At 38.0% G+C, this 57,671-nt stretch carries 55 protein-coding genes, 3 tRNA genes and 1 pseudogene (1 of these 59 only partly in view); 31 read left to right on the forward strand and 28 right to left on the reverse strand.

Annotated features, from left to right (window positions below; genetic code table 11):
- From O1449_RS04640 to O1449_RS04660, 5 genes are all read left to right on the forward strand, one after another.
- On the forward strand, positions 1–716 hold the final stretch of the coding sequence (locus O1449_RS04640) for an extracellular solute-binding protein (protein ID WP_269228379.1). It extends 1,135 nt beyond the left edge of the window; the window shows 716 of its 1,851 coding nt (coding positions 1,136–1,851); its start codon lies beyond the left edge, outside the window; it ends in the stop codon at positions 714–716.
- Positions 717–732: 16 nt separating this feature from the next.
- Complete coding sequence (gene yejB / locus O1449_RS04645; RefSeq protein ID WP_269228378.1) at positions 733–1,803, forward strand: microcin C ABC transporter permease YejB; 1,071 nt, start codon at positions 733–735, stop codon at positions 1,801–1,803.
- Positions 1,803–2,813: an ABC transporter permease gene (locus O1449_RS04650; protein WP_269228377.1), complete on the forward strand. Its 1,011-nt coding sequence runs from the start codon at positions 1,803–1,805 to the stop codon at positions 2,811–2,813. The genes yejB and O1449_RS04650 overlap by 1 nt, the downstream gene beginning before the upstream one ends.
- Entirely contained in the window at positions 2,791–4,386 is a 1,596-nt protein-coding gene (locus tag O1449_RS04655; protein ID WP_269230463.1) for an ABC transporter ATP-binding protein, read from the forward strand. Before O1449_RS04650 ends, O1449_RS04655 begins: the two co-directional genes overlap by 23 nt.
- A 111-nt stretch (positions 4,387–4,497) precedes the next feature.
- The gene (locus O1449_RS04660; protein WP_269228376.1) at positions 4,498–5,742 is read left to right on the forward strand and encodes an NADH:flavin oxidoreductase/NADH oxidase family protein; all 1,245 of its coding nucleotides are present in this window, start codon (positions 4,498–4,500) and stop codon (positions 5,740–5,742) included.
- 5 nt (positions 5,743–5,747) lie between these two features.
- Here the strand turns inward: O1449_RS04660 and O1449_RS04665 are convergent, their stop codons facing one another.
- From O1449_RS04665 to pyrC, 4 genes are all read right to left on the reverse strand, one after another.
- Entirely contained in the window at positions 5,748–6,431 is a 684-nt protein-coding gene (locus O1449_RS04665) for a glutathione S-transferase (protein WP_269239304.1), read from the reverse strand.
- A 164-nt stretch (positions 6,432–6,595) separates the two neighbouring features.
- Positions 6,596–6,671: transfer RNA gene (locus O1449_RS04670), tRNA-Glu, on the reverse strand.
- A gap of 19 nt (positions 6,672–6,690) precedes the next feature.
- The gene (gene rnt / locus O1449_RS04675) at positions 6,691–7,356 is read right to left on the reverse strand and encodes a ribonuclease T (RefSeq protein WP_269228374.1); all 666 of its coding nucleotides are present in this window, start codon (positions 7,354–7,356) and stop codon (positions 6,691–6,693) included.
- Complete coding sequence (gene pyrC / locus O1449_RS04680; RefSeq protein WP_034602647.1) at positions 7,341–8,375, reverse strand: dihydroorotase; 1,035 nt, start codon at positions 8,373–8,375, stop codon at positions 7,341–7,343. Before pyrC ends, rnt begins: the two co-directional genes overlap by 16 nt.
- Positions 8,376–8,537: 162 nt before the next feature.
- Here pyrC and O1449_RS04685 point away from each other — a divergent pair, with 162 nt between their 5' ends.
- Complete coding sequence (locus O1449_RS04685; RefSeq protein ID WP_269239305.1) at positions 8,538–9,800, forward strand: GGDEF domain-containing protein; 1,263 nt, start codon at positions 8,538–8,540, stop codon at positions 9,798–9,800.
- Positions 9,801–9,862: 62 nt separating this feature from the next.
- On the opposite strand, the gene O1449_RS04690 is transcribed toward O1449_RS04685, so the two are convergent.
- The gene (locus O1449_RS04690) at positions 9,863–11,065 is read right to left on the reverse strand and encodes a L,D-transpeptidase family protein (RefSeq protein ID WP_269228372.1); all 1,203 of its coding nucleotides are present in this window, start codon (positions 11,063–11,065) and stop codon (positions 9,863–9,865) included.
- A gap of 200 nt (positions 11,066–11,265) precedes the next feature.
- On the opposite strand from O1449_RS04690, the gene hemE reads away from it, so the two are divergent.
- The 4 genes from hemE to O1449_RS04710 all read left to right on the forward strand — a co-directional run bounded on the left by hemE (position 11,266) and on the right by O1449_RS04710 (position 15,793).
- The gene (hemE, locus tag O1449_RS04695; RefSeq protein WP_269239306.1) at positions 11,266–12,339 is read left to right on the forward strand and encodes a uroporphyrinogen decarboxylase; all 1,074 of its coding nucleotides are present in this window, start codon (positions 11,266–11,268) and stop codon (positions 12,337–12,339) included.
- Between the two features lie 72 nt (positions 12,340–12,411).
- Positions 12,412–13,176, forward strand: a complete 765-nt coding sequence (locus O1449_RS04700; RefSeq protein WP_420002356.1) for a DUF817 family protein — start codon at positions 12,412–12,414, stop codon at positions 13,174–13,176.
- Positions 13,177–13,362: 186 nt separating this feature from the next.
- Complete coding sequence (locus O1449_RS04705) at positions 13,363–13,833, forward strand: DUF3015 family protein (protein WP_004663119.1); 471 nt, start codon at positions 13,363–13,365, stop codon at positions 13,831–13,833.
- A gap of 79 nt (positions 13,834–13,912) precedes the next feature.
- Positions 13,913–15,793: an Lnb N-terminal periplasmic domain-containing protein gene (locus tag O1449_RS04710; protein ID WP_269239307.1), complete on the forward strand. Its 1,881-nt coding sequence runs from the start codon at positions 13,913–13,915 to the stop codon at positions 15,791–15,793.
- A gap of 36 nt (positions 15,794–15,829) precedes the next feature.
- On the opposite strand, the gene O1449_RS04715 is transcribed toward O1449_RS04710, so the two are convergent.
- The 8 genes from O1449_RS04715 to O1449_RS04750 form a co-directional block, all read right to left on the reverse strand.
- Positions 15,830–16,192, reverse strand: a complete 363-nt coding sequence (locus tag O1449_RS04715) for a cupin domain-containing protein (protein WP_269239308.1) — start codon at positions 16,190–16,192, stop codon at positions 15,830–15,832.
- A gap of 14 nt (positions 16,193–16,206) precedes the next feature.
- Positions 16,207–16,755: a GTP cyclohydrolase I FolE gene (gene folE, locus O1449_RS04720; RefSeq protein ID WP_017397502.1), complete on the reverse strand. Its 549-nt coding sequence runs from the start codon at positions 16,753–16,755 to the stop codon at positions 16,207–16,209.
- Positions 16,756–16,845: 90 nt separating this feature from the next.
- On the reverse strand, positions 16,846–17,535 hold the full coding sequence (locus tag O1449_RS04725) for a Smr/MutS family protein (RefSeq protein WP_269239309.1): 690 nt from the start codon (positions 17,533–17,535) through the stop codon (positions 16,846–16,848).
- 198 nt (positions 17,536–17,733) lie between these two features.
- Complete coding sequence (locus O1449_RS04730; RefSeq protein WP_269239310.1) at positions 17,734–18,153, reverse strand: hypothetical protein; 420 nt, start codon at positions 18,151–18,153, stop codon at positions 17,734–17,736.
- Positions 18,154–18,293: 140 nt separating this feature from the next.
- Positions 18,294–19,100, reverse strand: a complete 807-nt coding sequence (gene trpC, locus O1449_RS04735) for an indole-3-glycerol phosphate synthase TrpC (RefSeq protein ID WP_269239311.1) — start codon at positions 19,098–19,100, stop codon at positions 18,294–18,296.
- 9 nt (positions 19,101–19,109) lie between these two features.
- A complete protein-coding gene (gene trpD, locus O1449_RS04740) occupies positions 19,110–20,159 on the reverse strand; it encodes an anthranilate phosphoribosyltransferase (protein WP_269239668.1) in 1,050 nt (349 codons plus the stop codon).
- Between the two features lie 259 nt (positions 20,160–20,418).
- On the reverse strand, positions 20,419–21,777 hold the full coding sequence (locus O1449_RS04745) for an L-cystine transporter (RefSeq protein ID WP_269239312.1): 1,359 nt from the start codon (positions 21,775–21,777) through the stop codon (positions 20,419–20,421).
- 348 nt (positions 21,778–22,125) lie between these two features.
- Positions 22,126–22,710: an anthranilate synthase component II gene (locus O1449_RS04750; protein ID WP_269239313.1), complete on the reverse strand. Its 585-nt coding sequence runs from the start codon at positions 22,708–22,710 to the stop codon at positions 22,126–22,128.
- A 623-nt stretch (positions 22,711–23,333) separates the two neighbouring features.
- On the opposite strand from O1449_RS04750, the gene glnA reads away from it, so the two are divergent.
- From glnA to O1449_RS04775, 5 genes and pseudogenes are all read left to right on the forward strand, one after another.
- Positions 23,334–24,749, forward strand: a complete 1,416-nt coding sequence (gene glnA / locus O1449_RS04755) for a type I glutamate--ammonia ligase (RefSeq protein ID WP_269239314.1) — start codon at positions 23,334–23,336, stop codon at positions 24,747–24,749.
- A gap of 125 nt (positions 24,750–24,874) precedes the next feature.
- Positions 24,875–25,366, forward strand: a complete 492-nt coding sequence (locus tag O1449_RS04760) for a chorismate--pyruvate lyase family protein (RefSeq protein ID WP_269239315.1) — start codon at positions 24,875–24,877, stop codon at positions 25,364–25,366.
- 15 nt (positions 25,367–25,381) lie between these two features.
- Positions 25,382–26,263, forward strand: a complete 882-nt coding sequence (ubiA, locus tag O1449_RS04765; protein WP_269239316.1) for a 4-hydroxybenzoate octaprenyltransferase — start codon at positions 25,382–25,384, stop codon at positions 26,261–26,263.
- Positions 26,264–26,368: 105 nt separating this feature from the next.
- Positions 26,369–27,314, forward strand: a pseudogene (locus O1449_RS04770) (alpha/beta hydrolase family protein).
- Between the two features lie 106 nt (positions 27,315–27,420).
- Entirely contained in the window at positions 27,421–27,627 is a 207-nt protein-coding gene (locus O1449_RS04775) for a hypothetical protein (protein WP_269239317.1), read from the forward strand.
- Between the two features lie 21 nt (positions 27,628–27,648).
- Here the strand turns inward: O1449_RS04775 and O1449_RS04780 are convergent, their stop codons facing one another.
- From O1449_RS04780 to O1449_RS04790, 3 genes are all read right to left on the reverse strand, one after another.
- On the reverse strand, positions 27,649–28,089 hold the full coding sequence (locus tag O1449_RS04780; protein WP_269228359.1) for a DUF2726 domain-containing protein: 441 nt from the start codon (positions 28,087–28,089) through the stop codon (positions 27,649–27,651).
- 58 nt (positions 28,090–28,147) lie between these two features.
- A tRNA-Asn gene (locus O1449_RS04785) sits at positions 28,148–28,223 on the reverse strand.
- Between the two features lie 200 nt (positions 28,224–28,423).
- Positions 28,424–28,499, reverse strand: a tRNA-Asn gene (locus O1449_RS04790).
- 235 nt (positions 28,500–28,734) lie between these two features.
- Between O1449_RS04790 and O1449_RS04795 the strand changes: the two genes are divergently transcribed.
- Together O1449_RS04795 and O1449_RS04800 are read left to right on the forward strand one after the other, a co-directional pair.
- The gene (locus O1449_RS04795; RefSeq protein ID WP_269239318.1) at positions 28,735–29,166 is read left to right on the forward strand and encodes a hypothetical protein; all 432 of its coding nucleotides are present in this window, start codon (positions 28,735–28,737) and stop codon (positions 29,164–29,166) included.
- Between the two features lie 253 nt (positions 29,167–29,419).
- Complete coding sequence (locus O1449_RS04800) at positions 29,420–29,839, forward strand: GFA family protein (protein WP_269239319.1); 420 nt, start codon at positions 29,420–29,422, stop codon at positions 29,837–29,839.
- A 68-nt stretch (positions 29,840–29,907) separates the two neighbouring features.
- Here the strand turns inward: O1449_RS04800 and O1449_RS04805 are convergent, their stop codons facing one another.
- Positions 29,908–31,143 carry a pyridoxal phosphate-dependent aminotransferase gene (locus O1449_RS04805; protein ID WP_005157664.1) on the reverse strand — a complete coding sequence of 412 codons (1,236 nt, stop codon included), beginning with the start codon at positions 31,141–31,143 and terminating at the stop codon, positions 29,908–29,910.
- 214 nt (positions 31,144–31,357) lie between these two features.
- Here O1449_RS04805 and O1449_RS04810 point away from each other — a divergent pair, with 214 nt between their 5' ends.
- A complete protein-coding gene (locus tag O1449_RS04810; RefSeq protein ID WP_005217453.1) occupies positions 31,358–31,537 on the forward strand; it encodes a hypothetical protein in 180 nt (59 codons plus the stop codon).
- 110 nt (positions 31,538–31,647) lie between these two features.
- Here the strand turns inward: O1449_RS04810 and O1449_RS04815 are convergent, their stop codons facing one another.
- From O1449_RS04815 to O1449_RS04825, 3 genes are all read right to left on the reverse strand, one after another.
- Positions 31,648–33,021, reverse strand: coding sequence for a CmpA/NrtA family ABC transporter substrate-binding protein (locus tag O1449_RS04815; protein ID WP_269239320.1), 1,374 nt, complete (start codon positions 33,019–33,021; stop codon positions 31,648–31,650).
- Between the two features lie 275 nt (positions 33,022–33,296).
- On the reverse strand, positions 33,297–34,103 hold the full coding sequence (locus tag O1449_RS04820; protein ID WP_269239321.1) for an A1S_2505 family phage non-structural protein: 807 nt from the start codon (positions 34,101–34,103) through the stop codon (positions 33,297–33,299).
- Between the two features lie 197 nt (positions 34,104–34,300).
- On the reverse strand, positions 34,301–35,452 hold the full coding sequence (locus tag O1449_RS04825; RefSeq protein ID WP_269239322.1) for a GGDEF domain-containing protein: 1,152 nt from the start codon (positions 35,450–35,452) through the stop codon (positions 34,301–34,303).
- 256 nt (positions 35,453–35,708) lie between these two features.
- Here O1449_RS04825 and uvrB point away from each other — a divergent pair, with 256 nt between their 5' ends.
- The 3 genes from uvrB to rarD all read left to right on the forward strand — a co-directional run bounded on the left by uvrB (position 35,709) and on the right by rarD (position 39,492).
- Positions 35,709–37,733, forward strand: a complete 2,025-nt coding sequence (uvrB, locus tag O1449_RS04830) for an excinuclease ABC subunit UvrB (RefSeq protein WP_269239323.1) — start codon at positions 35,709–35,711, stop codon at positions 37,731–37,733.
- Positions 37,734–37,853: 120 nt separating this feature from the next.
- A complete protein-coding gene (locus O1449_RS04835) occupies positions 37,854–38,438 on the forward strand; it encodes a lipocalin family protein (RefSeq protein ID WP_269239324.1) in 585 nt (194 codons plus the stop codon).
- A gap of 103 nt (positions 38,439–38,541) precedes the next feature.
- The gene (gene rarD / locus O1449_RS04840; protein ID WP_269239325.1) at positions 38,542–39,492 is read left to right on the forward strand and encodes an EamA family transporter RarD; all 951 of its coding nucleotides are present in this window, start codon (positions 38,542–38,544) and stop codon (positions 39,490–39,492) included.
- Positions 39,493–39,501: 9 nt separating this feature from the next.
- Here rarD and O1449_RS04845 read toward each other — a convergent pair whose 3' ends face one another.
- Positions 39,502–39,684 (reverse strand): hypothetical protein, encoded by a 183-nt coding sequence (locus O1449_RS04845; RefSeq protein ID WP_269239326.1) that lies wholly within the window; start codon positions 39,682–39,684, stop codon positions 39,502–39,504.
- Between the two features lie 481 nt (positions 39,685–40,165).
- Between O1449_RS04845 and O1449_RS04850 the strand changes: the two genes are divergently transcribed.
- From O1449_RS04850 to proB, 6 genes are all read left to right on the forward strand, one after another.
- Entirely contained in the window at positions 40,166–41,623 is a 1,458-nt protein-coding gene (locus O1449_RS04850; RefSeq protein WP_269228350.1) for a glyceraldehyde-3-phosphate dehydrogenase, read from the forward strand.
- A 125-nt stretch (positions 41,624–41,748) separates the two neighbouring features.
- A complete protein-coding gene (locus O1449_RS04855; protein ID WP_269239327.1) occupies positions 41,749–42,216 on the forward strand; it encodes a hypothetical protein in 468 nt (155 codons plus the stop codon).
- A gap of 131 nt (positions 42,217–42,347) precedes the next feature.
- Entirely contained in the window at positions 42,348–43,088 is a 741-nt protein-coding gene (locus O1449_RS04860; RefSeq protein ID WP_269239669.1) for an MFS transporter, read from the forward strand.
- A complete protein-coding gene (locus O1449_RS04865; RefSeq protein WP_269228348.1) occupies positions 43,088–43,768 on the forward strand; it encodes a hypothetical protein in 681 nt (226 codons plus the stop codon). Before O1449_RS04860 ends, O1449_RS04865 begins: the two co-directional genes overlap by 1 nt.
- A 215-nt stretch (positions 43,769–43,983) precedes the next feature.
- Complete coding sequence (gene cgtA, locus O1449_RS04870) at positions 43,984–45,204, forward strand: Obg family GTPase CgtA (protein ID WP_269228347.1); 1,221 nt, start codon at positions 43,984–43,986, stop codon at positions 45,202–45,204.
- Positions 45,205–45,219: 15 nt separating this feature from the next.
- Complete coding sequence (gene proB, locus O1449_RS04875) at positions 45,220–46,353, forward strand: glutamate 5-kinase (protein ID WP_004663068.1); 1,134 nt, start codon at positions 45,220–45,222, stop codon at positions 46,351–46,353.
- Between the two features lie 37 nt (positions 46,354–46,390).
- On the opposite strand, the gene O1449_RS04880 is transcribed toward proB, so the two are convergent.
- Both O1449_RS04880 and O1449_RS04885 read right to left on the reverse strand, forming a co-directional pair.
- Positions 46,391–47,065 (reverse strand): HAD-IB family hydrolase, encoded by a 675-nt coding sequence (locus tag O1449_RS04880; protein WP_269239328.1) that lies wholly within the window; start codon positions 47,063–47,065, stop codon positions 46,391–46,393.
- A complete protein-coding gene (locus O1449_RS04885) occupies positions 47,032–48,240 on the reverse strand; it encodes a DUF1615 domain-containing protein (RefSeq protein ID WP_269239329.1) in 1,209 nt (402 codons plus the stop codon). The genes O1449_RS04880 and O1449_RS04885 overlap by 34 nt, the downstream gene beginning before the upstream one ends.
- An 83-nt stretch (positions 48,241–48,323) precedes the next feature.
- Between O1449_RS04885 and dusB the strand changes: the two genes are divergently transcribed.
- Positions 48,324–49,349 (forward strand): tRNA dihydrouridine synthase DusB, encoded by a 1,026-nt coding sequence (gene dusB / locus O1449_RS04890; protein WP_269228344.1) that lies wholly within the window; start codon positions 48,324–48,326, stop codon positions 49,347–49,349.
- Positions 49,350–49,408: 59 nt separating this feature from the next.
- Here dusB and oxyR read toward each other — a convergent pair whose 3' ends face one another.
- The 4 genes from oxyR to rubA all read right to left on the reverse strand — a co-directional run bounded on the left by oxyR (position 49,409) and on the right by rubA (position 52,776).
- A complete protein-coding gene (gene oxyR / locus O1449_RS04895) occupies positions 49,409–50,314 on the reverse strand; it encodes a LysR family transcriptional regulator OxyR (protein ID WP_269239330.1) in 906 nt (301 codons plus the stop codon).
- 6 nt (positions 50,315–50,320) lie between these two features.
- Entirely contained in the window at positions 50,321–51,265 is a 945-nt protein-coding gene (gene estB, locus O1449_RS04900; RefSeq protein WP_046739706.1) for an esterase EstB, read from the reverse strand.
- Positions 51,266–51,346: 81 nt separating this feature from the next.
- Positions 51,347–52,528, reverse strand: coding sequence for a rubredoxin reductase RubB (gene rubB / locus O1449_RS04905; RefSeq protein WP_269239331.1), 1,182 nt, complete (start codon positions 52,526–52,528; stop codon positions 51,347–51,349).
- 83 nt (positions 52,529–52,611) lie between these two features.
- On the reverse strand, positions 52,612–52,776 hold the full coding sequence (rubA, locus tag O1449_RS04910; RefSeq protein ID WP_004663059.1) for a rubredoxin RubA: 165 nt from the start codon (positions 52,774–52,776) through the stop codon (positions 52,612–52,614).
- A gap of 348 nt (positions 52,777–53,124) precedes the next feature.
- Here rubA and O1449_RS04915 point away from each other — a divergent pair, with 348 nt between their 5' ends.
- Together O1449_RS04915 and lysS are read left to right on the forward strand one after the other, a co-directional pair.
- Positions 53,125–53,562, forward strand: a complete 438-nt coding sequence (locus tag O1449_RS04915) for an SRPBCC family protein (protein WP_269228342.1) — start codon at positions 53,125–53,127, stop codon at positions 53,560–53,562.
- A gap of 161 nt (positions 53,563–53,723) precedes the next feature.
- Positions 53,724–55,250 (forward strand): lysine--tRNA ligase, encoded by a 1,527-nt coding sequence (gene lysS / locus O1449_RS04920; protein ID WP_269239332.1) that lies wholly within the window; start codon positions 53,724–53,726, stop codon positions 55,248–55,250.
- A gap of 64 nt (positions 55,251–55,314) precedes the next feature.
- Here lysS and O1449_RS04925 read toward each other — a convergent pair whose 3' ends face one another.
- Complete coding sequence (locus tag O1449_RS04925) at positions 55,315–55,812, reverse strand: DUF2059 domain-containing protein (protein ID WP_442865311.1); 498 nt, start codon at positions 55,810–55,812, stop codon at positions 55,315–55,317.
- 168 nt (positions 55,813–55,980) lie between these two features.
- On the opposite strand from O1449_RS04925, the gene O1449_RS04930 reads away from it, so the two are divergent.
- Positions 55,981–57,426 carry a capsule assembly Wzi family protein gene (locus O1449_RS04930; protein WP_269239334.1) on the forward strand — a complete coding sequence of 482 codons (1,446 nt, stop codon included), beginning with the start codon at positions 55,981–55,983 and terminating at the stop codon, positions 57,424–57,426.
- Positions 57,427–57,671: the final 245 nt, after the last annotated feature.

Genomic DNA, 57,671 nt, shown 5'->3' on the forward strand with positions numbered 1-57,671 from the left:
TGAAACCTTTCTTCGCTCAACTAAATTCAGTCATGCGACAGGGGCTTTTAGCCGATTGGCATTATCCTATTTCGGATGCGAGTGGTTTTAATCGGCAGAATTTATTGGTTGCACAACAGATTTTAAAAGATGCAGGTTATGTAATTCGTCGTAATCAGTTATATGATCGACAGGGTAAAGCGGTTCGTATTGAATTATTAATGCAGCAAGAAAATCCACAACGTGAGTTGATGCCTTTTGTGCGTAATTTGAATCGTTTAGGAATCCAAGTCAATCTTAGACAGGTGGATGTTCCACAATATATGGAGCGAATCCGCCACCAAGATTTTGATATGATGATGTTGAAATTGCCACAAACTTTGACACCTGGTAAGGAGCAAGCCCAGTTTTGGGGGAGTGCTGCTGCGGATGAAGCAGGAAATTATAACTATTCAGGGATAAAGAACCCAGCAATTGATCAGATGATCGAGAAAATTGTGGCAGCCAAAAGCCGTGAAGATGTGGTGCTCTATACACATGTACTCGATCGTTTATTACGCGCAGGTTATTATCAAATTCTGACCTATGGTAAACCTGAGCGATGGTTTGCTTATTGGGATATCTATCAGCAACCTCAAATTAAACCGAAGCTTTCTATAGGATGGGAATATTGGTGGGTGGATGGAACGAAAGCGAAGAAACTCGACCAACCTATACGAAAATCTGACTTAAAATAATTAAGGATCTTATTAGATGGTTCACTATATTCTGAAAAGAATGTTATTGATGATCCCAACTTTATTTTTCATTTTATTGATTAATTTTACGATTGTGCAAATTGCACCAGGTGGCCCTGTCGAACAAGCCATTCAGCAAATTCAGAATGCGCAAGGTTTAGGTGTTGGGAATAATGCCCAATCCAGTTTGAGTACCTTGGCTCAATATCAAGGGGCGCGTGGGTTAAGTCCAGAGATGATTGAAAAGATCAAAGCACAGTATGGTTTTGATCGTCCTGCATATGAACGTTTTTGGTTAATGCTCAAGGGCTATCTCACCTTGGATTTTGGCACCAGTTTTTTTAAAGATAAACCTGTAACACAACTGCTCTATGAAAAGTTGCCTGTCACGCTGTCTTTGGGAATATGGAGTACTTTTCTCATTTATTTGATTGCGATCCCACTGGGAATTAAAAAAGCCAAAAACAATGGTTTACTGTTTGATCAATCTACTTCGTTATTACTTGCGGTGAGTTATGCCATTCCATCATTTGTCTTTGCCATTCTGCTCATCGTTTTTTTTGCTGGGGGCAGTTATCTACAATGGTTTCCATTACAAGGGTTGGTCTCTGAAAACTTTACTCAACTCAGCCTATTGGCAAAAATAAAAGACTATCTATGGCACATGAGTTTACCGATTCTGAGTATGGTATTGGGGAGTTTTGCTGCACGAACCTATCTGACCAAATATTCTTTTGTAGAAGAATTAAAGAAACCGTATGTTCTGACGGCACGATCAAAAGGTTTAAATGACAATCAGGTACTTTATGGGCATGTTTTTCGTAATGCGATTTTGGTGGTGGTTGCAGCTTTACCCGAAGCATTGGTCGGTATTTTCTTTGTCGGCAATTTATTTATCGAAATTATTTTTAATCTCGATGGGATTGGTTTATTGGGTTTTGAGGCGATCACCCAACGTGATTATCCTGTGATTTTTGGAACCTTATTTTTATTTACCTTATTTGGAATGATCTTACGTTTAATTGGCGATTTGCTCTATCAAATGATTGACCCTCGGATTGATTTTGAAGCGAGAGGTGGAACATGATGTCACCGCTGATGCGCGCACGATTTCACCGTTTTAGACAAAATAAATTGGGTGTCCGTTGTCTCATTCTATTTTTAATCATTTTTATTTTGTCATTATTTGCGGAATTGATCGCCAACGATAAACCTTTGTTGGTTCGTTATCAGCAGTCCTTGTATTTTCCTATTTTTAAAGATTATCCAGAAACCACGTTTGGTGGTGTTTTTGAAACGGCGACAGATTATCAAGACCCTGCGGTAAAACAGCTGATTCAGAATCAAGGATGGATGATTTCTCCACTCGTTGCATTTTCTTATCAGTCACCAAATCTTTCGCTTACTGTACCAGTTCCCTCCAAACCGAGTTCACAAAATTGGCTTGGAACAGATGATCAGGGACGAGATGTATTCGCTCGTATTCTCTACGGTTTGCGTGTTTCTCTCCTATTTGGATTTGCTCTGACACTTTGTTCCGCTGTGATCGGTGTTATTGTCGGTGCAATACAAGGCTATTATGGGGGATGGATTGACTTGATTGGGCAGAGGATTCTGGAAGTGTGGGGTGGTTTACCTATGCTTTTTATCGTCATGATTTTGGTCAGTATGTTTAGCCCTAGTGTGTATTGGTTGTTTTTGATCATGTTGTTGTTTGGTTGGACAGAGTTAGTGGGATTAGTCAGAGCAGAGTTTTTACGTGCCCGAAATTTTGACTATGTTCGTGCGGCTCAAGCATTAGGTGTTCGTGATCATCAAATTATCTTTAAGCATATTTTACCCAATGCCATGAGTTCTAGCTTGTCGCAAATACCTTTTATGTTGACCGCCAATATTATCGCTTTAACTGCATTGGATTTTCTGGGTTATGGTTTACCTGCTGATGCCGCTTCACTTGGGGAGTTGTTATTGCAAGGCAAAAATAATCTCGATGCACCTTGGCTGGTGCTTTCAGGATTCTTTACTTTGGCGATTGTATTGTCTTTATTGATTTATATTGGGGAGGCGGCACGTGATGCATTTGACCCAAGACGATAATACTGTTTCAAATCCAGCTTTATTAAGAGTTAAGCGACTCAGTATTCAAAATGAAACAGGACATCGTCTTGTGGAAGATTTGAGTTTTGATGTTTATCCTGCACAGACTGTTGCGATTGTGGGAGAAAGTGGGTCTGGTAAATCAATCAGTGCGTTAGCTTTATTGGGATTGTTACCTAATAATCTAACAGTACAAGGACAAGTTGAGTTTGCAGGTCAAGCGCTGTTGTCTTTAAGTCCAATTCAGTTACAGCAGATTCGAGGCAAGCGGATTGCCATTATTTTCCAAGAACCAATGACTGCGTTGAATCCTTTGCATCGTGTAGAAAAAATGATGGCTGAAAGCCTGATCTTGCAAGGTGTTTCTAAAGCGGATATTCGACAACAGACACTTTCTTTATTGCAGGATGTTGGGATTGCTGAAGCAGCGCAAATTCTTAAATGCTATCCACATGAGTTGTCGGGTGGGCAACGACAGCGTGTGATGTTGGCGATGGCTCTAGCTTTAGAGCCAGAGATTTTGATTGCGGACGAACCAACAACGGCTTTGGATGTTGTGTTGCAAGCTCAGATTCTCACGTTGTTAAAAAAACTCCAAGAGCAACGAAACATGGCGATGATTTTGATTAGCCATGATCTAAATCTTGTTAAGCAATATACAGATCATGTCGTTGTTCTGAATCAAGGTCACGTAGAAGAGCAGGGCAATACCATTGATATCTTTACACATCCTCAAACGGCATACACACGAAATTTACTTAATCATGATTTTGGACAAGCTCTATTAATAGCACCAAGTGAAAAATTACTTGAACTAAAAAATGTCACGGTCAAGTATCCTATCAAACGTGGTTTATTGAACCAAATTAAAACGTATAAAGTCGCAGCGGACTCAATAAATTTCAATTTGTCCAAAGGCGAGGCTTTGGGTATTGTTGGTGAGAGTGGTTCGGGAAAATCATCATTGGCTTTGGCAATTGCACGTTTGATTTCAAGTGAAGGAGAAATTTTCTTGCATTCCCATAACTTAAATCAACTCAATCAAAAACAACTTCGCACCCTACGCCGTGATTTTCAAATTGTATTCCAAGATCCATTTAGTAGCTTGAATCCTCGTATGTCTGTTGAGCAAATTATTGCGGAAGGGCTTCACCTTCAAAATATTACCAAGCAACGATCTGATGAGGAAATTGATGACGTTTTAACGAAAGTTGAACTCTCTTTGGAGGATAAAAACAAATATCCGCATCAACTTTCAGGTGGTCAACGACAAAGGGTCGCACTGGCACGCGCTTTGGTTTTAAAGCCTAAATTGATGATTTTGGATGAGCCGACTTCTGCATTAGATCGCAGCACTCAAATGGCGATGATTCAACTGTTACGCCGTTTGCAGCAACAAGAGCAGATCAGTTATGTGTTTATCAGTCATGACTTGCAAGTCATTAAAGCCTTGTGCCAAAAAGTCATGGTGATGCATCAGGCGAAAGTATTGGAATATCAAGCAACAGCACTTTTATTTAGTCAGCCTCAAACGGCGTATACCCGTCAATTGATTGCCGCGAGTGAATATTAGCATTGAAATTAAATTGACATGTGATATTGTCAGTTTATCGGAAGAACGCTTGACACTTACAATAATCAGATTAAATTAGAGTAAATACTCTAATTGAGACAGGGGATGACCATGAGTCAGATTGCAGACAGTATTCAAATTCGTAATACCACATTTAAAAACCGCATTATAAAAGGGGCAATGAGTGAAGCACTTGCTAATCACGAAGGGCAGCCAAATGAATTGCACATAGGCTTGTATGAGGCATGGGCAAAAGGCGGTTTAGGTTGTGCGATTACAGGCAATGTGATGGTCAATATTGCTGCCAAGAATGAACCTGGTGTGGTTGCGATTGAAACTGAACGTGACTTAGCAAAATTAAAGCAATGGGCTGATGTTGGTAAAAAATATGGCATGGTGCAATTAATTCAATTGTCTCACCCTGGTCGCCAATGTCCGAAAGGTTTGAATAAAGAAACTGTTGCACCATCAGCAGTTCCTTTTAGTCCCATGCTTGCAGCAATGTTTGGAACTCCCCGAGAACTTAAACATGAAGAAATCTTAGATATTATTCAACGTTTTGCAACAGCCGCAGCAGTGTGTGAAAAAGCAGGATTTGAAGGTGTGCAGCTTCATGGTGCGCATGGTTATCTGATTAGTCAATTTCTATCTCCATTAACCAATAAACGTACCGATCAATGGGGTGGTTCGATTGAGAACCGTATGCGTTTCTTGGTTGAAATTTATAAGGCTGTCCGTGCTGCAACATCAGAAAACTTTATCATTTCTGTGAAACTTAATTCAGCTGATTTCCAACGCGGTGGGATTACTGAGGAAGATGTCATTACCGTATTCAAAACCATTGATGAAGCTGGTATTGATATTATTGAAATCTCAGGTGGTACGTATGAAGCACCTGCAATGGCGGGTGCTAAAGCTGAATCACGTAAAGCCAGTACCATTGCACGAGAAGCTTATTTCTTAGAATTTGCTGAAAAGATTCGCCAACATGTGGCGTGTAAATTGATGGTAACGGGTGGTTTCCGTACAGTAGCAGGAATGAATGCAGCACTTCAAAGTGGTGCATGTGATTTTATTGGTATTGCACGTCCATTGGCAGTTGAAACTGATTTAACAGATCGTTTAATTGCAGGCAATGATGTACGTTATGCCGTGAATCAAATTAAAACAGGGATTCCTTTTGTCGATAAAATGGCAATCATGGAAATCATTTGGTATGCAGCACAATTCAAGGCCATTGGACAAGGTAAAAAACCAAATCCTAAATTGTCACCTTTAATTGTGTTTTTAAATTATGCAAAAGGCAATATTAAGGCTGTAGTTAAAGGTCGAGTCAATTCGCGTAAATCGGCATAACTGAATTACCACGCAATTGTCCAATAGGACTGAAATGTAGAAGCAGACCATTGCCCTTTAATTAAAGATTTTTTAAAGGCGGGTCTGTTTTCTATTTGGGCTAAATAACGCTGTATATGTTTAAATTGATGGTCATTTTGCGAGCAAGCCAATAATGGAAACCACATCAAAATATCTGCAATCGTAAATTGATCTCCAGCAAACCATAAGTGATCTTTTAAATGCTTATCAATTATGGTCATTTGTTGCTGTAACGATGGATTTAAATAGCCTTGATCAAATCCATATTTTAAAAACTTTGAAACGAAGCGAACAGGAAATGGCGTACGTTGTACAATTTGGTGAAAAATTTGTTTGAGTAATAGGTCTGGAATAAATGTGGCTTCACAATAATTTTTCCAATAATAAAAACTTTGAAGTTGTGGTCCTAATAATTTACTTTGCCTTAACTGAGGATATAGATAAGACAAGTAATCAATAATCGCTGAAGTTTCGGCTAAGATAAAAATTTGCTCTTGATTTATTATTTCAAGGGTAGGAAATTTCGATAATTGATGCGGTGAATTTTTCTTTTCATCTGTGTTTGAATGTTGGTTGATGACTAACTCGTAGGGAAGTCCTAATTCTTCTAAAAACCAAACGATGCGCTGAGAACGTGAATTTTGTAAGTGGAATAAACGGATTTGCATATTAGGTTTAAATTTATGGTTTTGGTCTATTTTTAGTATAGGGTAGAAAATATGCTAAGGATAATAAAATAGATTTTTCAAAATAATTATTTTTTAGCAACTCTATTTATAAAGAACCAATAAAAAAAGCCACTGTCTTAAAGATGCAGTGGCTTTCTTGAATTTGGCGTCCCTACGGGGATTCGAACCCCGGTTACCGCCGTGAAAGGGCGATGTCCTAGGCCTCTAGACGATAGGGACTTCTTGAGGTGGGTGTATATTAGGGCTCTGTCACCAAAGTGTCAAGAAGATGAGGAGACAGTTTGTTCAAAATATAGCAAAACAGTTCAGCAGTTTTTTGCGTATCGTATAAAGCAGAGTGTGCTTCTTTACCATCAAACTCGATGCCAGCTTGAATACATGCACGTGCTAACACAGTTTGACCAAACATCACTGCGCTCAAAGTCACAGTATCAAATACCGAAAAGCTATGAAAAGGATTCTGATTTTTTGTACCAGATCGAGCAATTGCAGCTTGTAAAAAACCTAAGTCAAAGTGAGCATTATGTCCTACCAATACTGCATGGGTACAATGCTGTGCTTTGCGGACTTCCGTGAGTGATTTGAAAATACGACGTAAAGCTGTCCGCTCATCTTCGGCCATCGCTACACGCATCGGATTAAAAGGATCAATTCCAATGAAGTCTAATGAGCGACGATCTAAGTTTGCACCTTCAAAAGGATTGATGTGTGCATGGAATGATGGGCCAGGTATGAACTGACCTTGCTCATCATAGACAATCGGGATACAAGCAATTTCAAGTAATGCATCAGTTTGAGAATTAAAACCTGCTGTTTCAACATCAACAACAACAGGTAAGAATCCACGAAAACGCTGACCAATCACAGGAGCTTTGTTTTCTTCTTGTGTCACACTTTTCTCCATTGCAGTGTTTTACCTGCATGAAGTGGAATGATTTTTTGATCTTCTAGATAATCAAAAGATTCAGCAACTGTATTTTCTTCTTTTACCAAAGTGATTGTTGAAGTATTACGCGGTAAGCCATAGAAGTCAGCACCGAACATACTTGCGAAACCTTCTAAGCGTTCTAACTTACCCACTTGATCAAAGGCTTGTGCATACAATTCGATTGCATTTGGCGCACTGTAGCAACCCGCACAACCACATGCATTCTCTTTGGCATTCTGGGCATGTGGTGCACTGTCAGTACCTAAGAAGAATTTTGGATTACCACTAGTTGCAACTTCTAATAATGTGGTTTGATGTGTTTGACGCTTTAAAATTGGCAAACAATAGAAGTGAGGTTTCACACCACCGACCAACATGTCATTACGATTGAAGAGCAAATGTTGCGGTGTAATCGTTGCGGCAACATTACGATCTTGTTCAAGTACAAAATTTGCAGCGTCACTTGTCGTAATATGTTCTAACACAACTTTTAATTTTGGGAACTGTTTTAATAACGGAGACAAAATTTCATCTAAGAATCTTTTTTCACGATCAAAAATATCGACATGATTGTGAGTAACCTCACCATGTAACAATAACGGGACTTGGTGTTCTTCAAGTTGTTCAATCACGGCATAGACTTTACGAATATCGCTAACGCCATTATCTGAATTTGTCGTTGCGCCAGCGGGGTAGAGTTTGATCGCATTTACATATTCAGATTCTTTAATTTTAAGAACTTCTTGAGGGGAAGTGAAATCTGTAAAATAAAGCACCATACGTGGGTCAAAGTGAAGTCCTTCGGGAACATGAGCGAGAATACGATCTCGATATGCCAAAGCTTCTTCTACAGTTTTGACTGGTGGAACCAAGTTCGGCATACAGATCGCACGTGCAAATTGTTTCGCAAGATCTGGAACAGTACGTTTTAAAGCTAATCCATCACGCAAGTGGGCGTGCCAATCATCTGGCTGTAAAAGTGTAATCGTATTCAAGGCGTACTTCAGGCTTAAAAATAATATAAATAATAATGCATATAGTGCGAAAATGGTAACTACAATTATGGATAAGTGGTTACGTAAAGCACATGAAAATATAAGAAATTGTGTTATTTTTATGTTGGACAAGAATACAGTATTATAAGAAGAGTGAAAGGGATGGAAAATCAATATGATATTAAGCAGTTATGTAAAGAAAAAGAAGATCTAGAACAGTTAGTCATTACACAGTCTAGAACCAAGAAAACACAGAAAAATTTGCCGACCCAACTCGAAAATGAGTTTTGGCAATTTAATATTGATCGAACTAGAATTAATGCGATTCAGTTCTTTGGTCAAGGGGTGATTACGTATACGATTTTTGTACTTTTGATTTTACCATCAAACTTATTGGTTATTCGAACAAGTACTCACTTTCTATTAGATCTTATATATAGCATTCTTAGTTTGGTTGTGGTGGGTGTTGCATTATTTTCATTTTGGGCATTTTCCCGTTTTAGACGGCTTAACCCATTATTTTATCCTGCAACCTGTGTGATTGTGTTTTGCACAATTCTTTTTCCATCTTTATTGATGATGAGTATTTCTAATGCAGTGTTGCAAAGCCAGTCGATGGTGTTGATTGCATTCCTATATATGCTAGGTTTTATTTTGAGTGGGATTAAACCCAAACATATGTTATGGATTGGTTCTTCAGCAGCAATTGTGATCTTATTGTCGTTATACTTTCTCAAAGTACCCTGTGATTTTTTAATGTTAGGGCGTACGTTTATAGGAAGTCTATTGTTGGGTTTTTCGATTAGTGTAATGCTCAGCTCTAAGGAAAGAAAATTATTTCTAAAAACTAAAATAGCTGAAATTGATGAAAAAATTTTGCGGTTCCAAGCATCTGAGCTTCTACATTTAAGCCAACATGATGAGTTAACCAAGGTCTCAAATAGACGCACTTTTGAAGAAATGTTTAGTTATTACTATGAACTCGCATGTAAAGAAAGTAAGGCAATGTCAGTATTATTTATAGATATTGATTATTTTAAAAACTATAACGATTTTTATGGTCATCAGATGGGAGATCAAGTTATTTCCGCGATTGCGAAAACGATTAAAAGCTCAATTCGGCACATGGATTTCATTGCACGTTATGGGGGCGAGGAATTTGTTGTGCTTTTACCAGAAACATCTGCTCAAGGTGCATATGCTGTAGCAACCAATATCTATCGAGCGATTGATCGGCAGATGATTCCGCATGAAAAATCATTAGTTTCTAATCATGTGACCATTAGTTTGGGTATTACGGTGTTTAATGGCAATCCTAAAACTAGTCAAGATTCGGTGATTCATACTGCGGATAAAGCGCTATATAGAGCGAAACAACTTGGACGTAACCAAATCTATTATCAACCCTTGCCCAGTGTCGAATAAAAGAAAGCGTGATAAAAAAACCGAATACTGATGGTATTCGGTTTTTTATTGAATAATCTAAATTATTCTAAGAACTTTACAGTAACGCCAGAACGTACTTTTCCACCTAAATCATTTGCATCCCAGTTGGTTAAACGGATACAACCATGTGATGCTGTCTTCGAAATCAAAGAAGGATTCGGTGTCCCATGAATACCAAAAGATCGCTTGCTTAAACCGATCCAAATATTACCAACTGGTGCGTTTGGACCAGGTGGTAACATGAGCGGTTTAAGGTTATTGCCTTGAACGAAATTTGAAGGTGAATAACTGTAGTATGGATTTTTAGTCACTCCTACAACCTTATACGTACCCGTTGGAGATGGTGTATCAGAACTGCCAATTGTCGCAGGAAATGACGCGATCATTTGATTACGACTATTGAATAAATAAAGTTGACGAGCACCTTTATGTGCCACAATTAAATGAATATCTTCTGGCAAATCATTGCGCACATTGGCAACAATAATTTTTTCGCCTGCTTTTTTGAACGTTGCAGTTGGATTTAGTTTTTTGAGGAAACCTTCATCCATATGAAACTTTTCGCCCAACATCTCTGTTACACGCGTGTAGTACAAACCTTTCATTTTTGCTTGTAGTGCATAGTCAGCAGGAATTGAATCCGCATATGGACCTTTTAAGTCCGCATCCGTGATCGTGTATTCAATATATGTTGGTTTGTTTTGTTGAGCGACTAAAGCATCCCAAGTTTCTTTAGTCAATTGACCTGTTGGTGTAAGGCCATTCATTTGTTGAAATGAAGCAATTGCTTTTAGTGTATTTTTACCATTTGAGCCATCAATTGCACCAGGTGAAGCATGAGCATTGTTGAGCATCACATGTGCACGTGCATATACAGGAAATTGACCTTTACCAATATTTTCATACCAGTCAGCTGTATTCAAACTGTCTAAAGTCCATGAAACTTTGACAGCTGGTGCTGTTGTAGTCGTGGTATCGGGTGCATTTTCTAGTTTTTGAGATATTGCCGAAGCAGCTCCCGTATTGACTTGTGGCTCAGAAGCAGCTTGAACAGCAACACTTGATGCTGATTGAGCCATTACACTCGATGCAGCAGAACGCTCGATAGATAATGGGTCAATAGGATCTTGAACTGGAGCTGAGATTTTTTTTGGATTTAATGGTTGCTCAGTTGTTGGGGCAGCAAAAGCAACATTAGCAAGAATACAACTTAAACTCATAGCGAGTAATGAGCGAACAAACATGTAATTCAACCTTAAGAATTATTCATATTGAGATATAAGATATTGCAAGTATTACAGAAAATAGAACAGCTTGCAGTAGCAGTTTTGTGTCCAAGTAAAAAAAATAGTTGAAGTCTGATTTGTTGTATGGGTTTTCAATTATAAATTCGAGGTTAACTTTGCTATGATGCACTCAACATGAAAAAATTTAGAGATTGGTAATGACAACGTTGAAAAATGATCGTTTTTTACGAGCTTTATTACGTGAACCTGTAGACACCACACCCGTTTGGATGATGCGTCAAGCAGGGCGTTATTTACCAGAATATCGTGAAACTCGTGCTCAGGCAGGAGATTTCTTATCTCTATGTAAAAATACTGAATTTGCCTGCGAAGTAACATTACAACCGTTACGCCGCTATGAGCTTGATGCTGCGATTTTATTTTCTGATATTTTGACTATACCTGATGCTTTAGGTCTGGGTTTGTATTTTGAAACAGGTGAAGGACCAAAGTTTCATAAAACAGTGCGCACTGAACAAGATGTGGCGAATTTACCTAAACTAAATTCTAAATCAGATCTAGCTTATGTCATGAATGCAGTTTCAACGATTCGATCTGCTTTAAATGGACAAGTGCCGCTGATTGGTTTTTCGGGCAGCCCTTGGACTTTAGCAACCTATATGGTTGAAGGTGGTTCAAGTAAAGAATTCCGCTTCATTAAGAATATGATGTATGCGCAACCTGAAGTGTTACATGCCTTACTTGATCATCTTGCTGATTCAGTGATTGATTATCTGAATGCACAAATTGATGCAGGTGCTCAAGCAATTCAAATTTTTGATAGCTGGGGTGGTGCGCTAGCGCATAGGGAATATATTGAATTCTCACTGAACTATATGACCAAGATTATTGCAGGACTGCAACGTGAAAAAGATGGTCAACGTATTCCGATTATTGTATTCACCAAAGGTGGCGGTCAGTGGTTGGAGACAATGTTGACCACAGGTGCTGATGCGTTTGGTCTAGATTGGACTACACCACTTTATACTGCACGTGATGTGGTTGCTGGTCGAGCTGCCCTACAAGGAAACTTAGATCCAGCAGTGCTCTATGGCTCAGCTGCTTCAATTGAAAAATCTGTGAAAGCGATGTTGGATGATGCGTATGCAAATGGTGAGAAAACAGGGTATATCGCAAACTTAGGTCATGGCATTACCCAATGGGTTGATCCTGCCCAACCTAAGATTTTTGTCGATACTGTACATGAATACAGCGCAAAATATTTAGGTTGATATTGAGCATATTTCAAGACTAAACACGCTAGGATTCATTTTGTGCAGTTGATCGTATTATCCCTAAATTTCATGACTAAGGCAGCTTCGGCTGCCTTATTTGGGTTGTTGCTTTTGATTGCATTTGCAGTCACCGCACCGATGGGAAGTCATGAATATTGGGGCTTTTTTCGTTACGATTATTTGTTATTTTATGCGCTGATTATTCAAACCTGTCTAATTTATTTAAAGCTTGAATCATGGGCTGAAGCGAAAGTGATAGCCTTGTTTCATATCATGGCAATGGGGATGGAAATTTTCCTCACGCATCCAGCGATTGCCTCATGGCAATATCCCCAACCAGCCATATTTAAATTACTGACTGTGCCATTGTTTGCAGGGTTTATGTATTCAGCAGTGGGTAGTTTTTTTGCTCGTTCTTTGCGACTCTATAATGTTTCATTCGAGAATTTGCCGAATTTTGGCAATATGCTGTGTTTGGCAGTGTTGTCTTACCTTAACTTTATGAGCAAGTTTTTTATTCCTGATATTCGTCTTGCGCTATTTATTTGGAGCATCGTAATTTTTTGGAAAACTCGGCTTTATTTTCAGTTGCAGCAACATCGTTTTAAAGTGCCTATGCTACCGATTTTATTGTTGCTTGCTTTTTTGATTTGGATTGCAGAGAACATCAGTACTTTCTATAAAATTTGGCTTTATCCAAGCCAAGTTGATGCTTGGCATATGGTGGGTTGGGGCAAGTTAGGTTCTTGGTATCTATTATTACTTTTAAGTTTAGTCTTGGTTTTAAAAATATTAGGTGTGCGGGATAAAAATGGATCTTGGCGATTGCGCTAAAAGATTATAGTCGTGCAAATGGAGCTTTTATTGAGCTCCTTTTTGTTATAAATATTTCATATATATTTCAAAATTTATTTGCTAAAAAAGTTTAACCTCGTTATGTTAATCTTTGTGTAAGAACAATTACACAGCACAATAGTGATAACAAATAGTTAAAAATAATTGAGACTGGAGACATTTCTTATGTTAAAAAAAATTGCATTAGCAGCTTTGCTAGCAGCTGGCTCAAGTGTTGCAATGGCTGATAATGATGTTGGTTGCGGTGCTGGTACACAAATTTGGGCAGGTCAAAAAGGTATTGCACCTAAAATCCTTGCAGCAACAACCAATGGAATTTTTACCAACCAATTATTAGGGATTACGTTCGGTACTTTAGGATGCCGTCAAGGTGGTACAGTAACGGCTCAAGTTGTGACATTTACCAATGAAAATGCAGAGTCTTTAGCGCGTGATATGGCAGTTGGTCAAGGCGAAAGTTTAAATGTACTTGCCGAATTAATGCAAATTAAAGCCAACGACAAAGCTCGCTTCTTTGCTGTGTCTAAAGCAAACTTTGCTGAAATTTATTCAAGCAAAAATACAAACTCACTTCAAGTTTTAGATGCTTTACAAAGCGTGATGGCAAAAGACGCTGTGCTTAAAGCATACGTTTAATTTGTTGCACGATAAAACCCTGTCTTAATGGCAGGGTTTTCTTATACTTATTCTGATTATTTTTAAAAATTGCGATTGAATGAAATTAGCTACTTTTGTATTTACATCTTTGATATGTCATTTTACATATGCCTCGGTTGAATCTGATTTACAAAAGTATTTAGACCTTGCTCAACAAAAACAATTAGATCATCAAACCACATGGCAACGCTTGATGTATGCCGATCAAAAACAAAACAGTGAAGTCACTTATGCTGGTTATTTTTATGCCAAAGACGGCAAAACAAATTTAAAGAGTGAATTACAAGCAAATATTAAAGCCTTGTTTCTTGAAGCCCCAGATAACCAATCCATCCGTTGTAAGTTTCCTGCACGTAGTCGTTGGTTAATGCAACAACTCGATATTGATGTACAACAACTTCCAAAAGTAAATTGTGTTGAATTTAACGATTGGATCAATCAAATCAAGCCGCATAAAGCCACTTTGGTTTATGCCACTGACTTTATGGGCAATCCGAGTTCGATGTTTGGGCATACTTTGCTGCGTCTAGATCCTAAAGATCAGAAACAACTCAATTTGGTTTCCTATGCAGTAAATTATGCAGCCACAGTGAAAGGTGATGATAATTGGTCTTATGCATGGAAAGGCTTAACAGGACAGTATCCCGGTGAATATTCACTAATGCCGTATTATCGCAAAGTAAAAGAGTATGGTGATTTTGAAAGTCGTGATCTATGGGAATATGAGCTCAATTTAACACCTGAAAAAACTCATTTTTTGGTTGAACATATTTGGGAAATGCAGCATGTGAGTTTTCCCTATTATTTCGTCAGTGATAATTGTGCTTATCGTTTATTAGGTCTAATTGATTTAGTACGTCCCGATTTAAACCTAAAACAGCAGTTTAGTTACGCTGCAATTCCAATTGAAACCTTAAAGGCTGTTGATCAGCAAGCTTTAGTTAAAGAAGTGGTCTATCGTCCTGCATTGGAAACTCAACTACTTTCGCAAGCCAAACAACATGGTACAGATTTGGCTAAAATTGCCCATCAAATTGCTTTTATTGAAACTGATCAAGTTCAATCCACGCTAAAAACATATAGCCAGCAAGATCAGGCCAAAATTTTAGAAATGGCTTACGATGATTTATATCTACAATATATCAGCCGTCAAGTTGATGCCAATATTGCTCAGCCAAAATTAAGACAGCTTCTTGCTGAAAGAAGTCAGATTCAAGTTGAAAAGCAACGCCAACAACCAGAGCGTCCAAAAATGCAGCCTGTAGAAGGGCATCATGCACGTAATTTGTCAGTGAATGTGGGTGAGGTGCAAGGACAAAAGTTTGTGGAGCTGGGTCAACGTCAGGCTTATCACGATTTGATTGATCCACAAGGAGGTTATCGCACAGGCACACAATTACTGTTTTTAGATGGTAGTCTGCAATATCGTGATGACAAGCTCAAGCTCGAACATTTAGATCTATTATCGGTGAATTCTTATAATCCAGTTCAACCTTTTAAATCGCCGTTAACTTGGGGATTTAATCTAGGTTGGAAACAGGAAGCGATTGAAAATGGGCAGTTGAGTGAAGATGCGCAACATGGCGTGATGAATCTAAATATGCAAGTTGGTTATAGCGTGGCAGATTATGATCGTCAACATCTGTGTTATGCCCAACTACAAAGCCATATTCAAGGCGGTAAAAATTTAGATAAAGGCTGGCGTGTTGGAGCTGGGCCGACTGTAGGTTGTATGAACGTATGGTCTGATAATATTAATAGTGTGGTGCAAGTTGAACTGCCGTATTGGCAAGATCAGAACCAGTGGAATTTAAGAGTCGGTACACAGCTACAATATAGTGTGAATACAAATCATGCTCTGCGTCTGAATTTGGATTTTGAACAACAAGATCATAAAGACTGGAATAAAGTAGGTTTAGGCTATGTTCTGTTTTTTTAGATAAGATATCACTAGGATCAGGCTAATTTCCAGTATCTAGACTTCAACGATGACATAGTATTTTTTAACTGCTTCAACGACTTCAAATGTACCGACAAATGCGGGTGGGATAATCCCTGCATTTCCAGCAGTCACTTCAATAAAAGAATTGGTTTTTGCATCGTGGATACGGACAATTCCTTCAATCACTTGAAAGAACTCTTGTTTATTGTCAGCAAATACAATATTCCAAGCACCAATTTCACATTTCCAAATACCGCAGTCCATATGTGGATGTTCATATAAGCTATAGGTGAGACGTTCAGGATTACCTCGAACCAGACGATCGGGACGAGGGTAATCAATATTTGCTTCATTTACGATTAAATCGCCGAAACCTGCTAACTGAACTGATGACATTCTAATTGCTCAGCTTAATAGCTTTCAGGAACAGCACTTAAAAACTCACGACGTGCATCTTTATCCGTTTTAAAATCACCCACAAAAGAAACTGTACGTGTGGTTGATTCTTGCTTACCAACACCGCGCATCATCATACACATATGGGCTGAGTCAATGACAACCGCAACACCACGTGCTTGAGTTACTTCAGCAACTGCTTCTGCAATTTGCTGTGTTAAGTTTTCTTGAATTTGCAAACGACGCGCAAACATTTCTGTAATACGTGCAAATTTAGATAAACCTAAAACTTGACCTTCAGGTAAATAAGCAATATGGACACGACCATAAAAAGGGAGAAGGTGATGTTCACAAAGCGAATAAAACTCGATATTTTTGACCAATACCATTTCGTGGTTATCGGATGGGAAAACCGCACTATTTGTAACTTCTTCAAGGGTTTTGCTATAACCAGAAGTTAAAAAAGAAAAAGCTTTAGCCGCACGCATAGGCGTATCTTTTAAGCCTGGGCGATTTAGATCTTCACCAACGGCAGTTAAAATATTTGCGTACGATTGCTGCATAGACATAACAATGTTCACTTAGGTGGGTTGAACAAAACGGGAATTGTATCAGAAAACGACTCAAAAACTTAATTTTGAACCAAATGCCGATTATTGTTTGTGCTTTGGGTTCTTTTCTGCACGTTTTAAGAGCACTAAAACAGCACCAGTACCCCCTTGATTTTCAGGTGCGCTGACAAATGCAAGTACATCACGATGTTGTCTAAGCCAGCCATTGACATAGGTTTTTAAAATGGCTTCAGGTCCTTTACCGTGAACAATTTTGATGACATTTTGATTTTCATCTTTTGCCATTTGAATGATCTGTAGAACGGCTGCTCGGGCTTGTTCAACGGTACAGCCATGTAAATCGACTGCTTCAAACCAACGAGTTTTACCTGTTTTTAAATCTTCAAAGACTTTGTGCTGCAAGGTTGCAATGCGATAGCTTAAAGTCGTTTGGCTTGCCACTGGATTTAGGATCGCTTGAGTATCCGAAATTTCTGTAAGCTCTTGCTCAGTACCACCTTCGGCTGCTGCGCGTTTTGCTAAAGTTTGGGCATCAACTTTTTTGCGACGTGTGACTTTGGTGTCTGCAATATTTTGATTGTCGATAGGTTTTACCCCAAGTAGGGCTTTTTTAAAAAGCTCAGTATCTTCCAACTCCTCATTGATAGCCTGAGTTTTTTTTGCCTTAACTTGTTTTGCTATAGCATTAGATTGAGGACTAGAGATTTGCTTTTTAAAAGCTTTCAGCAAGTTAAACTGATCTTTAGAAAGCGAGGAATCATGTTTACTCATAATTTTTAAGAAAATATGCAAGATACGAGAGAGATGGAAAAATTATAGTCCGAAACCGTGATGATTTGAACTGAATTGCATTCATGGAGCGATATGAGCTTTAAAGTGATGATAAATGCTTCAAAGTATTGATGGGATAAATTGATTTAGTTTCTTTATCCATTATCTACGGAAGCTACGTTTGTAATTTTTCATTTATTAAGAGGGAATTAGAATCCTTATAATTCGTGATTGGTTTAAGCCTTTATTTTTTAAACGGTCGTACAGTTCAAAGCAAATATGTTGGTTAACTTGAACACGGGGTAAAGTATCATCGAAGTCAAAATAACGAATATAACCAGATTGATCCATCACAATTGCAAGGCGCTCGAAGTGACCTCTCCGTTTCTGAAAAGTTTTATATTGTTCTACTACACCGCATTCTTCAGATTTAATAAATGTATCTACAGGGGAAAAGTACATTCCGCTGCTAATAAAGATGACTCCAGGAATTAAACTAAAGAAATAAAATACTCTTGGATTTTTGAACTTCTGAATTTTTTGATAGCAATAGAGATGACTATAAATTGGAAAGCTAACTAAAAAGATCAGCCCTAGAATTAATAAAAAATTACTCATGTTTTTTCATCAGTCTTTAATCGTTGATTAATCTATTGGTATTTTCTAACTCTAATTTTTATTCTTTATTAAGAACTTATATTTAGTTCTAGCATCATTTAAAAGGTTCAAGGCAAAATTTTACCTTGAACCTCATAAATTTAAACCTGTTCAGTTTTTCCAAACAACTCACCAAACGCCAGATCAGGGTGGGGCTGTTTCATAAAGCTTTCACCAACAAGGAACGTATGAATATCATTGGCTTGCATCATTTCTACATCAGCAGGAGTTGCAATACCACTTTCTGTGACTAAAACACGAGAAGCAGGCAATAATTTCTTTAAACGTAATGAGGTATTTAAATCTACATCAAAGGTTTTAAGGTTGCGGTTATTAACACCTAGAATACATTGCTCAGAAAGCTTTAACGCACGCTCTAACTCATATTCATCGTGTACTTCGACCAACACATCCAACTGATGCTCAAATGCAGTTTTCGACATTTCTTCAAGTTGTTGATCTGATAAACATGCCACAATTAATAAAATACAATCTGCATGTAAGGCACGTGCTTCAACAACATTATAAGGATCAACTAAGAAATCTTTGCGCAACGCAGGTAGGCCACAGTGATTACGTGCGATTGCAATATTTTCATCCGCACCTTGGAAGAAATCCACATCTGTTAATACAGACAAACAAGCAGCACCTGCTTGTTCATATTGCTGTGCAATTTCAGCAGGATTGAAATCTGCTCGGATCACACCTTTAGATGGTGACGCTTTTTTAATTTCAGCAATAACGGCTGGACGTTTATGTTGTAAAGCCTTGGCAAAACCACGAACAGGTGTTGCTTCTTTTGCCCACTGTTCTACATCATACAAGCTACGTTGTTTTAAACGTGTTGCAAGCTCCTCATGTTTGCGGTCAACAATTTTACCTAAAATGGTATTTTGAATATCGATCATGAGAAGTCCTTAGTCTGCCTGAGATTGTTTCAATGTCTTGGTAAATTCAGCCAAGATACTCATTTTTTCTAAAGCTTGTCCGCCATAAAGAATATCTTGAGCGAACTCAACTGCTTGCTTGTAAGTCTTGGTGATACCAGCAACATAAATACCTGCACCTGCATTCAGTGCAATCATGTTTGCTGCTTTTTCACCAATATCTGATTTATCACGACCTAAAGCATCTTTGATCAGCTTTAAGCTTTCTTCTGAACTGTTGACCACTAAGCCAGTCAGTGTTTGAGAGGGAATACCAACTTCATCAGGCGTTAGCGTCCATTCGCTAATTTCACCATCTTTAAGTTCTGCGACAGTCGTTGGGGCTGCAAGACTGATCTCATCTAAACCATCTTTAGAGTGTACAACCAGTACATGCACTGCACCCAACTGCTTTAATACTTCAGCGATAGGGCGACATAACTCATCTGAAAATACCCCGATCACAAAACGATTCACACCAGCAGGATTTGTTAATGGGCCAAGTAGATTGAAAATACTACGAATACCTAACTCACGACGAGGTGCGACTGCATAACGCATGGCTTTATGATGATTTGGTGCAAATAGGAAACCTACACCCATTTCACGGATGCAGCGTTCGGTTTGTTGCATATCTAAATCAAGCTGAATTCCCATTTGTTCGAGTACATCGGATGAACCTGACTTACTCGACACACCACGGTTACCATGTTTGGCGATGGTTGCACCAGCAGCAGCTATAACGAAACTTGAAGCTGTAGAGACGTTAAATAAATTCTGACCATCTCCACCTGTGCCGACAATATCAACCAAGTGAGGAATATCACTCACATCAATTTTAATTGCAAACTCACGCATAATGCGTGCTGCTGCAGTGATTTCATCAATACTTTCACCTTTCATGCGCAAGCCCATCATTAACGCACCGATTTGTGCATCAGTTGCTTCGCCCTGCATAATGCTACGCATGACATCTTCCATTTGTGGCTGGGTAAGATGAATGTTTTTGGTAATGTGATTAAGAGCCTGTTGGATATTCATAGTCATGAGTTACAGCATTAATGATTAAAATTCTTAAGTGAAGTTGGTTAGTAAAGAAGAAGGGCTTGGTTTTGTGAGAAATGGCTCACTTGCTAATCGGCTATGTTAGCAGAAAATAGTCTCAGTTTTATGTTTGTGCTTAGATTTTAATTTAAATAGCTAGGTAGAGTGGTTCTTAATCTTTTCTAATCATGATCTGTATAAAATTAAAAGCCAATCATCGAATCGAATGATTGGCTTTGATTGAAACAATATTTGATTAATCGTTATTGATGCTGTTTCTAAGCCCAAGTATTTGGCTTGTTGCCACACCAGCAGTTATAGAGCCATTTACATTTAAAGCCGTACGGCCCATATCAATCAACGGTTCAATCGAAATCAGTAGAGCGACCAATGTGACTGGCAGCCCCATTGCAGGTAAAACAATCAAGGCAGCGAATGTTGCGCCACCACCAACACCTGCGACACCGATTGAACTCAGTGTAACGATTGTCACCAGTTGTGCTATCCATAAAGGATCAAGAGGATTAATTCCTACTGTAGGCGCTACCATAACCGCAAGCATAGCTGGGTATAAACCTGCACAACCATTTTGACCTATTGTCGCTCCAAATGATGCTGAAAAACTGGCGATGCCTTCTGGAACACTTAATTGTTTATGTTGTGTTTCAATGTTGAGAGGAATGCTTGCTGCACTTGAGCGGCTTGTAAATGCAAAAGTAAGTACAGGAAAAACTTTTTTGAAAAACTCAATTGGGTTGACACGAACGAATAATAAAATTAGCCCATGTACAATAAACATAACGGCAAGACCGAGATAAGAAGCGACTAGAAACTCACCTAGCTTAACAATGTCAGCAAGGTTTGCAGTTGCGACCATTTTCGCCATGAGTGCTAATACACCATAAGGCGTAAATTGCATCACTAAACGCACTAAGCCAATAATCAAGGCTTGTAATGCTTCGATACCATGTCGAATTCTCTCACCATTGATCGGGTCTTTATCCATCAATTTTAATGCTGCAACACCTAAAAAAGCTGAGAAAATCACCACACTAATGATTGATGTTGGTCGTATACCTGTTAAATCTGCAAAAGGGTTTTGTGGCAATAAAGAGAGAAGTAGTTTAGGTATATCTAGGTTCGTGACTTGACCAATGTAATCGCTTTGAATTGCAGCAAGGCGCGCAGTTTCTTTAGTGCCTTGGACTAAGCCCTCGGCAGTCAGACCAAATAAGTTAGTAATACTAATTCCGACAAAAGCAGCAATTGCTGTGGTAACCAGTAAAATACCAATAACAAATACGCTGATTTTACCTAAAGAAGTGGTTTGATGGAGTTTGACGACCGCACTTAAAATGGAGATAAAAATAAGTGGCATGATCACCATTTGTAAAAGTTGAACATAACCATTACCGATGAGATTGAACCATGCAACAGATTGTTCAATAATTGCACTGTTGCTGTAAATCGCTTTAAGACTTAAACCATAAATAATACCTACGATCATACCGATCAGTACTTTTTTAGAAAGACTCCAATCTTGTCGGTAACTAAAAAACAATCCTGCAATCAGCAAGAAAAAAACAATAATATTCAATAAAACTAAGATATTCACAATAGGTTATCCTGATTGATATTTCAGGGGGAGATCTCTAGAAAATAATGATTCAGATTCTATCATTCAGCACCCATGAAGCTTAATCATTCCTATGACTATACTTAATCTAAAAAATTAAAAAGGAATTCTAGAACTGAAAAAAATGAGGATGAATTTCTTCTTCTGAAATACATGAAAAGTATTTTAATTTTTTAAAAAGAATGATTTGCTTTGAATTAAATTTTTAAGTCTTGATTTTAATGCTGAAAAAATAATCAGTGTGTATGAGTTCTATAGTGATTTTATATGTTCAAAATAAAAACAGCCTATTATACAAATAAGCTGTTTTTAAATAAAACTTAGTAATTAAGCGTAAATATCTAAGAAGTTTTTAAAAATTTGATGACCATGTTCGCTCAAAATAGATTCGGGGTGGAATTGAACACCTTCAATAGGAAGTGTTTTATGTTTCACGCCCATAATTTCTTCAATTGTGCCATCTATTTGGTTCGTCCAGCACGTCACCTCTAGACATTCTGGCAACGTTTCTTGCTCAATTACCAATGAGTGGTAACGTGTAGCAGCAAACGGGGAAGGTAAGTGACTAAAAATTCCTTTGTCACTGTGATGCATATCAGATAAACGACCATGCATAACCGTTTTAGCGCGGATAATCTTGCCACCAAATGCCTGTCCAATCGCTTGATGTCCAAGACAGACACCCAATAAAGGAATTTTACCCGCAAAATGGTTAATTGCAGGAATAGAAATTCCTGCTTCACTTGGTGAGCATGGACCTGGACCAATTACCAAGTATTTAGGCTGCCATCGTTCAATATCTTCTAATGTGACTTGATCATTACGAACAACTTTTACTTCTTGATTCAATTCGCCAAAATATTGAACGATGTTGTAAGTAAAACTGTCATAGTTGTCAATCATTAAAAGCATGATTATAACCTTTTGAAAATACGCACTTTATTGTGCTTTTGCTTTTGATAAACCTATCTAAAAACGATATTCCTTTCGCGCTATATGCGTCGTAAAGGCATTTCTTAGATATAGAGGACAATAATCATAACAAAAACAAATGATCAATGTTGAATATTTCGTTTAATAGATGTTTTGATGGATTTATAAACCGAGGATATAAAGAACCATAGAAACAGATAATAAATTTCATAAATTGAATGACTTGGGTGAAAATATACAAAGTGAACCAAAAGTCTAAATGAATTGATTGGAATGAAGTTAAAAAGAATGATATAAAAAGCCAATTTATGCTAACTAGTGATGGTGTGCTTTTGCACTACATTAGTTCTCTGTTATATGTTTTGCACCACTTTGGTTCGTTATGTCTATTTTGGGGACTAGCTGGGATCGGAATGTTTAAATATGGTGCATTTGTGAAAGCAAACATTATAGTGGACATAGGACATGGAGCTTAAAGCATTTTTTCTGCAAAGAATTTCAATGTTTTAGGTATGCTTTAAAATTGTTGGTATGATAATTGCTAATTATATATCAACAACTAACACGCACTTAACAAGTGCATAAAAATTTCATTGGAGCAAATGAGCATGGCGAACAAGGTCCTTCAACTCATCAAAGAAAGTGGCGCAAAATGGGTCGATTTTCGCTTTACTGATACTAAGGGTAAAGAGCAACACGTAACTTACCCAGCTGACACAATTGATGAAGATACATTTGAAGACGGTAAAATGTTTGATGGTTCTTCAATCGCTGGTTGGAAAGGCATTGAAGCTTCTGACATGATCTTACGTCCAGATGCTGAAACAGGTTTTCTTGACCCGTTCTTTGCTGAGCCAACAGTTGTTGTAACTTGTGACGTAATCGAGCCATCTACTGGTCAAGGTTACGAGCGTGACCCACGTTCGATTGCTCGTCGTGCTGAAGAATATTTAAAATCTACTGGTATCGGTGATACTGCATTCTTTGGTCCAGAACCAGAATTCTTCGTTTTTGACGAAGTGAAATGGGACATCGATATGTCTGGCGCTCGCCATACATTAATCGCTGAAGAAGCTGCATGGTCTACAGGTAAAGATTACGAAGCAGGTAACTCTGGTCATCGTCCACGCGTTAAAGGCGGTTACTTCCCAGTTCCTCCAGTTGACTCTCATCAAGATATGCGTGCTGAAATGTGTGCACGTATCGAAGACATCATGGGCCCTGGTCGTGTAGAAGTACATCACCACGAAGTTGCTTCTTGCCAATTAGAAATTGGTGTGAGCTTCAATACTTTAGTTCGTAAAGCAGACGAAGTTCAACAATTCAAATATGCAGTTTGGAACGTTGCTCACCAATATGGCAAAACAGCGACATTTATGCCTAAGCCAATGGTAGGTGATAACGGTTCTGGTATGCACGTTCATATGTCTATCTCTAAAGATGGCAAGAACTTGTTTGCTGGTGATGAATATGCTGGTTTATCTGAAATGGCATTGTTCTTCATTGGTGGTATCATCAAGCACGCTCGTGCATTGAATGCAATCACGAACCCAGGTACAAACTCTTATAAGCGTTTAGTTCCACACTACGAAGCTCCGATTATGCTTGCTTACTCAGCACGTAACCGTTCTGCTTCTATTCGTATTCCTTACGTTTCTAGTCCTAAAGGCAAGCGTATTGAAGCACGTTTCCCTGATCCATTAATGAACCCATACTTAGGTTTCTCAGCATTGTTAATGGCTGGTCTTGACGGTATCCAAAACAAGATCCACCCAGGCGAAGCTGCTGACAAGAACTTGTATGATCTTCCTCCTGAAGAAGAAGCAAAAATCCCAACAGTTGCTCATAACTTAGAAATGGCAATTGCTGCACTTGAAGCGGATCACGAGTTCCTGTTGAAAGGCGGTGTATTCACTAAAGAAATGCTTGATGCATATATCGAACTTAAAACTGAAGATGTACGTCGTCTTAATACGACGACTCACCCAGTTGAATTTGATATGTACTATAGCTTGTAATACATTCGATTCTGAAAAAGCTCGCTTCGGCGAGCTTTTTTTATGTTTTTGATTCAATTGAAAGTCATACGCTTTTTCCAAAGAAATTCATGTAAACTAGTTGCGATGTTTTTAGTGAGCCAAGCATGCGAAATTTACGACCAAACAGAATTAAGGGGCGAGAGATCCCAGCTGAATTAAAAAAATGGTTGTATGCATCTGGTTCTCTCACTCAGCAATTGACTGATTTGGGTGAGGGAGTATTTCATGTCGAGCGTCTCAACGAACAGTTTCAACGACTCGCTTTTAACGATAGCCAATGGATGCAAATGCCAGCACACCATATTGCATGGGTGCGTGAAACGAATCTATATGGTAATCAGGCACAGGCTTGGGTCAAAGCAAAAAGTATTTTTCCAATTTTAAGCCTACACAAGAAAGCTCGATTATTTCGGCATATCCGTAATAAGCCAATCGGTTGGTTTTTATTTCAACGAACTCATCCAGCTTGTGAAAGAAGGGTTATTTATCTAGAAGAAGGTTGGACTAGACAAAGTTGTTATACTTGGCATGGTTGTAAATTTATCGTGCAAGAGACTTTTCTCCCAGCATTTGAGCAGTTTATTCAACAGCATTGACTCTAAGGATTCATCATGGAAACAGTGCAACATACGACTTGGCGACAACGTTTAGAAGCCTATTATTATTTATGCCGCTTTGATAAGCCAATCGGTACAGAATTGGTTTTTTGGCCGACTATGTGGGCTTTGTGGATTGCTGCAAAAGGGACACCAGATCTTAAAATATTATTGCTTATGATTTTGGGTGTTATTTTTATGCGTGCAGCAGGCTGTGCGATCAATGATTTTGCTGACCGTAAAGTTGATGCGCATGTTGAACGTACAAAAACACGCCCTTTAGCTACAGGTATAATTCGTGCTCGCGAGGCTGTTTTTGTATTTTTAGCTTTAGTTACTGCAAGTGCTATGTTGCTATTTTTCCTGCCGATCGAAACCTTTTATTGGTCATTTGGTGCATTATTTTTAGCGTTTATTTATCCCTTTATGAAACGCTTTACCAATTTACCACAGGTGTTTTTAGGTGCTGCTTTTTCATGGTCAATCCCGATGGCATATACTGCGGTTGGGCAAACGCCAGATTTAACCTGTTGGCTTTTATATTTCGGTAATTTGGCTTGGACAGTAGCTTATGATACACAATATGCAATTACTGATCGTGAATATGATTTGAAAATTGGTGTGAAATCTACCGCAATTTTATTTGGTAATTACGATATACAGATAATTGGTTTATTACAGTTTATTAGCTTGTTATTAATTGGCTCAGCTTTGTATCTGCAACATATTTTTATGCCGTTTGGAATGATTGCATTACTTATTGTTGCAGGGGATTTTGTTTATCAGGCATATAAAACTAAACATCGAGAACCACAGATTTGTTTCTGGGCATTCCGTCACAATCGTTGGGTAGGAATGATAATTTTTCTGGGAATCTTTTTGGAATTAATGTCTTAAAATGACTTATTGGTTGAAAAGTGTCCTATATAGGGCATTTTTTTTGTGCATTAATAAAGCAGCATCTAGTTTCGTGCGCAAGAAACAAAGACAAAAGGATATTTTATGAAACGGTCAAAAATTGCTTTAGCAATGACACTCTCTATTTCAGCATTATTTTTTAACTGCATGTAATGATGATTACACTGGAGTAGATTCGAGTAACCCCCATTTGTATGAAAGCAATTATGCGATTGATACGGTTAATACTGCTGCTTCGATTAAAGTAATGACCTGTAAAATTGCAAATGTTCAAGGGCGAACAGCAACTGCAACAGCGATGGTGCTTTTTCCTAAAGTTGCTAAACCTGTAGATTGTTATCGTATTGTTGTGTGGGAACATGGAACTGTTGGGGTGGGTGATGGTTGGGCACCAAGCAAAAATGTGATTAATCCTCGTTGTAGAATCCTTGCTGATACTCTATTGGTGGCTGGTTACGTTGTGATTGCACCTGATTATGAGGGGTTAGGTATCGCAGATTTAGCATATGGTCGTACCGGCGATGATGGTGCATGCTTGAGTTATCTAGCTCCAGATAGTGCAAATGGGTTGCAAGAGAAATTTAAAGCGGGGATTTTGGCTTTCTTAGTAGACCCTACACATCAAATCACACAGTTTGGTATTGATCTAACTAAGTTTAAAGAAGATGTTGTGGTGCAAAATTTCTTAGCGGCGACTCAGCCTGCAACCAATTCGACTAAAGAAAAAGTAATTAAGACACCTGTCTTACTTATTCAGGGAGAAAAAGATCAAGCGGTATTGCCAGCAGTTACGCAACTGTTAGTTAAGAATATGAAAGAGAATGCTTTAAAATTCTTTCCATAAGCAGCTTATGATGAAAATTATTTATTGGATATCGTACCAAATGCAACGCATACGCAGGCGATCATTTGTAGAAATGCAAAAGCAGTGGAATTTATTCAAAAATATATGTCAGCAGGTACGGGGATTGTGCTGACTGATGATCAAAAAGATGCGGGTCAAAATGCTCAGTCTACAGGTAAATTTTAAGCTTTTATTAAGATCATAACTTTCAAAAAAGAGTCTCTTCATAGCGGCTCTTTTTTGTTATATTGTTACATTAAGATGAGTTGTGTTATTGGAATCTGGATCATTTATGAGTCAACAATCTACTGAAAAGAAGCCGATACCTTGGTTATTAATGAGTCTGGGGCTTCTGATCCCAATCTTTATTATAGGCATGGCATTTCTAGCTGCAAAAAGTGATGCGCAAACCAAGAAAAAATACGATCAACAACATGCAGAAATTGCAAAGAAATTTGAAAAACAGAAAAATGCTGAATCAGCAATTCAGTCTGAATAATCCTTAATTAGAAAATTTGATTTATCGAATGTCCATCTGTAATTGTTTTACAGATGGAATTTGAGTGTAGCGATGCACTTTATACCCTGCCTCTAAAAGCATTTGATCGCGTTTTTTGTCTTCTAATTCTTTTCCAATATGACTTGGATCATCAAGTTCGATGATTGCCAATACATTCATTTCTTGGTCTAAAATCACGAAATCAGTCACTTTGCGATTGAATTGACTACGAATTTTATAATGATCGCTGGTAATTAAAGCACTGAAAGCGACTTGTGTAAGGATGTGATTGTTAGGGAATGCCTGTTTTAGCCTCGTGAACATCTTTGATTCAAATGTGGTAATAACAGGGCGAGCAAAAAACTTCTGCTGTGGTAGAAAAGAACGTAGACAACTAATTAAAAGTAATACTGTGCTAATCAAGCCAATAAGCAAAAAGATAATCTGATTAGATGCAAACATATTTATTATCAATACATGAATAAAAAACCCACTCAATAAGAGTGGGTTTTTAGAATTTTGGCTCTCCCACCTGGGCTCGAACCAGGGACCTGCGGATTAACAGTCCGTCGCTCTACCGACTGAGCTATGGGAGAATCTGGATAGGCATTCTATGCATGAATAGGAGTGTGGTCAAGAGCTGAATAACAAAAAATTTAAATATTGATTTGATTGTACTTTTTATCAGCATTTTTATAAATTTAATGGATAGGATACTTTGTTTTTAGTAGGAGCTAGAGGGAATTTCGGTCAATAAAAAAGCCCATATCATATTGGATATAGGCTTCTTTGAATTTGGCTCTCCCACCTGGGCTCGAACCAGGGACCTGCGGATTAACAGTCCGTCGCTCTACCGACTGAGCTATGGGAGAATCTGAATGCCATTATAGGCAGCTTTTAAAATCGGTCAAGCTAAAAGTGTCATGTTTCTTTCATTTTTTCACTGTATGCTTTTTATTTGCACAATTGGGGCGAAATCGGAAAAATAACTTGAACTTTGATCAAGCTGTTGTTAGATTCGAAACAGAAAAGTGTTTAGATTTTTATCTAGACCGTGTGGATTTAACCCAACTTGCCAGCACTAAAATGGCTAAATCGGAGGTCAAAATGACTATTCTTAGCATTCAATCTATTTTTTCAAATTTATCTTTTTATCAAGATCATTATCTTGAAATCATTGAAGATCCTCAGCGGTATTACACATCAGTTGAAAACTGTTTTTTAAATACATTTCCATTTAAGCAACAGGTTTTATTTCTAGGCGATTTATTGCAACTTTGGTTTGGTGATAAATGGAAAATCCAAAACGCTAAAAATTTATTGACGCAGAAAAATGTATTAACGGTGAATGAGCATTTCCCTTTGTACTTATTTCAGCTCGGTGGTGAGCTTATTTTGGGTGCAAATACTGCATTGGCTTGGTCAGTTGCAGAAAATAAAATTGTAGCTGTACAAGTGAAGAGTATTTGGCAATATGCTGTTTTCAGTCACTTATGCTCACGACCAAAAAACTTTCATGAAAATAAAGCGATTGCATGAAATCATAGTAAGCATAAATCTACAGCATAAAATTAAAGGGCGTATATGTATGTCACTGTATAATTTTTAATATTATCGCCCTTATTTTTGTATCAATCTAAATGAAGCTGATGTATGTCAAGTAAAAGCAAATAAACTATTTTGAAGTATCTTATGAATATAAGATTGTGTTGCAGAAATTATTAAATTCAATGTTTTTTTATTTTCTTCTAAAATTAATTGATAACAATTTTGAATAAAAGGTAAGTTTATAATGAAAGGACAATGTGTTTGTGGTGAAACCACATTTGAAGTTGAATTAAGCAATCATGACGTACATGCTTGTCATTGCTCAATTTGTCGTCGACAGACCAGTGGTGTGATTATGACGATTGATGTGAAACAGGGCAGCTTAAAATTTTTAAAACAAGACCATCTCTCTATCTATAATTCATCGGCTTGGGGCGAGCGTGGGTTCTGTAATGCTTGTGGCACAAATTTATTTTGGCGCACTAAAGATCAGAATTATTGCAATATTAATGCTTTTGCATTGAATCAGTCACCTCAAGATTTGAATTTTGATTTGGAAATCTATATTGATAGTAAGCCTGAGTTTTACGCATTTCAAAATGCAACGAAAAAGATGACTGAAGCTGATGTAGTTGCTTTATTTAATGCAGAAGCAAAAGAATAAATTTTTAGCTGATTCATAAAGAAAAAAAAGAAGCTTCATTAAGAAGCTTCTTTGTATCGCAACTCAGATTATTGAGCGGCTTTTTCTGCTGCAATCGAAGCAATTGCGGCATCAACACCATCAATTGAGTCTGCTGCTTTTTTAATACGCGCTAAAGCATCAACTAATACATCATCAGCAGTTGCATAAGAAATACGCATAAAACCACCTAAACCAAAAGCATCACCGGGTACAACAGCTACACCAGTTTCTTCAAGCAACCATTCAGAGAATTCTGTGCAAGATTTTAAACCTTTGGCACGAATCAATGGACGGATGTTTGCATAGGCATAGAATGCGCCATCAGCAGGTAAGCAAGAGATACCGTTGATTTCGTTTAAACCATTTACAACTAAGTCATGACGGCGTTTAAACGCTTCAATCATTGGTTTTAATACATCTTGTGGGCCATTTAATGCCGCTTCAGCCGCAACTTGTGAAATTGACGTTGGGTTAGATGTTGATTGAGATTGGATGTTTTTCATCGCACCAATGAGTTTTGCGGGACCAGCAGCGTAACCAATACGCCAACCTGTCATTGCATACGCCTTTGATACGCCGTTAAGAACAATTGTACGATCATATAAGTCAGGTGCAATTGTTGCGATGTTATAGAACTCATCTTCCCAACGAATTGGTTCGTACATGTCGTCAGAAGCAATTAATACTTGTGGATGACGACGAAGTACCTCAGCCAAAGCTTCTAATTCAGCTTTAGTATAAATCATACCTGTTGGGTTAGAAGGGCTGTTTAATACAAGTAAACGTGTATTTGGTGTAATAGCAGCTTCCAATTGTTCTGGTGTGATTTTGAAGCGTTGTTCTTCACCACATTTCACAATAACAGGCGTACCTTCAGCAATAATTACCATATCTGGATAGCTTACCCAGAATGGTGCAGGAATGATTACTTCATCACCCTTGTTTAACAAAGCAAGTGCCAAGTTAAAGAAACTTTGTTTACCACCACAAGATACTAAAATCTGGTTAGGTTGGTAGTCTAAGTTATTATCACGTTTTAATTTTGCGATAATTGCTTTTTTTAAGCTCGGAGTACCGTCTACAGCTGTGTATTTTGTAAAGCCTTTATTAATCGCTTCAATTGCAGCATCTTTGATATGTTGAGGGGTATCAAAGTCTGGTTCGCCTGCACCTAAACCAATCACGTTTTTACCAGCAGCTTTAAGCTCAGCGGCTTTGTTGGTTACTGCAAGTGTAGGGGACGGTTTGATAGCATTGACACGATCAGAGAGACGTACGTCCACGGCATTATTCCTTCTTATGGGATTAGAAAATAAAAAAGCAGCTCATTTTAGCTTAAATCGATTTATTTGTGGCTGAAACTTACCTTGATTGAATAAAAAGTTACCAAATTATAGGTTTAGATCGTACAGTACTTTTTTACATATTTTATTTTTAGCAAAATAATAAAAATCTATTACAATAGGCGCTAGAAATTTAAATTTCGAGAGAATTTCAATGACTGCGCAACAACCTAAAGCCAAGAAAGCTTTAGTCAAATTACCTTTCCCTATGCCATCTACTCAGGATGACTCTGAGGATGCTACGCATAATCAGGTGCGACCAAAACCTGAGCAATATGCAGATCGTACTTGGATGCCACCGCGTGGTACACGTCGTTCGATGGGGAAACGATAGTTTTTGATGGAGCATACTTTCGCAGTAGCTTCCTAAAAGATGAGTCGATAAAAAAGCCAATGTCATGTTTATATAAACGTATCATTGGCTTTTTTTTATTTGATTAATTTTTATTTATTACCAATCTTAAACGCTGCTAAAAATGCGGTTGGTTTATTGGCATCAAACACAACTCCATCTAAACGACTGGTTTGTGGTGGTTTTATGAATGTTGCTGTTGCAAGGTTTGGAAATTGTTCTTTTTTCATTTTGCCTTCAGCGATTAAACTATTTGCAGCCTTTGTGTAGATGTCTGGGCGATAGGCTTTCTGAGCGGTTTCAAGGTACCAATTATTCGGTTTAGTCTCCGCAATTTGTCCCCAACGGCGCATTTGAGTTAACCACCAAATTGCATCTGAATAGTAAGGAATACCGTACTGTCCTGTAAAGAAGGTATTAAATGATTTTAAAGGACGAATATCTCCTTTTTCGTATTCAAAAACACCCGTCATGCTATTTAAAATAATATCTTCATCGACACCAGTATAATTGGGTTGAGAAATTATCTTAGCGGCTTCTTTGCGGTTGATACGATCATTTTCATCTAACCAACTTGATGCACGAATGAGTGCTTTTACAACTTTTACTGTGGTATTTGGATTTTGTTCTGCAAACGATGCTGTAACTCCAAATACTTTATCAGCACCATTATCCCATAACACATCAGATGTAATGACAGGAACACCAAAGCCTTTTTTCACTGCTTTTTGATTCCATGGTTCACCGACTGAGTATCCTAAGGTTGTTCCTGTTACCATTTTTGCCATCATTTCTGGTGGTGGTACAACGGAAAGGGTTACGTCGGCACCGATATTACCACTCAAATCATTTTTATTTGGATCATACATACCTGGATTGATACCGCCAGCGGCTAACCAATAGCGCAACATATAATTGTGTGTGCCTGTTGGAAAAGTTATGCCTAAATTAAAAGGCTTATGCTTTTGTTTGTATTGATCCACAATCGGTTTAAGCGCCGATGCACTAATCGGATGCTGCGGTTTACCGTCTTCTAGAGGAATATTATTTTTCATTTCCGACCATATCGCATTTGAAATGGTGATCCCTGCACCATTGTAAGACATGGTAAATGGCGTGATAATTTCTGTACCGCTTGGTGTTGCAGTCATGGACGCAAGTGGCATTGCAGCAAGCATTTGCGCGCCGTCTAATTCACCTTTTTGTACACGTGTATATAATAGCTTCCAGTTGGGTTGTACTTCGAGTTGGACTGATAGCCCTTCGTCTTTAAAAAAACCTTTCTCAACAGCAACGGCTAAAGGTGCCATATCTGTTAGTTTAACAAAACCAATTTTTAGCGCCGTTTTTTCTGTGGTTGATTGAGCTGCGTTACTATCAGGGGATGGATGGCAGCCAGTGACTAATAAAAGAAGGCTCGCCATATAAGATATGATGAATGCCTTATTAAAAAATACTTTTCTCATTTAATTCCCCGTCAATAATAAACATCAATAGATACAGAGCAAAAAACATACCATTATTGTTATTTTATGTAAGTCATTGAGATTACTCTAATTTTATACACTTGTATGGATTTTGGTGTTTGCGACTTTTATGGTGATTTTTATTTGTTTTTTATTAAATATCATTATCTTATAATTTATTTTTTGTGGATTTTGGATGTTGTAACCAAATTGTAATTATGGGAAGAATCAAGTTTTATGCTTGAAAGATAAAACCTGATTCATCATCGAGTGAGTTAATGTTTTTTTAAGGTGCGATGAACAGGATGCTTAATAATACTTTTGCCCTGCCATAAAGCAATAAAGTCTTGCTCATCGAAATCATAGAGCTCCATTAATGCAATAATTGCACTAACAAAGATCATTGGACCTTCAGAATTATCATGAAAATCAAATATTTTGCCATTCAATTTGGCCAATATATCGTTAATTTCATGTTCACGACCTCTTCCATAACGATCACGCGGATAAAGTTCTTCATTAAGTACTATTAACGCGATAGCTTTTTCTGAAGGGCTTAGTTTTGTTTGTTCTAAAGCTTCTTCAAAAGATTCATACCCATGATTAAAATAAAAAATGACTTCATCGCAAATAAAACTATGCACCATTTTGGCAGTCAGATCTGGAAATTGCGAAACAGCATCATCTTCGATGTAAGGTCGAAAAGATTCTGGAAAAATTACATTCGAATGAATTCCTTTGAATAAAGGGGCAATTTCAGAAACTTTATAACCCGCAATGCCACAACCGAGTGCCGTTAAAAAGTATTTCATCTTTGGATGATTTTTAGCGTAGACCTTAAAATCATCGACATAGTGCTCAATTTGGGAAAGTGGCATTTGCTGGATATGTTCATTTAATGTTGGAATAGCAAAACTTTGCCCAGCCCAACCACGTCCGACACCGTTAACTGCTGCGAAATGTTGTGCCGCGACACGTGCGGCGCCACTATCATGTATTCCAGCTAAATTACTACCAAAAACAAATACGGTATCTTCAGGAAGTTCAGTGACAATAGTTTCATCGTGATATTGATAAGACATATTTTTTATCATTCAAATGTATATTGATCTCATGTTGCAGCCGATTGAATAAGGGGTCAATAGTGCTTTAGACTTTTCTTATCGTTATTTCTTGATGCTGCTTTTATTCTTCTTGATGGTGCACGCGATTTTATTGCAGATGTAACTTAAAAGGATAGAGAGTGCATTGAAACAAGTTTTAGCTATGAGTTTGTAAATCAGAGCATTAAATCAAAAGAGATCTGATTTCGACCATTGGTTTTTGCTTGATAGAGTAAATCATCTGCACGTTGTAATGCGTATTCAATATCATGCATATTATGAATATGGGTTAGACCATAACTTGCTGTCATTTTAATTTGATAATTCGTAAAAGTTGTTTGTTCTAGCAATCTCTTATAATGCTCGATGCGCATCAGGGCAGCAGCAGCATCCTCTGCGATGAATAAACAAATAAACTCTTCACCACCAAAACGAGCGATAAGATCTTCGGCTTGTTTATCTTTCAGCATCATTTGGCTGACACCATGTAAAATCTGATCGCCAATATAATGTCCCCAAGTATCATTAATACTTTTAAAATGATCCAGATCTAGACTTACGAGAAAATATGATTGTGAGGTAAATGACAAGGATGCACTTCTTTCAAAGAAACCACGACGATTCAATAAGTGGGTGAGTGGGTCGTGCAAACGGTCATTATTGAGGTGATGAATGACATCTTTAATCGCACAGCCACTTAGTACAATTGCAAATAAAATATTCAAGATAATATTGATTGACATACCTAGTAACCACCATGAAGACGAAGTCAACGTGACATGGTTATGATCGATATGTTCTAGAAATAGAAAATTGATTATGGCTCTGATGAATGAGTAAAGCACATTAATAAAATAAAAAATCAGCACCCAACGATCAAATGATTGGCTTTTGGGTAGTTGATGGAAAAGTGCAGGAATAACGAGTAATCCAACACTACCTAGTGCTAAATTAAGAATAATCAGGCGAAACCAAATTTGCGGTTCAACATATGAATAGTAGGTTAATGCTAAAACCGCAAAAAAAATAATCCAAAAAGCTAGCTTATGTTGGAATACTGTATTTAGTTTTAAACTAATTGCATATGCGCCAAGCCAACTACCTAGCAAGTAAAGAATAGCAGTAAAAGGTGCAGCAAGTGTGAGTTGCGGATTGGACATTAGGCATTGCGCAAACAATGCAATAGAGGGAATGGTATATGCCAATCCAATCCATAATAAAAAAATATCAGCCTTAAAAAAAAGACGGCAGCAAGTAAATGCCAAACCAATAAAAAACAGGCAACTGGGGACAATTAATATAAAATATTGCGCATTGAGTGAATTCACAGCAATTTTTCTAAATTCTTGATATTTTTGAAAGGTGTAGATTAATGTGCTTTTATATATGAATTCAACACACTTAATCGAAAATATCAAAATAATTGAGTAAAAACTCTAGCTTGTTCATATTTTTTTATTCATTGGTAAATAATTTATATGTATTTACGATTGGCATAATATTTTATAGTGAAATACATAAAAGTGATTGTAAATTGAGTCAATTGCCTCCATCAATAAGGCATCGATTGAAAAGGGTATTCTTGTGAGCGAAAACCAACCTTTTGAGTTAGTCACCAATTATCAACCTGCTGGTGATCAACCACAAGCGATTAAGAAGTTAGTTAATGGCATTGAGCATGGTCTTCGTAATCAGTTACTACTTGGAGTGACGGGTTCTGGTAAAACCTATACGATGGCGAATGTGATTGCACAAACACAGCGTCCGACCATCGTCATGGCACACAACAAAACGCTTGCTGCACAGCTTTATGGTGAGTTCAAAGCTTTTTTTCCGAATAATGCGGTTGAATATTTCGTCAGTTATTACGATTACTATCAACCAGAAGCCTATGTGCCGTCATCCGATACCTTTATCGAAAAAGACTCAGCAATCAACGACCACATTGACCAAATGCGTCTTTCTGCAACGCGTGCTTTATTAGAGCGTCGTGATGCCATTATTGTCGCTTCAGTTTCTGCGATTTATGGTTTGGGTGATCCGAATGCCTATATGCAAATGCTGTTGCATATTGTGCAAGGCGATCGCGTCAGCCGTGATGAGATCATTCGCCGTTTGGTGGAAATGCAATATACCCGTAATGAATTGGAGTTCTTGCGTGGTACTTATCGTATTCGTGGAGAAATCATTGATATTTTCCCTGCCGAGTCTGATAAAGATGCGATTCGAGTTGAATTATTCGATGATGAGGTTGATTCGATTCGTTGGTTTGACCCATTGACAGGAAAGTTGGTGCGTAAAGTACCACGTGTGACGATTTATCCAAAGAGTCATTATGTGACCCCGAAAGATCATTTAACCCGCGCGATTGATACCATTAAAGACGAATTGAAAGATCAGCTTAAATTCTTCAAAGAGCATGACAAATTACTGGAAGCACAACGTATTGAACAGCGTACCCGTTATGATTTAGAGATGATGCAACAGTTGGGTTATACCAATGGGATTGAAAACTACTCTCGCCATCTTTCAGGCCGCACAGCAGGCGAAGCGCCGCCTACTTTATTTGATTATATCCCTGAAGATGCATTGCTGATTATTGATGAATCGCATGTGACAGTTCCTCAAATTGGTGCGATGTATAAAGGTGACCGTTCACGTAAAGAAAACTTAGTGAATTATGGTTTCCGCTTACCCAGTGCTTTGGATAACCGTCCAATGAAATTTGAAGAGTGGGAGCGAATTGTTCCGACCACGGTTTTTGTGAGTGCAACGCCTGCACATTATGAACTGGAAAAGTCAGAGCAAATCGTTGAGCAGGTGGTTCGTCCAACAGGCTTGATTGATCCTGAAATTGAAGTACGTCCAGTGCTTACACAAGTCGATGATGTGCTGTCAGAGATTAATATTCGTAAGCATTTAAATGAACGTGTCCTTGTGACAACTTTGACTAAACGTATGGCAGAAGATTTAACCTCATACCTGAAAGAATATGGCGTTAAAGTGGCTTATCTGCACTCTGATATTGATACTGTTGAGCGCGTCAAAATTATTCACGAATTACGTACTGGTGTGCATGATGTTCTGGTGGGGATTAACCTACTGCGGGAAGGTCTAGATATGCCAGAAGTATCTTTGGTTGCAATCTTAGATGCGGATAAAGAAGGTTTCTTGCGTTCAGAACGTTCATTGATTCAAACCATTGGTCGTGCAGCACGTAATGTCAAAGGTAAAGCGATTTTGTATGCTGACCGTATTACAGATTCAATGCGTAAAGCGATGGATGAAACAGATCGTCGCCGTAATAAGCAGATCGAATTTAATCAGCTTCATGGTATTACGCCACGTAGTGCTGTGCGCCAAGCAATTAAAGAAATCGATACTGGTGAAGTGCTCAGTGATGATGAAATTGATGAAAAAGTGTTAGAGCAAGCGCAGAGTATCAGTGCCGACGAACAGCATTTGTTATCTGATCCAAAGTTATTTGCCAAGCATATTACCAAGCTTGAAAAAGAAATGTTAAAAGCTTCAAAAGAGCTTCAGTTTGAGCAGGCAGCAAGATTGCGAGACGAAATCGTGCGTTTAAAAGCATATATGTTGCAATCGTAATCTAGCAGAGAAATCCTCAAGAGGGATACATATCGCAACAATCTTTGTTTATAAAATAGGCTATGTTGAAAAGCTAAATATATGACTATTGATAACAAATTTCTGTTTTGAGGATTTCCCATGCCGCTAATTAAGAATTTCCCTAAAGCAAGTTGGCGTTTAATAAAAATTGCAATTGGTGGAGTGGTCTTAACTGGACTGGCTGTAGGAACGATTGCTTATGCACAATCAAAGTCTTTACCTACAGTTGAAAAAGTAGAACTGGATAAATATTTAGGTGTTTGGTATGAAGTTGCTCGTAAGCCAATGTTCTTTGAGCGTAAATGCGCTTATAACGTGACAGCAACTTATACGTTAAACGAAAATGGCAATATTGTTGTTGATAACAAATGTTATGACAGTGAAGGTAATTTACAACGCAGTTTAGGTGAGGCGTTTGTTGCGAATGCGCCTTTTAACACCAAATTAAGAGTGAGCTTTTTACCTGAAGGCGTGCGTTGGATTCCTGTTGCACGCGGAGATTACTGGGTTTTAAAGCTTGATGAAGATTATCAAACAGTATTGGTTGGAGAACCGAGCCGTAAATATTTATGGGTGCTTTCTAGAACGCCTAATCCTAAGAAAGAAACAGTTCATGAATATTTAAATTATGCTAAATCATTAGGCTATGATATCCGTGATGTGATTTACCCTGAACATCGTTAAATCAGTTATACTTGTTGGAAACCATGCATGCATGGTTTTTTTATTTTTATATAGTGGATAATTCACGTTTTTAAGATACGTCCCAAATGCTTCTGAGGTCAAAATGTTAAAAGGCATCGCTTATTCAGTTTTGGCTTCTGTTACCTTTGGGATTCTGTATTTTTACACTCAATTACTGGGTGCATTAGATAGTGAACAAACTTTTGGGTGGCGAATTATTGCCACAATTCCATTTTTGACTTTATTTATGTGGTTTAGTGGTGACTTGACTCATATCAAAACCATATTTAATCGAATCATAGCAAAGCCTAGTTTATTAGTGTTTCTAATGATCACTTCCGTACTGACCTCAGCACAATTATGGTTGTTTTTATGGGGACCTATGCATGGTCGTGGGTTACAAGTCTCTTTGGGGTATTTCCTGTTGCCTTTGGTTCTTGTGCTTGCTGGAAGCTTTTTATATGGAGAAAAGCTTTCCAAGTTTCAGTATCTCGCCGTATTTCTGGCAGTATTTGGTGTTGGACATGAGATTTGGCGTTTAGGGACAATCGCATGGGAGACGGCTTTTGTCGCTTTAGGCTATGCAGCTTATTTCATTCTTCGTAAAAAAATTCAAACGGACCACTTAGGTGGTTTTTGGTGGGATTTATTGCTGATCCTACCAATTGCGATTTTCTTCACTCAAACTGGGGATACACCGTATTTAAAGTTTGTAGAGCATCCTAGTTTGGGAGTTGTCGTTCTAGGTTTAGGTTTGTTGAGTGCGATTGGCCTAGGAAGTTATATTTTAGCGAGTCGCTATTTGCCGCTGATTATTTTTGGCTTATTGGGCTATTTAGAACCCGTTTTATTGGCATTGGCCGCATTGGTGCTTGGTGAAAAAATTGGTGAGGGTGAATGGTTGACCTATATTCCTATTTGGTTGGCCGTATTGGTGTTGGTGATAGAAGGTGCATTACACCTCTTAAAACAAAGACAACGAAAACAACAGTTGGAGTTGAATATCAAACAATATTCCAAACGTTTAGGCGATGATGAAGAGATTGGGCGCTGAATAAACCAGTTAAACTGGTTTTTCTTGCTTTAATTTTGAATATAAATAATAGCTTAAGTTTATGAGTAAAAACATTAAGATACGACCATATTCTTTAGGTAGGCAACCAACTTCACCATTACAATTGAAGAATGGTTCTCCAAGCCAAGAAATAGGGAAATAGACGATATTTGTCAGAACTAGTCCGATCATGCCAATAAAACCCATCGATACTTCGCAAGCAAGGGGGATGCTGATGAGTAATAACCATAATTTAAAATTCATTTTAGCTGTTTATGTGTTGTAGGTAATTAGAGATTATTATAAATACTTTATTCTTTTTATTTCATGTTCTTACATTAGTTTATACGATTTTTCTCGTTAAATGATTTGTCATGTATTACTTCCGTTTTTGCTTATTTTTAGCATACTGTTTGAAGCAAACAACGATAGCGTTAAGTTATCAGTAAAACTGTTATTAAAGTTAAACAAACAGTATGTATTTAGATGATTGCAAAAGGGTTTACCTAAAATCACAAAAATAATTATAGGTATTTTATGAATTTATAGTCAATTAGGACAAAATCTTAGCTCAATTAACAGCTTTTGATTCAATCTTGATGATAATTCCATTACAATTATGGCGTTTTAAAAATTCACGCCCAGTATAGATATTAAATTTGAGGACGTAACTGTGAGCAAAGACACTATCGTTGCCCTACACGCAGAACATCAAGGTCGTTGGAAAAACCGTGAAGAAATCGCGGAACGCATGATTGCTTTGATTGGTCAATTATACCGTGAGAAAAATATTGTTGTTTCTGTTTACGGTCGTTCTTTAATAAACCGTTCAGTGATTCAAATTTTAAAATCACATCGCCGTACACGTATGCTTGATGTAGAACTTTCAGTTGTTCATACCTTCCCAATTTTGGAAGCATTAATGAAAATTGAAAACATTGGTTCTGCTGAAGTAGACATCGGTAAACTTGCTGTTGAATATAAAAACCAAGGTGGTGATGTAGACGCTTTTGTTGCAAAAGCGGTTGAATCAATTGAAGGTAAAGCTAAAGCAGAACAGCCTAAAGATGTCGTTCTTTACGGTTTTGGTCGTATCGGTCGTATCTTAGCGCGCTTAATCATCAGCCAATCTGGTTTAGGTCGTGGTTTAAGCCTTAAAGCGATTGTAGTTCGTAAATCATCTGACGGTGACTTGGCGAAACGTGCTTCATTATTACGCCGTGACTCTATCCACGGTACTTTTGACGGTACGATTTCTGTTGATGAAGAAAATGAAGCAATCATTGCAAATGGTCAATTCATTAAAGTGATCTATGCTTCAAGCCCAAGCGAAGTGGATTACACAGCTTACGGTATTGAAAATGCGCTTCTTATCGACAATACAGGTAAATGGCGTGATGCTGAAGGTTTAAGCCAACACTTGAAATGTGCAGGTATTGCACGTGTAGTCTTGACTGCACCAAGTAAAGGCGAGATGAAGAACGTTGTATACGGCGTAAACAATACAGATATCCTAGATGAAGACAAAATCATCTCTGCTGCAAGCTGTACTACAAACGCAATTACACCTGTATTAAAAGTTTTAGACGACAAATACAAAGTATTAAATGGTCATGTTGAAACAGTTCACTCATTCACAAACGACCAAAACTTAATTGATAACTATCACAAAGCTGATCGCCGTGGTCGTGCTGCGACATTGAACATGGTTATCACTGAAACTGGTGCTGCAAAAGCGGTTGCGAAAGCATTACCAGGTCTTAAAGGTAAGTTAACAGGTAACTCTGTACGTGTTCCTACACCAAACGTTTCACTTGCGATCTTGAACTTAAATTTAGAGAAAGAAGTTGATCGTGAAGAAGTGAATGAATACATTCGTCAAATCTCGATTAATTCTAGCCTACAAGGTCAAATTGGTTATACAAACTCGACTGAAGTTGTATCAAGTGACTTTATTGGTTCACGCACTGCAGGTGTGTTTGATGCGCAAGCAACAATCACTTCTGGTACACGTTTAACAGCATATGTTTGGTACGATAACGAAGTGGGTTATAGCTGCCAAGTATTGCGTATCGCTGAACAAATGTGTGGCGTAAGCTATACAAAAATTCCAGCTGAAACAAATGCATAATTTGTGAAAGTCGAAAAAAGGAGCTGATTTAAAGCTCCTTTTTTTATGCTTAGGTATATCTAAAATATTGTATTTTAATTTACCGTATGTTTAATTATGTTTCTAACAAATAAATGTGCTTCATAATGAAAAAATATATATTTACTATTTTAGCAATAAGCTTTGCCATGCATGTACAGGCAAATCCTCAAACTTTTGATTTAACGCCAGTTTTACAAGATCGTTATGAAAAAGATTGTGCAGTGCGTCCTGATTATGACTTATATAAATTTCCTGATATTTCTAAAAAACTGCAAGCCTATGTGGTCAGTCATGAACTGGAAGAAGAACCTGCCTTTGTTAGTAATGTTTTTATATTGAAAAATGTGGAATATCGGGGTGTACCCGTTACTAAGATAGAGTTCTCGTATGGGAATCTAGCTAAACAAATGAATCAAGCTTTATATTTCGATCTTTCAACCGCAAAAGCGAAGCAGAATTTTAGTAAAATTCAATTTAAGCGTAAGCAAACTAAAGCAGATGCAAGTTTAGACATTACCAAAGAGGGGAATATGACATCTGTATATTGCTCTTGGACAGATCAAAAAAACTAGATACCGTCTGTGGGAATATTTAAAACACTAATATTCCTTATTAATCTTAATCGTACAAAATAAGGGCTGAACAACATACATAAATGAATGAAAATAACTGCATAGGATAATAGTTCGATAGGGATATGTCATTGTTGCAGTTGAAGCGTTTATTTGCAGTTTTTGCTCTTATTGTTGTCGCAAACTTATGTGGTGTATATATTGCCATGTGGGTATTTAAACATTTTAATATTTATATTCCATTGAAAAATCAAGATGTCGCAATTGATTTACAGGAACCCCTACAAGTAAGCGTAAAGGTTAAAGATGCTTTAAATGTCGATGTAAATGGGCGCGTTGATGCAAAAATTCCAATTGATGAGCAACTCAATGTTCCTTTAACTCAAACACTCACCCCCCGAGTTTATTTCGATAGCTTAGTTCCAATTAGTACGACTATTCCTGTAAAAGAAACCATTAAAGTAAATCAAAGTTTACCGATTGATACCAAGGTTCAAGTCAAGATTTTGGGTCAGGATGTCACTTTACCGTTAAAGGGTTCAATTCCTTTAAATTTAGATGTTCCAATTGATATTCAAGTACCATTACAACAGAAAGTACATTTAAAATTCGATGCACCTGTTCGCACTGTTTTGAAAGAAAACTTAAATATTCCTTTGAAAGCTCAGCTAAATGCCAATATTCCAATTCAAGGAAAATTAAATGTCCCGATTACATCGGAACTTAATGCTTCTGTAGATGTAAAAAATACGTTGCCAGTAAAAATCGCGAAGGGAGAGCTGAAAATTCCTTTATCATCAATGCGTTTAAATCGGATTGAAGACCAGCATGTAGGAGTACATAATACACAGCAACCTATTAAAGGTGAATGATGCTGATGATGAAATCTATTAAAAGTGTATTGATTAGCTTTGTCATACTCACGACTTTGGTTGCAATCTTGTTTTGGTTTTATCTTAATATCCAAGCATCGCTGATTGTTTCTGCTCAGCAAACTGATATTCGTTTGCCAGCATCGCTTGCCACTAAAATTCAAGTCGGTGAACATTTACGTGTCCGATCCGAAGGGATGTTAAAAACTGCTGTTGCTATTGATCGAAATTTACAACTGCCTTTAAAAGGTAAATATTTGGCTGACTTAAGTTTTGAAGTAGAAACACCGATTACCGTGAACATCAATTATGAAACGATGTTAAAAGTTGATGAAGTGATGCCTGTTCAGACCACGACGGATTTAATTTATCAGAGCAAATTATTGCCAAAATTTCCCCTAAATCTAGATGTGCCTGTGAAATTGGATATTCCCTTTCAACTTAAACGTAGTTATACCATTCCTGTAAAAATAGTATTTAATGGACCTGTTCACTTTGCATTTGATGAATCCGTAAATTTGCCGATTAAACATGAGTTTAAAACGAATTTTTATATGAATGATGCAATTAATATGAGCAATATTTCATCTTTTAATGCGCTTATGTTTAATTCGGTTCAACAGACCAAAGCAAATTTAGATATGCAAATGGATTTGCCATTAAAGAATGTGCATCCTTAATTTTTGAGATATTTGAACTATATCTTGAGTGATTGGTTAAATTCTAAATTTCATATTACGAGGTGTAATATTTACAAAATACTAAATTTCTTCAACATTTGCACAGAATTCATTTGTTGTTTAATAAAATTCATGCAGAGCTGAGTAAATCTATTCGAGAAATTTATTAAAATGTGGCAAAATAGTCCGCTTTTAAGAATTTAGAGGATTGGCACATGCGCTTTGTTGATGAAGCAGTCATAACCGTAGAGGCTGGCGACGGTGGCAATGGCGTAGCCAGTTTTCGCCGTGAAAAATTTGTCCCTTTTGGTGGCCCAGATGGTGGAGATGGGGGACGTGGCGGAAGTGTTTATATTCAAGCCGATGATGACACAGGTACGCTCGTAGATTATCGTTATACGCGTCGATTCCGTGCTGAACGTGGTAAAAATGGTCGTGGTGCGAACTGCTCAGGCCGTGGTGGTGAAGACGTTATTTTAAAAGTACCTGTGGGTACAACCATTGTCGATACTGAATCAGGTGACATTATTGGTGACTTAGTTGCCGATGGTCAACGTGTCAAAGTTGCCAATGGTGGTGATGGTGGTTTAGGTAACACACACTTTAAATCTTCAACCAACCGTTCACCACGTAAATGCACGCATGGTATCAAAGGTGAATACCGCGAAGTACGTTTAGAGTTGAAAGTACTTGCAGATGTTGGTTTGTTGGGTATGCCAAATGCAGGTAAATCAACGTTTATTCGTGCAGTCAGTGCGGCAAAACCAAAAGTTGCGGATTATCCATTTACCACTATGATTCCTAACCTTGGTGTGGTTGATGCAGACCGTCATCGTTCCTTCGTCATGGCTGATATTCCAGGTCTGATTGAAGGTGCAGCAGAAGGTGCGGGTCTTGGGATTCGTTTCCTTAAGCATTTGGCACGTACTCGTATCCTGTTGCATATTGTTGATGTTCAACCGATTGATGGTTCAGATCCAGCACATAACGCCAAAGCAATTTTGGGTGAGTTGGTGAAATTCTCGCCAACTTTGGCAAAGCTCCCTGTGGTTCTTGTCTTGAACAAACTTGACCAACTTCCTGAAGAATCAAGAGAAGAGTGGTGTCAGCATATTCTTGATGAATTGCAATGGAAAGGTCCTGTATTTAAAACTTCTGGTTTGATGTCAGAAGGGACGAAAGAAGTTGTTTATTACTTGATGGATCAGATCGAGCAACAGCGTGAGCGTGAAGTTGAAGATCCTGAATATGCAGCAGAAATGAAAGCATTCCGTGAGCAGCTTGAGGCTGAGACACGTGAACAAACCATCGCAGCAAAAGAAGCTTATCGTGCTATGCGTAAGGCTCAGCGTGAAGCTGGCTTAGAAGACGATGAAGATGATTTTGATGACGATGAGGATGAAGGCGGCGTAGAAAGCATTTACGTTCGTGATTAGTGAACCGAGGAAAAAATGATAGAAGTGGTCGATGGGCAACGTCAGCTCAATGCGTGTAAACGAATCGTTGTTAAAATCGGATCATCTTTACTGACTGCAAATGGGCAAGGTTTAGATTTAAATGCAATTTCGCATTGGGCGAAACAAATTGCAGATCTACACAATGCTGGACATGAGATTATTCTGGTGTCTTCAGGTGCAGTTGCAGAAGGGATGGTACGCATGAAACTTGCGAGTCGACCCACTGATTTACCCAGTTTGCAAGCTTGTGCTGCTATTGGCCAAATGGGTTTAATCCATACGTGGTCAAGCGTATTGGATCAACATGGGATTCAAACAGCACAAGTCTTACTCACGCATGACGATCTTGCCGATCGCCGTCGTTACCTCAACTCTTGTGATGCTTTGCAGAACTTGATCGATTGGCGTGTGATTCCTGTTATTAATGAAAATGATACAGTATCTACCGATGAGATTCGTTTTGGTGATAATGACACTTTAGCTGCAATGGTAGCGGGTCAAGTACAAGCAGAATTGTTGATCATTTTAACGGATCAACAAGGTATGTTCGATTCTGATCCGCGTAGTAATCCAAATGCCAAGTTATTTTCTTCAGTTCGTGCATTAGACGATACTTTATTTGAAATGGCGGGTGGTGGTGGTGTTTTAGGTCGCGGTGGCATGGTGACTAAAGTTCGTGCAGCACGTCTTGCGGCGAAGTCTGGTTGTCCTACTTTAATTGCTAGTGGTGAAAGTGACCATGTGTTGGCTCGTTTAATGGCGGGTGAGATGCTTGGAACATTATTTACAACTGATAATGACCGTGTGACCGCTCATCAACAATGGCTTGCAGCTCATTTGCAAACAGCAGGTCGTTTAGTGATAGATGATGGTGCTGTTGAAGCAATTAAACTGAAGCATCGTAGTTTATTGCCTGTTGGTGTGAAAGCCATTGAAGGTCATTTTGATCGCGGTGATGTCGTTGAATGTGTTGATAAGAATGGTGCTCGTATTGCTGTTGGTCGTGTGAATTTTAGTTCTCGTTCAGCAGAAATGGTGAAGGGTTTACCTTCTGAGAAAGTCTACCAAGTTTTAGGTGAGGCACGTTCTTTAGAAATGATTCATCGAGACCACATGGCAATTTACTAAATACAAATATAAAAAAAGCTCGCTTAGGCGAGCTTTTTTACGTTCGTTCTATATTAGGACTAACTCTTAGGGCATCAAATTTTAATTCTGGAAGTGATTTATTTTCTCCCATCATGTACGGGTGGTCAGCCAATGACAACATATCCAGATCTTCTTCGCTATTTCCATAAGCATAGATATATTGATAGTCCTCTAAATTGTATTGTTGCAAAATCCGTAATTTTTTCTGTTCACGGCTACAATCTTGAGAGCGATAACGACCCGTTAAAGTACCATTCTTAATTTCTGTTTGGGTGCAAATCAACTCAATATTAAGCAATTCACAGATTGGTGCTAAATATAAATCGACTGATGCAGAAACAAGAACAATATGATCACCACGCTGTTGATGGAGATAAAGCTGTTTTAGTAAAGTTGGATCTAATTGTTTTATTAATTTTTGCGCATATTCATCAACCAAATTTTCTACAAATGTGGCGGAGATACCTTCAAACATCGTTTGAAATAATCGAGGTCTCATCGCATGTGCAGGATATAAGCGTAAATAATAGGCTTGAATCCAAGGTAATATGGTTAAGCCTTTTTTTACAATGTGACGCTTTGATAGGGTAAAGAAAATAAACCCTGTAAAACTATCTTTAGGATAGAGCGTGCCATCAAAGTCAAATAAAGCAAGATTTATAGTTTTATGCGTTTGGCTCTTTGCATGCATGTCTCATATCGTCCATTTACACGGCTTGCAAACCAGTTTGTATTGTAATCACGACTCAGTTTTGGTCCTGAAATAACGACTTGTGGCATGGTTGCATAAATTGGTTCTTTTTTGGTTTTATTTTGATATAGCTTTTGTACAGCTAAATAAGTTTGAGTATCTTCAAATTTTTTCTCTTTCTCTTTTTTCAAATCATCACGAATTTGGCGTGGTGTCACTAAAATATTATTTTGAGCAAAAACAGCGATGAGCTCTTTTTCACTTTGGCTTTGAGTTGATTTCACATCGCCATCTTTATTGTAAAGTAATAGATCACCATCGAGACTGATTTCAGTCTTGGTGAGCGCATTTAACATGCTTTGAAACGCTGCATTTCGACTTGAGTAAACACCAGAATTGTAGTCTGCAAAGCGATAGATTGCTTTGTCATAATCAGCAGGATATTCCATTAAGCGATGAATACCATAATATAATCCACCATATTGGGTATACAGATCATTGCGTAGCTCAGCAATGCTACCACTTTGGCGTTTATGTTCTTTGGCGTAATTAATATGAACTTGCATTGAACCCAATGTTGTAATTGGATTCATTTTTTCCCCGATATCTTGTCCAACGAGTTTCGCTGCACCCGTTAATGCACTGACATGATAATGTTTTGACATGTAGTCGAAAATCTCACGGTAGAGCAAATCCAGCTCACGTTCCGTTCTGACTTTACGCATTTGACTCATGTAATTATTTTCAGGAGACGGTTGATTCTTGAGTACATCCTCAAAATAGCCTGCGACTGTTCCACCTATCGTTTCGCCCAACTTTGCTTCAAATTTTTCTTTGAATCGGGTATTAATCTCTTGTACTGCTTTTTCCCCAAGTCCAGGTACGGCAGGGTCAGCAACAAAATTTGATTCCTGATCAACAACTGCAACAATACTGCACACATTCTGCTTTGTTTTAGGAATATCGAGTTGTTGCATGATATCAAAGATATCTTTTGCCCACGATTGACGATCGTTTACACGGGGAGGAATGACCTTTTTAATCTGTTCTGCTTCCATTTCTGGTTCTTTACCATTAGACCACCATGCTTTATCTCCACAAGCTGATAAACTGAGACATGCAGTAATGATGCTAACAATTTTTAATAAAGGACGAGTAGGGAATGATTTATTCATAATCAGAACAACACCACATAATAAAGATGAGTCAAATGGGCGAATGAAGTATACTATGTTGCTCAGAATTTGTAAGAATATATATGTATATTGGTTCATATCAACTGTCAAATAATTTGATTGTTGCGCCTATGGCAGGTGTAACGGATAGACCCTTTAGGACACTGTGTAAATACTTTGGTGCAGGTCATGCCGTCAGTGAAATGATGACGGCTGATAAAACCCTGCGTATGAGTAAGAAAAGTTTATATCGGGCAAATTTTGATGGCGAACTTGCGCCAATTTCAGCACAAATCGCGGGTTCTGACCCAGAGCAACTCGCGGAAGCTGCTCGTTATCAAGTCGCTAACGGCGCGCAAATTGTTGATATTAATATGGGTTGCCCAGCCAAAAAAGTCTGTAATAAACTTGCAGGCTCCGCTTTGTTACAAGATGAGGACTTGGTTGCTCGTATTTTAGATACCGTGGTGGCTGCGGTTGATGTGCCTGTGACTTTAAAAACTCGATTGGGTTTTTTAAATGGACATGAAAATATTTTGCGTGTGGCAAAACGTGCTGAAGAATCAGGAATTGCAGCTTTAGCCTTACATGGTCGTACGCGTGAAGATATGTATTTGAATACAGCACGGTATGAGCTGATCAAACAGGTCAAAGAATTGATTGATATTCCATTGATTGCCAATGGTGATATTGATAGCCCTGAGAAAGCCAAATATGTTTTAGATTATACAGGTGCAGACGCGATTATGATTGGGCGTGCAGCACAGGGACGACCTTGGATCTTTAGAGAAATAGCACATTACTTAAAAACAGGTGAACACTTGGCAGCGCCTGATATTGCTGAAGTGAAAACTGTGCTGTTAGGACATTTGGCTGAACTTTATCAATTCTATGGTGAATACTCAGGTTGTCGTATTGCACGCAAGCATATTGCTTGGTACACCAAAGGTTTACGTTCGAGTAATGAATTTCGCCAAAATATGTATAAAGTGGAAAATACTGCTGATCAGGCAAAAGTTGTAGAGGCATATTTTGATCAATTGCTTGATCTAGGGCAGCGTATGAGTGATGTGCAAGTTGAACAAGTTAATTTACTAGACATTAAATAGTGATGTGATTTTTATTCGTTTAAAAGCCTGTAATAATGGGTTTCATTACAGGCTTTTAATTATTCCAAATGTGCAGTGATTTTTTGCAGAATTTGAAAGATCACATCAAATTCACTTTGTAGAGGAGTGCTTTTACGAGTGACTAAAGCCAATGTGCGACTCGGGGCATCTTCAATTGATTTTACTGCAATCTCTTCATTGAAATGAATCATGCTGTTTTTCAAGGCAATTTCAGGTAGCAGTGTAAAGCCAAGATCTGACGACACCATTTCCACTAAAGTTGGAAGTGAGCTTGCCTTCAAACGATGATCATTTTTGCGCTCACCCACAGGGCAGGCACTTAAGGTGTGATCTCGTAAACAATGACCTTCTTCGAGTAGCATCAGACGAGATAAATCTAAGTCATCCAACGAGTTTGCATTTGCGGTATTGCTGTCATTTTTATTGTAGACAACGAATAAGTTTTCTTTTGTGACTTCAGCAACTTTTAACCCACGCGTATCGAAAGGGAGCGCAAGCACAATCATATCTAAATTGCCATGTTCTAGCTTTTCTACGATTTTCTCACTTTGAGCTTCATGTAAATGAAGCTGAATCTTCGGCAGTTGTCGATGCACTTCATCAAGTAGTTGAGTCAAAATAAATGGTGCAATCGTAGGAATAATACCGAGATGTAAATCACCTGTTAATGGTTCACTCATTTCTCTGCTTAGGCGCATTAAATCTTGTGCATCGGCAAGTAATACTCGTGCACGTGCAACGACTTGTTCACCTAAAGGGGTTAAACGAACGTTTTGACGATCACGCTCAACTAGGACGCCACCTAAGAGGCGCTCTAGTTCCATGATACCACCCGACAAAGTAGACTGAGTGACAAATGAACGGCGCGCAGCTTCAGTAAAATGTAAAGTTTCTGACAACGTAACTAAATACGATAGCTGTCTTAATGAGGGTAATGCAGCCATAGAGTCCTAGTGTGATGATCTAAAGTGATGAGCAAACAAACCGCTAAGTTGTGGAATGAAGTGAGCAGGAATATCATGCCCCATTCCTTGAATTAATTCAAATTTAGCACCAGAAATCGCCTTTGCAACAGCTTTCCCGTGACTTGGTGGTAATAAACGATCTTTTGAACCATGTACAACCAAAGTCGGTTGAGTAATATTTTTGTTCAATGGTAACAAAGAACCTGTACATAATATTGCTAAAAACTGTTGAAGTACACCCGCTGGGTAAAAACTACGGCGATATAGTTTACGAATGGTTTGAATTGCTTCAACTTGATTCACATAACCTGGTGATCCAATAATATGAAATACTTTCAAACTATGATTCACAATCGCATCTTCGTCATGTGCCTCAGGTTTACCTAATAAACTGAAAAGTTGTTTTGGAAACGGTGGTGGTAGGAAGGGTTGATTATTACTGGTAAATAATAATCCTACTTTCTCAACTTTTTCTGGATATTTCGCTGCCACGATTTGAGAGATCATGCCACCCATTGAAGCGCCTATGAGATATGTTTTTTCAAGCCCCAATTGGTCGATTAACATCGAAACATCATCAGCCATATCATATAGAGTATAGGGTGCACCTTCGTTACCAAGCCCGACGATGAAGCGACTCATGAGTTTCATAGTATTGAGGCGTTTTCGTTTTTCACGAATTTTTGAAGATAAACCAATATCTCGATTATCGAAACGGATAACACGAAAGCCTTGATCAATCAATGATTTACAAAAGAAATCAGGCCAAAACAGCATTTGAGCACCTAAACCCATAATCAATAGAATTGTTGGGTGTTCTGGATTGCCGCCCATTTCAACATGCAGTTCAATACCATTGCCTAAAGTGACTTTGGTTTCTTGCATAAATGGAGCATAAGGTGACACATTAAATTGTAAAGCACTGTTCATGGCATTCATTCCGAATTGAATTCTTTTTATAGAATTAGAGTCTGCTAGAAATTCCTTTCTCTACAGACTCTAATTTAAACCTTAAACTTGTGCTGGAATCAAGTCTGGAACAAGTTTGGTTAAAGTTAAACGTTGTTTGCTTGCGGTTGCACCTAAAAGCACAAAACCTCTTAATGTGCCTTCATCATCTGCTGCTCTAGCAAGCATACCATCTTCAAACTCTTCAGTTTCCCAACTCACATCCACACCAATTGGTGCTGGTAATACAGTTAATGGTGCAGCGGGTGTTTTTACCGCAACTGGCATTGCAGGGTAGTGTACAGCAGTACTTTGCCCGCTCAGTGTTTTTGCTAATGCACGTGCTTGCTGCATGATTGGCATAACATATGGCAGTAATGTTCCATTCACTTCTGCACAGTCTCCAACAGCGTAAATATCTGCTTGATTAGTCTCAAGTAAGGTATTGGTAATAATACCGCGACTTGTTTGGATGTCTGCAGCTTTTGCTAAAGATATATTTGGCTGTAAACCAATCGCTGAAAGAACGATATCTGCGATTAAAGTCTGACCTGTTGCCAAAGTCACTTCGTAATCTTCACCATCATTGATTTTTGTTACTTTTTCAACAGTGGTCGACAATGCGAATTTAATACCCGCTTGTTCTAAGTTTGTTTTAAATGCTTCAGCAACGTGATTTGGTAGCAAGCGACCAAGTGGTTGTGGTGCAAGATCAATCACAGTGACATCATAGTTGCTATGAAGTAAATCATTGGCAAATTCGCAGCCAATTAAACCCGCACCTAGAATCACAACACGTTTATCTTTACGCTTTGCTAAATTTTCACGGAATGTACGATAGTCGATCAAGGAGTTCACGACATGAATATCATCACTACCATCACCAGCAATGGCTAAACGAATTGGATTTGCACCCACTGCAAGGATCAGTTTTGAATAGGGTTGAGTGAAAATTTCACCATTTTTTTCTAAAGTGATTTCATGTTGTTCAGCATTAATTTCTTTCACCAAGGTTTCAGCTTCAATACGCATATTCAGTTGCGTTGCCATTTTAGCTGCATCACCTAGAGCAATTTGTTCAGGTGCTTTATTCCCTGCAAAGGCATTAGATAATGTTGGTTTTGCATAATTTACCGCATCATCTGCGCAGATCATAACGAGTTCTTGTTCTGGGCTTAGTTTGCGAAACTCACGTGCAACAGTATAGCCTGCCATGCCCGATCCGATGATGACGATAGGATGCATTATATTCTCCAGTATTTCTTTCAATAAAAACAAACGATAGGAAAAAAAAGACCATGATCATGATCACGGTCTTTTAGATCTATTTAGATTTCAATCATTTCAAAATCAGCTTTTGAAACGCCGCAATCTGGGCAAGTCCAATCATCAGGGATATCTTCCCATTTGGTACCTGCTGCAATGCCGTCTTGTGGCCAACCATCTGCTTCGTCGTAAATCCACCCACAAACGATACATTGATATTTTTTCATGTGACTCTCCAAACTGATAGGTATGCTCAAATTGCCTTTCAGTAAAACTATTCCATAATGTCGCTACGATCGCTGCAATACAACAAACTTTTGTTGATCAGGAGTTAGATTTTTACGCAGAACGCCATTTAAGTAAAGCAAATGCAAGAGTTTAATCATTTATGTAGAAAGTGGAATGGCAATTTGTTCTGAAAGTCTTGTTATTTGAGCAATTACTCTAATTTTTGTAGATATGTATATGCTTATAGCATTTTAAAAACAGTAAAAGTATAAATACAGAGTGGGTGAAAAATAACCATTTAAAATTAAAAGATCAAAAATAACACCAAAATTATGGAGAAAACAAAAATGCAGACCTTATCTTATGAAATTGAAATTCATGCTTCTAAACAAAAAGTTTGGGAGATTTTATGGCAAAAAGAAACTTATCAAGCGTGGACGCAATTTTTTTCTTGCAACTCGACCATGCAATCAGAATGGAAAGTAGGCGGTAAAACCTATTTCTATGATGATAAGGGAAATGGCATGATTTCAACAATCGAACGTTTAGATGAACCTAATGTGATTATTTTTAAACATATCGGGATGATTCAAGATGGAGAGGAAGATACTGAAAGTGAAGATGTAAAATCTTGGGCAGGTGCATTAGAAAAGTACATGTTATTTGATTTGGATGACGTTACTCAACTCTATGTAGAAGTGGATATTCAACCCGAATATATTGAAATGATGAATCAAGGATTTGAAAAAGGGTTAGCTTTGGTTAAACAACTCGCCGAGCAATAAAATCACTTTTGCCGTACATTTATTGCAAGATCGGCGTACTATTTTTGCTTGGAAATGGATAAATCTTTGCTTTTTTCGCCTTTGTGGTACTGAAATGATGCGAAAATGGGCTGTGATCTGCTATCCTATGCCACTTCAATTTTACTTAGATCGAGGCAGAGATGACGCAGCAAAACGCTCAATCGACTTCTGAACAAACACTTTCCGAAAACGATTTAATCGCACAGCGTCATGCCAAATTAAAGCAAATCCAAGAGACTGCCAAACAAACAGGTAAGAGTCCTTGGCCGAATACGTTTAAACGTGAGCACTATACGGGTGACTTACAAGAACAATTTAAAGATCAAGATAAAGCACAAATCGAAGGTGCTGAAAAAGTTTATGTAAAAGTCGCGGGTCGTGTCATGTTGAACCGTGGGTCATTTATTGTGATCCAAGATATGACAGGTCGTATCCAACTGTATGTGGATCGTAAAGGTTTAGCAGCAGACGTTTTAGAAACGATTAAAAGCTTAGACCTTGGCGATATTATTGCTGCTGAAGGTTATATCGGACGTTCTGGCAAAGGTGACCTATATGTACACCTTGAAGGTTTTGAATTATTAACCAAATCACTTCGTCCGCTTCCAGATAAATTCCACGGTTTAACGGATACTGAAGCGAAATATCGCAAGCGTTATTTAGATTTGATCGTCAACGAAGAAACACGTAAAACCTTTGAAATTCGTGCCAAAGTGGTTGCAGGTATTCGTGCATTCTTGACCAATGAACGTTTCATAGAAGTTGAAACGCCAATGATGCATATCATTCCGGGTGGTGCATCGGCTAGACCATTTGTAACGCATCATAATGCTTTAGATATGGAACTCTATTTGCGTATCGCGCCAGAGCTCTATTTAAAGCGCCTTGTAGTAGGTGGTTTTGAGCGTGTGTTTGAAATTAACCGTAATTTCCGTAATGAAGGGGTGTCAACACGTCATAACCCTGAATTTACTATGATCGAGTTTTATCAAGCTTATGCTGATTATAAAGACTTGATGGCATTGACTGAAAACATGCTCGAGAAATTGGCGATCGACATTTTAGGTTCTACCGATTTGCCCTATGGTGATGAAGTGTATAGCTTCAAAGGGCCATTCAAGAAAATTTCAATGTTTGATGCTATTCTTGAACATAATCCTGACTTCACACCTGAAAATGTGAATGATCGTGAGTTCTTAGCTAAATTTACTCAAGAAGTGTTGAAAGAAAAAGTGAAGCCAGGTTTCGGTTTAGGTAAGTTGCAGACGATTGTCTTCGAAGAAACTGTAGAAACGAAACTACGTCAGCCGACATTCATTACAGAATACCCTGCTGAAACTTCACCACTTGCGCGCCGTAATGATGATAATCCTCATATTACAGATCGTTTTGAGTTCTTTATTGGCGGTCGTGAATTAGCCAATGGTTTCTCTGAGTTAAATGACCCGATTGATCAAGCGGAACGTTTCCAAGCACAGGTTGAGGAAAAAGACGCAGGTGATGATGAAGCGATGCATTATGATGCAGACTTTATTGAAGCATTAGAATATGGTTTACCGCCTACAGCAGGTCAAGGGATTGGTATTGATCGTTTAGTCATGCTATTTGCCAACGCACCAAGTATTCGTGATGTATTATTGTTCCCACACATGCGTCGTAAAGATTAATTTTAAGTTAAATAAAAATAGCCACATCTGATTTGTGGCTATTTTTTTATCTGTAATTTATGGGTTATTTTGTTTGCAGTTCTTTTGCGAGTTTTTCAGCGGCTTGCATGATTTTAGGTGTTAACTCACCCATTTGTTGCTGACCAATTTTCAGACTTTTTTGCATTACAATAGGTAATTTATTAATTGTCGATTGACCAACAGGTGTTTTATAAAATTCAAGCATGCCGTTGATTTCTTCTTGGGTAAATTCTTCAACATAGAGTTGAATCATTTCAGGCTCTAATTTAGCCCAAGTAAAATCCTGTTTTACAATGTTTGCAATGTCTTGATTAAAATTATCAATGGCTTTCTTTTGTTTAGCATTGAGTTCTTGTCCTTGAGTGGCTTGTTCAATACTTGAAGCCATAATTTGGTGGACATATTGGCTTGATTGATCGATTAACTGTTCAGATTTAGTGACTTTTAATAGCTCTTTTACTGACTCTTTTGATGCCTGTTGAGCAAAAGTAGGCATGGAAATCACTGTGCCGATTATAAGGCTTAGAATAAACTTTCTCATTATCTAGTTTCAATGTTGCTATAGAAAGCCTAGATGGTACTCAGTCATCTCTTTTATTGTCAATTTCTTATTGGATGTTAATAAGTGTAATTGTTTGGATTGATGATTGAAAAACGTGCATAAAAAAACGATGATGTGCTAATGAATAAATTTGAGAACAGTTAGGGTATGTTTGTAAAAAAAACACTTTATATCGCATTATTTTCGGCTATTTCAGCTACTACTTTTGCACAAGGGCTTGTATTGAATGATGCAAACTTACGCACTGACTTAAATTGGTTAAATCAGCAAGGTGTTATACAAATCAGCACTTCAACTTGGCCGTTGAGTAGTGACGAAATTCAACATGCTTTATCTCAAGCAAAGGTCAGTAATAATACACAGCAAAAAGTGATCAATTCTGTACTAAATGCACTCCAGACTGATAATGAAACAGTAAAACTTGGTTTGCATGCAGACACAGATATTAAAACAATTCCTCAAACATTTGCTGATAATCAAAAATCACAATATCAGGTATCGGTCGAATTTAATGCAGGCGCTGAGAATTGGGATGCCAAGCTACGGATCAATGCTGAGAAAGATCCTTTAATTGATAATGGTCATGATGCCAATGTTGAAGGCTCTTATATTGCAGGTAAATTGTGGAATCAATGGGTCGTTGCTGGTCAAATCCCTACTTATTGGGGGCCTGGACATGATGGAAGTTTGATCCGTGGTGATGCTAGTCGTCCTGTTTATGGGGTGACTGTTCAAAGAGCAAATCAAAATGCATTTGAATCAAAATGGTTATCATGGATTGGACCTTGGCAGTATCAAGCTTTTGCGGGTCAATTAGATGACTACAAAGCAGTCCCTGATGCGAAACTCATTGGTTTGCGTTTAACAGCTCATCCATTTCCAGCATTAGAAATCGGAGCTTCCCGTGCTATTCAATGGGGCGGTGATGGTCGATCTGAGAGTTTAAGCTCACTGTGGGATGCCTTTACAGGAACAAAAGATAATGGTGGGACGGGCAAAGCCGATCCATCTAATCAAATTGCAGGATTTGATGGTCGGCTATTTTTACAAACTTTATTGAACGTTCCAGTCAGTTTGTATGGTCAGTTTGTTGGTGAAGATGAAGCCGGTGGATTACCTGCAAAATATATGTACCTCGGTGGTGCAGATTTTTCTTCAATTTATAAAGATATGCCATATCAATTATATGCAGAATGGGCTGACACGCGTACCAATGGCGAGGTAAGACGTATTTCTTATGCCCATACTATTTATAAAGACGGCTATTACCAGCACGGTTTCCCATTAGGACATGCAATTGGTGGTGATGGGCAGACATATTCTATTGGTGGCGATATTCGTTTTGATGTGATGAATCGTCTAAGTGGACGTGTACTTTATGCCAAAGTGAATGAATCTAACTTGTTAATTAATGAGGCCTTTCCAAAACAAGATACCTTAAAAGGTTTAGATTTAACATGGACACATTATTTAAAACCAACAATTCCGTTAAAAGTGAATGGTTGGGTGAGTGACTCGGATCTCAATGGTCGTGATGGTGGTCTTTCAGTCGGTGTAGAAATTCCATTAGAAAAGAATATGTTCCGTTTCTAACAAGTTTGAGTAAAAAAGAAGCCGACAATGGCTTCTTTTTTTGACCGTATTTTAGGTGTTTTAAAGTCGTGATCTTCTGTTTTGTTGCTATGCATATCACAATTTTGCATATTGATATGAAAAAACAAGCTAAAGAAGCCGTTCTAAATTATTATAATGGATAAACTTTACTAGATTGCTCATTTGTCCACTAGTAAGAATATCGATATCACGAAAAATTGGAGTTGTTATGATACTCGTTCCTC

This window comes from Acinetobacter sp. TR3 (genome assembly GCF_027105055.1).
In the GTDB taxonomy this organism is placed as follows: Bacteria; Pseudomonadota; Gammaproteobacteria; order Pseudomonadales; family Moraxellaceae; genus Acinetobacter.

Bases quoted from the DNA above. Each gene is read 5' to 3' on its own strand.
- rarD (WP_269239325.1), top strand. From the start codon at position 38,542: ATGTTAAAAGGCATCGCTTATTCAGTTTTGGCTTCTGTTACCTTTGGG.
- O1449_RS04915 (WP_269228342.1), top strand. From the start codon at position 53,125: ATGCAGACCTTATCTTATGAAATTGAAATTCATGCTTCTAAACAAAAA.
- O1449_RS04715 (WP_269239308.1), bottom strand. From the start codon at position 16,192: ATGTCATCAGTTCAGTTAGCAGGTTTCGGCGATTTAATCGTAAATGAA.
- O1449_RS04655 (WP_269230463.1), top strand. From the start codon at position 2,791: ATGCATTTGACCCAAGACGATAATACTGTTTCAAATCCAGCTTTATTA.
- O1449_RS04815 (WP_269239320.1), bottom strand. From the start codon at position 33,021: ATGAGAAAAGTATTTTTTAATAAGGCATTCATCATATCTTATATGGCG.
- O1449_RS04665 (WP_269239304.1), bottom strand. From the start codon at position 6,431: ATGCAAATCCGTTTATTCCACTTACAAAATTCACGTTCTCAGCGCATC.
- O1449_RS04835 (WP_269239324.1), top strand. From the start codon at position 37,854: ATGCCGCTAATTAAGAATTTCCCTAAAGCAAGTTGGCGTTTAATAAAA.
- O1449_RS04705 (WP_004663119.1), top strand. From the start codon at position 13,363: ATGTTAAAAAAAATTGCATTAGCAGCTTTGCTAGCAGCTGGCTCAAGT.
- estB (WP_046739706.1), bottom strand. From the start codon at position 51,265: ATGAACAGTGCTTTACAATTTAATGTGTCACCTTATGCTCCATTTATG.
- rubB (WP_269239331.1), bottom strand. From the start codon at position 52,528: ATGCATCCTATCGTCATCATCGGATCGGGCATGGCAGGCTATACTGTT.
- dusB (WP_269228344.1), top strand. From the start codon at position 48,324: ATGTATATTGGTTCATATCAACTGTCAAATAATTTGATTGTTGCGCCT.
- glnA (WP_269239314.1), top strand. From the start codon at position 23,334: ATGAGCATGGCGAACAAGGTCCTTCAACTCATCAAAGAAAGTGGCGCA.
- rubA (WP_004663059.1), bottom strand. From the start codon at position 52,776: ATGAAAAAATATCAATGTATCGTTTGTGGGTGGATTTACGACGAAGCA.
- trpD (WP_269239668.1), bottom strand. From the start codon at position 20,159: ATGAATATCCAACAGGCTCTTAATCACATTACCAAAAACATTCATCTT.
- proB (WP_004663068.1), top strand. From the start codon at position 45,220: ATGATAGAAGTGGTCGATGGGCAACGTCAGCTCAATGCGTGTAAACGA.
- O1449_RS04880 (WP_269239328.1), bottom strand. From the start codon at position 47,065: ATGCATGCAAAGAGCCAAACGCATAAAACTATAAATCTTGCTTTATTT.
- O1449_RS04760 (WP_269239315.1), top strand. From the start codon at position 24,875: ATGCGAAATTTACGACCAAACAGAATTAAGGGGCGAGAGATCCCAGCT.
- trpC (WP_269239311.1), bottom strand. From the start codon at position 19,100: ATGATCGATATTCAAAATACCATTTTAGGTAAAATTGTTGACCGCAAA.
- O1449_RS04780 (WP_269228359.1), bottom strand. From the start codon at position 28,089: ATGTTTGCATCTAATCAGATTATCTTTTTGCTTATTGGCTTGATTAGC.
- O1449_RS04865 (WP_269228348.1), top strand. From the start codon at position 43,088: ATGCTGATGATGAAATCTATTAAAAGTGTATTGATTAGCTTTGTCATA.
- O1449_RS04775 (WP_269239317.1), top strand. From the start codon at position 27,421: ATGAGTCAACAATCTACTGAAAAGAAGCCGATACCTTGGTTATTAATG.
- O1449_RS04885 (WP_269239329.1), bottom strand. From the start codon at position 48,240: ATGAATAAATCATTCCCTACTCGTCCTTTATTAAAAATTGTTAGCATC.
- O1449_RS04930 (WP_269239334.1), top strand. From the start codon at position 55,981: ATGTTTGTAAAAAAAACACTTTATATCGCATTATTTTCGGCTATTTCA.
- yejB (WP_269228378.1), top strand. From the start codon at position 733: ATGGTTCACTATATTCTGAAAAGAATGTTATTGATGATCCCAACTTTA.
- O1449_RS04710 (WP_269239307.1), top strand. From the start codon at position 13,913: ATGAAATTAGCTACTTTTGTATTTACATCTTTGATATGTCATTTTACA.
- O1449_RS04725 (WP_269239309.1), bottom strand. From the start codon at position 17,535: ATGAGTAAACATGATTCCTCGCTTTCTAAAGATCAGTTTAACTTGCTG.
- O1449_RS04800 (WP_269239319.1), top strand. From the start codon at position 29,420: ATGAAAGGACAATGTGTTTGTGGTGAAACCACATTTGAAGTTGAATTA.
- cgtA (WP_269228347.1), top strand. From the start codon at position 43,984: ATGCGCTTTGTTGATGAAGCAGTCATAACCGTAGAGGCTGGCGACGGT.
- ubiA (WP_269239316.1), top strand. From the start codon at position 25,382: ATGGAAACAGTGCAACATACGACTTGGCGACAACGTTTAGAAGCCTAT.
- O1449_RS04795 (WP_269239318.1), top strand. From the start codon at position 28,735: ATGACTATTCTTAGCATTCAATCTATTTTTTCAAATTTATCTTTTTAT.
- hemE (WP_269239306.1), top strand. From the start codon at position 11,266: ATGACAACGTTGAAAAATGATCGTTTTTTACGAGCTTTATTACGTGAA.
- O1449_RS04685 (WP_269239305.1), top strand. From the start codon at position 8,538: ATGGAAAATCAATATGATATTAAGCAGTTATGTAAAGAAAAAGAAGAT.
- O1449_RS04730 (WP_269239310.1), bottom strand. From the start codon at position 18,153: ATGAGTAATTTTTTATTAATTCTAGGGCTGATCTTTTTAGTTAGCTTT.
- O1449_RS04845 (WP_269239326.1), bottom strand. From the start codon at position 39,684: ATGATCGGACTAGTTCTGACAAATATCGTCTATTTCCCTATTTCTTGG.
- O1449_RS04855 (WP_269239327.1), top strand. From the start codon at position 41,749: ATGAAAAAATATATATTTACTATTTTAGCAATAAGCTTTGCCATGCAT.
- oxyR (WP_269239330.1), bottom strand. From the start codon at position 50,314: ATGGCTGCATTACCCTCATTAAGACAGCTATCGTATTTAGTTACGTTG.
- O1449_RS04650 (WP_269228377.1), top strand. From the start codon at position 1,803: ATGTCACCGCTGATGCGCGCACGATTTCACCGTTTTAGACAAAATAAA.
- O1449_RS04750 (WP_269239313.1), bottom strand. From the start codon at position 22,710: ATGCTTTTAATGATTGACAACTATGACAGTTTTACTTACAACATCGTT.
- O1449_RS04660 (WP_269228376.1), top strand. From the start codon at position 4,498: ATGAGTCAGATTGCAGACAGTATTCAAATTCGTAATACCACATTTAAA.
- O1449_RS04925 (WP_442865311.1), bottom strand. From the start codon at position 55,812: ATGAGAAAGTTTATTCTAAGCCTTATAATCGGCACAGTGATTTCCATG.
- lysS (WP_269239332.1), top strand. From the start codon at position 53,724: ATGACGCAGCAAAACGCTCAATCGACTTCTGAACAAACACTTTCCGAA.
- O1449_RS04690 (WP_269228372.1), bottom strand. From the start codon at position 11,065: ATGTTTGTTCGCTCATTACTCGCTATGAGTTTAAGTTGTATTCTTGCT.
- folE (WP_017397502.1), bottom strand. From the start codon at position 16,755: ATGCAGCAATCGTACGCAAATATTTTAACTGCCGTTGGTGAAGATCTA.
- O1449_RS04820 (WP_269239321.1), bottom strand. From the start codon at position 34,103: ATGTCTTATCAATATCACGATGAAACTATTGTCACTGAACTTCCTGAA.
- O1449_RS04700 (WP_420002356.1), top strand. From the start codon at position 12,412: ATGACTAAGGCAGCTTCGGCTGCCTTATTTGGGTTGTTGCTTTTGATT.
- O1449_RS04810 (WP_005217453.1), top strand. From the start codon at position 31,358: ATGACTGCGCAACAACCTAAAGCCAAGAAAGCTTTAGTCAAATTACCT.
- rnt (WP_269228374.1), bottom strand. From the start codon at position 7,356: ATGGAGAAAAGTGTGACACAAGAAGAAAACAAAGCTCCTGTGATTGGT.